The following is a 53,932-nucleotide window of genomic DNA, read 5'->3' on the forward strand; positions in this document are numbered from 1 at the left end:
GGACGTGAGCGAAACCATCCACAAGGGCGAGGTGGTCGTGGTCTGCGGCCCCTCGGGCTCGGGCAAGTCCACGCTGATCCGCACCTTCAACCGGCTCGAGGCGATCCAGTCGGGCCGCATCCTGATCGAGGGCAAGGACATCCACGCGCCGGGCACCGACGTGAACGCCTTCCGCTCGCGCATCGGCTTCGTGTTCCAGCAGTTCAACCTGTTCCCGCACCTCACGGTGCTGCAGAACTGCACCATGGCGCCGATGCAGCTGCACGGCCTCTCGCGCGCGCAGGCCGAGGAACGCGCGATGGCGCTGCTCGCGCGCGTGGGCCTCGCGAACAAGGCCCGGGCCTGGCCCAGCGAGCTGTCGGGCGGCCAGCAGCAGCGCGTGGCGATCGCGCGCGCGCTCGCGATGCAGCCGCCGGTGATGCTGTTCGACGAACCCACGAGCGCGCTCGACCCCGAGATGGTCGGCGAGGTGCTGCTGGTGATGCGCGACCTGGTGCGCGACGGCATGACCATGGTCTGCGTGACGCACGAGATGGGCTTCGCGCGCGAGGTCGCCGACCGCGTGCTCTTCATGGACGAGGGCAAGGTGCTCGAGCGCGCCACGCCCGACGACTTCTTCAACCGCCCGCAGCATCCGCGCGCGCAGCAGTTCCTGTCCGACATCCGCTCGCCCTTCGCACGCATCCCATGACCCACACCGCTTCCCTCCAGACCCTGCCCGTGATCGACGTCGCGCCGCTGGTGGCCGGCGACGCGCCGGGCCGCGAGGCCGTGGCCGCGCGCATCGGCGAGGCCTGCCGCGCGCACGGCTTCTTCTACGTGACGGGGCATGGCGTCGACCCCGCGCTGGTGGCGCGGCTCGAGACCCTGAGCCACCGCTTCTTCGACCTGCCCGAGGCGACCAAGATGCAGTGGCGCATGGCGCTCGGCGGGCGCGCCTGGCGCGGCTACTTCCCGCTCGGCGGCGAGCTGACCTCGGGCCGGCCCGACTGGAAGGAAGGGCTCTACCTCGGCACCGAGCTGCCGGCCACGCATCCGCTGGTGCAGGCCAGGACGCCGGTGCACGGGCCCAACCTCTTTCCCGACGCGCCGGGCCTCGAGGACTTCCGCGACACCATCCTCGGCTACATGGCGGCCGTGACGCAGCTCGGTCACCGGCTGATGGAAGGCATCGCGCTGAGCCTGGGCCTGCCGGCCGACTACTTCGCGGCGCGCTACACGGGCGATCCGCTGATCCTGTTCCGTCTCTTCGACTATCCCTCGCAGCCGGTGCCCGAGGGCCTCGACGTGCAATGGGGCGTGGGCGAGCACACCGACTACGGCCTCTTGACGATCCTGCACCAGGACAGCGTGGGCGGCCTCGCGGTGCACACGCCCGCGGGCTGGATCGATGCGCCGCCGATCGCGGGCTCCTTCGTCTGCAACATCGGCGACATGCTCGACCGCATGACCGGCGGCCTCTACAAGTCGACGCCGCACCGCGTGAAGCGCAACACCTCGGGGCGCAACCGGCTGTCGTTCCCGCTGTTCTTCGATCCGAACTTCGAGGCGCGCGTGCAGCGCATCGAGGGCCTCGCGGGCGCGGTGGCCGCGGACGACAGCGCCGAGCGCTGGGACCGCGCCAACGTGCACGCCTTCAGCGGCCGCTACGGCGACTACCTGCTGGCGAAGGTGTCGAAGGTGTTCCCGCAGCTGCGCGACGAAGTGCTCTGAGGCGCGCTCGCGGGAAGGTCGAGGAACTCGTCTTCCCAGCGCCCGACGTCCGCGCCGGGATCGGAAATGGGCACCAGTTTGTCGCTGCGGCAGTAGAAGGTCCAGCCCTCGAACAGCACGTCGTAGTAGGTGCCGGGCAGGTAGCGCTCGCTCGGTGCTTCATAGGGCGCCGAGACCACCTCGACGATGCGGCCGACCGCGCGCTCGGTCATCGGCGACGCGAGGCAGCTGTCGAGCACGTGGCACAGGGTGCCGATCCTGATCACGGCCGCACCATCTCGCCGGGAAACCAGCGCGGCAGGTGCGCGTTCGCATCGTGCAGCGACTCGAGCACATGGAAGGCCTGTTCGACGATCGCGGCCGGCGGGTGCTTGAGGTCCGGCACGATCACCACCCGCAGGCCCGCGGCCAGCGCCGCCTTGGCGCCGTTCTCGCTGTCCTCGAAGGCGATGCACTGCGTCGGGTCCACGCCCAGGCGCGAAGCCGCGAGCAGGTAGAGCGCCGGGTCGGGCTTGGCGCGCGGCACCTCGTCGCCGCCCGCGAAGGCCTCGAAGTGATGCAGCACGCCCAGGCTACCGAGGCAGGCCTGGATCTGCCCGCTGGTCGAGGACGAGGCCACGGCGCAGCGCGTGCCGCGCGCGCGCAGGGCGCCCAGGAACTCGGCCGCGCCGGGCTTGATGGGGAACAGCGGCGTGCCGTCGGAGCGTTCGAGCGCCAGCGCCTGGCGCACGTGCTCGAGGGCATGGCGGAAGGCGGCCTGGCCGCCGAGCAGGCCCGAGAGGATGATCTCGGACTCGGCGGTGGCCAGGCCCACCACCTGCAGGTACTGGGCGTGGCTGAGCTCGACGTCGAGCGTGCGGGCGGCCGCCATCCAGGCGGCCATGATGGGCCGCTCGGAGTCGATCAGCAGCCCGTCCATGTCGAAGATTGCGGCGGAGAACATCGACGCGATCCTACCCTCGAGCCCCGCCCCGAATGGCGAAGGGGCCGCAAGGGCCCCTTCTCGTGCAACGGATGAGACGGCGCGCGATCAGTCGCGCACCAGCGCCCGGTTCAACCCCAGCGCCGCCAGCGTCCCGGCCGCGCCCGACAGCAGGTACACGCTCACGTAGGCCAGCCCGAAGTGGGCCGACAGCCCCAGTGCGACCAGCGGCGCGAAGGCGGCGCCGATCAGCCAGGCCAGGTCGGTGGTCAGTGCGGCGCCGGTGTAGCGGTACTTGGCCTCGAAGTTGCCGGTCACGGCACCGGCCGCCTGGCCGTACGACAGGCCCAGCAGGATGAAGCCCAGCAGGATGAACACGTCCTGGCCGATCTTGCCGCCGTCGAGCAGCGTGGGCGCGAAGCCGCTGAACACGGCGATCAGGCCCGCGAGGCCGCCCAGCGTGGAGCGGCGGCCGATGCGGTCGGCGATCAGGCCCGAGGCCACGATGCCGCCGGCGCCGAGCACGGCGCCGATCATCTGGATCACCAGGAACTCGGTGATGGCCTGGTTCGAGTACAGCGTGATCCACGACAGCGGGAACACGGTGATCAGGTGGAACAGCGCATAGCTGGCCAGCGCCGCGAAGGCGCCGATCAGCAGGTTCGAGCCCTGCGAGCGCACCAGCTCGACCACGCTGGTGGGCTGCAGCTCGCGCTCCTCGAGCAGGCGCGCGTACTCGTCGGCCGCCACCAGGCGCAGGCGCGCGAACAGCGCCACCACGTTGATCGCGAAGGCCACGTAGAAGGTGTAGCGCCAGCCCCAGTCGAGGAAGTCCTCGAGCGTCAGGCTCGAATAGAGGTACGCGAACAGCGCGCTGGCCACGAAGAAGCCGATCGGCGCGCCGAGCTGGCCCAGCATGGCGTACCAGCCGCGGCGGTTGGCCGGGGCGTTGAGCGCGAGCAGCGAGGGCAGGCCGTCCCACGAGCCGCCGAAGGCCAGGCCCTGGCCGAAGCGGAAGATCGACAGCAGCACGATCGAGGTGAAGCCCAGGCTCGCGTAGCCCGGCAGGAAGGCGATGCCGGCGGTCGAGGTGCCGAGCACGAACAGCGCCAGCGTGAGCTTGGTCTCGCGGCCGAAACGTCGCTGGATCTCCATCGAGATGACAGTTCCGAACGGCCGTGCGATGAAGGCGAAGGAAAAGACCACGAAGGCCCAGAGGGTTCCCTCGAGCCGCTGCTCGAACGGGAAGAAGACCGCCGGGAACACCAGCACCGAGGCGATGCCGTAGACGAAGAAGTCGAAATATTCCGAGGCGCGGCCGATGACCACGCCGACGGCGATCTCGCCCGGGTCGATGCGCGAGTGGTCGTCCTCCGGGGCGCCGGTGTCGGACGTGTGCGGCACAGGCGATGCGCCTTGCGGACTGATGCTGGACGTCGTCATTGGGTTATGTAATTCGGTTGTCACGAAGCGTGACAAAGGTAGGCCATGAAACAGACTCCGAGCGTCTCACCGAACGAGGATTCCCGCCATAGGACAAAACGTCCAATAGCCTGCGGGAACCTTTGGTCGTAGATTGTGGGGTCTTTCGCGCGGCCCTGGCCACCCTTCCGCCCTTCCGTCTCTCGGCATGCCCATCCTCCACACCCTTCGCCGATGGCTCCTGCTGTTGCCCCTCGCCTTCCTGGCGGGCTGCAACACGGTGCTCCTGAATCCCTCCGGCGACATCGCCAACCAGCAAGGACGGCTGATCGTCGTCTCGACCGTGCTGATGCTGATCATCATCATCCCGGTGATCGCACTGACGGTCTTCTTCGCCTGGCGCTACCGCGCCTCGAACAAGGAAGCCATCTACAAGCCGAACTGGGACCACTCGACCCAGCTCGAGCTCGCGATCTGGGCCGCGCCGCTCCTGATCATCATCGCGCTGGGCGCGATCACCTGGATCAGCACCCACACGCTCGACCCCTATCGCCCGCTCAGCCGCATCGACGCGCAGCGCCCGGTCACGGCCGACATCAAGCCGCTGACCGTGGAAGTGGTGGCGCTCGACTGGAAGTGGCTGTTCATCTACCCCGAGCAGGGCTTCGCCACGGTGAACGAACTCGCGGCCCCGGTGGACCGCCCGATCACCTTCAAGATCACCGCCTCGTCGGTGATGAACTCCTTCTTCATTCCCGCGCTGGCCGGCCAGATCTACGCCATGCCCGGCATGGAGACCAAGCTGCACGCGGTCATCAACGCGCCCGGCGAGTTCGACGGCTTCTCGGCCAACTACAGCGGCGCCGGCTTCTCGGGCATGCGCTTCAAGTTCCACGGCCTGAGCAACGCCGACTTCGACCAGTGGGTGCAGAAGGTCAAGTCCAGCCCCGAAGGCGAACTGAGCCGCGAGCGCTACCAGAAGCTCGAAGTGCCGAGCGAGCGTGAGCCGGCGAAGCATTTCGCGAGCGTGTCGCCCGACCTCTACGGCGCCATCCTCAACCGCTGCGTCGACCGCAGCAAGATGTGCATGAGCCAGATGATGGCGATCGACGCCGACGGCGGCCTGGGCAAGCCCGGCGCCTACAACGTCGCGACCGCGCAGCCCTGGCAACCCGACGACATCAATTCGCCCAAGCGTGCGTACGGCAAGTACGTCACGGCGATGTGCACCACCGAAGAATGACGATGCTCCAGAACCTCGACCTGACGAAGCTCGTCTTCGGCCGCCTCACGTGGGAGGCGATCCCCTACCACGAACCGATCCTGCTGGCGACCTTCGCCGCCGTCGTGCTCGGCGGTGTCGCGCTGCTCGGCGCGATCACCTACTTCAAGCTGTGGAGCACGCTGTGGCACGACTGGATCACCAGCATCGACCACAAGAAGATCGGCATCATGTACATCGTGCTGGGCCTGGTGATGCTGCTGCGCGGCTTCGCCGACGCGCTGATGATGCGCGCCCAGCAGGCGGTGGCCTTCGGCGACAACGCCGGCTTCCTGCCGCCGCACCACTACGACCAGATCTTCACCGCCCACGGCGTGATCATGATCTTCTTCGTGGCGATGCCGCTGGTCACGGGCCTGATGAACTTCGTGGTGCCGCTGCAGATCGGCGCGCGCGACGTGGCCTTCCCGTTCCTGAACAACTTCAGCTTCTGGATGACCACCTTCGGCGCCGGCCTCGTGATGGCCTCGCTGTTCGTCGGCGAGTTCGCCAAGACCGGCTGGCTGGCCTACCCGCCGCTGTCGGGCATCCTCTTCAGCCCCGACGTGGGGGTCGACTACTACATCTGGTCGTTGCAGATAGCGGGGGTGGGCACATTGCTCTCGGGCGTGAACCTGCTGGCCACCATCGTGAAGATGCGCGCGCCCGGCATGACCATGATGAAGATGCCCGTCTTCACCTGGACCGCGCTGTGCACCAACGTGCTGATCGTCGCCGCCTTCCCGGTGCTGACCGCCGTGCTGGCCTTGCTGTCGCTCGACCGCTACGTCGGCACCAACTTCTTCACGAACGACATGGGCGGCAACGCCATGATGTACGTGAACCTGATCTGGATCTGGGGCCACCCCGAGGTCTACATCCTGATCCTGCCGGCCTTCGGCATCTTCTCGGAGGTGGTCTCCACCTTCTCGGGCAAGCGCCTGTTCGGCTACGCCTCGATGGTCTACGCCACGGTCGTGATCACGATCCTGTCGTACCTGGTGTGGCTGCACCACTTCTTCACCATGGGCTCGGGCGCCAGCGTGAACTCCTTCTTCGGGATCACGACGATGATCATCTCGATCCCGACCGGGGCGAAGATCTTCAACTGGCTCTTCACCATGTACCGCGGCCGCATCCGCTTCGAGCTGCCGATGATGTGGACCATCGGCTTCATGATCACCTTCGTGATCGGCGGCATGACCGGCGTGCTGCTGGCCGTGCCCCCGGCCGACTTCGTGCTGCACAACAGCCTGTTCCTGATCGCCCACTTCCACAACGTGATCATCGGCGGCGTGCTGTTCGGCATGCTGGCGGGCATCACCTACTGGTTCCCGAAGGCCTTCGGCTACAAGCTCGATCCGTTCTGGGGCAAGTGCTCGTTCTGGTTCTGGATCGTCGGCTTCTGGTTCGCGTTCATGCCGCTGTACATCCTGGGCCTGATGGGTGTGACGCGCCGCATGAGCCACTTCCAGGACATGTCGCTGCAGATCTGGTTCCAGGTCGCCGCCTTCGGCGCCGTGCTGATCGCGCTGGGCATCGCCTCGTTCCTGATCCAGATCGTGGTGAGCTACATCCGCCGCGACTCGCTGCGCGACACCACGGGCGACCCGTGGGACGGTCGCACGCTCGAATGGTCGACCTCGTCGCCGCCGCCGGCCTACAACTTCGCGTTCACGCCGCGCATCCATGACAACGACGCCTGGTCCGACATGAAGGCACGCGGCTACCAGCGTCCGCTGGAAGGCTTCAGCCCGATCCACATGCCCAAGAACACGGCCGCCGGCTTCATCATCGCGGCGCTGAGCGCGGCCTTCGGCTTCGCCATGATCTGGCAGATGTGGCTGGTGGCCGGCGTGAGCTTCTTCGTGATGCTCGTGGCCATCATCGTCCACACCTTCAACTACAAGCGCGACTACCACATCCCCGCGGACGAAGTCGTCCGCACCGAAGACGCTCGCACGCGCCTCCTGGCCGCCCATGTCTAACAGTACCGCCCTCCCCTCCAGCCCCGCCGGCACCCACACCGTGGGCAACGCGCCGAGCGTGCCGACCTTCGAGCTGTTCAACGTCCGCAACGAGGACCACCATCCGGAGAATGGCACCCTGCTCGGGTTCTGGCTCTACCTGATGAGCGACTGCCTCATCTTCGCCTGCCTGTTCGCGGTGTACGGCGTGCTGGGCCGCAGCTACGCGGCCGGCCCCTCGGGCGCCGACCTGTTCGACCTGCCGCTGGTGGCGATCAACACCTCGCTGCTGCTGCTGTCGTCGATCACCTACGGCTTCGCGATGCTCGAGATGCAGAAGCGGCGCATGGGCGGCACGCTGGTGTGGCTGGCCATCACCGGCCTGCTGGGCGCGGGCTTCATCGGCCTCGAGCTCTACGAATTCGCGCACCTGATCCACGAGGGCGCGGGCCCGCAGCGCAGCGCCTTCCTGTCCTCGTTCTTCGCGCTGGTCGGCACCCACGGGCTGCACGTCACCTTCGGCATCGTCTGGCTGATCGTGCTGCTGTTCCAGCTGCCCAAGCACGGCTTCACCGCCGCCAACCGCCGCCGCCTGATGTGCCTGTCGATGTTCTGGCACTTCCTGGACGTCGTCTGGATCGGCGTCTTCACCTTCGTGTACCTGATGGGATCCATGGCATGAGCGCAGCACCCCACGACACCCATGGCCACGGCCATGACGACCACGGCCACGGCGAGCACCACGACGACGGCCCGGTGAGCCACAGCACCTTCAAGGGCTACATGACCGGCTTCGTGCTGGCCGTGATCCTCACGGCCATTCCGTTCTGGCTCGTGATGGGCAAGGTGCTCGACAGCAAGAGCACGACCGCGCTGATCATCCTCGGCTTCGCCGTGGTGCAGATCGTGGTGCACATGGTGTACTTCCTGCACATGGACACCAAGTCCGAAGGCGGCTGGAACATGCTGGCGCTGATCTTCACGCTGGTGCTCGTGGTCATCACGCTGGCCGGTTCGCTGTGGGTCATGTACCACATGAACACCAACATGATGCCGCCGTCGATGCACGACATGAAGAACATGCCTTGAGTGCGCCGGCCACCGACCGCTCGCCCGCCGGCCGCCAGCGCTCCGCGGCCGGGCTCGTGGTGCTGGCGGTCCTCGGGGCCGTACTGTTCGCCGCTTTCTTCGCGCTCGGCACCTGGCAGGTCGAGCGCCGGGCCTGGAAGCTGGCCCTGATCGAGCGCGTCGAGCAGCGCGTGCATGCCGTGCCGGTCGCGCCCCCGGCGCGCGCCGACTGGCCGCGCGTCAATGCCGCCGACGACGAGTACCGCCACGTGCGGCTCTCGGGCACCTTCCTCCACGAGAAAGAGACCCTGGTGCAGGCCAGCACCAACCTCGGCGCCGGCTTCTGGGTGCTGACGCCGCTGCAGACCGCGCGCGGCGTGGTGATGGTCAACCGCGGCTTCGTGCCGCCCGAGGCACGCGAGCGCGCCGCGCGCACCGCGCCCGAGCCGATGGGCGAGACCCAGGTGACGGGCCTGCTGCGCATCAGCGAGCCGCGCGGCGGCTTCCTGCGCAGCAACGATCCGGCCGGCGGGCGCTGGTACTCGCGCGACGTGGCGGCGATCGCCGCGGCGCACGGCATCGCGGCCGACGCGGTGGCGCCCTACTTCATCGACGCCGAGGCCGAGCCCGGCATTCCGCGCGCGCTCGACGGCGCGCCCGCCTGGCCCGCGCCTGGCCTCACCGTCATCGCCTTCCACAACAGCCACCTGGTGTACGCGCTCACCTGGTACGGGCTGGCGCTGATGGTCGCCGCGGGCGCGGTCTTCGTCTGGCGCGACGAGCGCCGGCGCCGCGGCGGCGACAATGCGCGCCATGCCGACGGACAGCCGCACGCCGCCCCCGCTTCCCATCGCGATGCCGACCGCGGCTGACGCGGTCGCGGTCGCCGGCGCGCTGCAGGCGCCGCGCGCGGGCGTGGCCAGCCTGGACAACGCGACCGGCCACAAGAACATGCAGCAGCTGATCCAGCTGCGCTGGTTCGCCGTGGTGGGGCAGGTGGTGACGATCCTGGTGGTGCATTACGGCTACCGCATCCACCTGCCGCTCAACCAGATGCTGCAGGCGCTGACCTGCCTGGCGCTGTTCAATCTCGCGAGCCTGCTGCGCTGGCGCACCCACCGGCGCGTGACCAACGGCGAGCTGATGCTCGCGCTGCTGGTCGACGTGGCGATCCTGACCTCGCTGCTCTACCTGAGCGGCGGCGCCAGCAACCCCTTCGTCTTCCTCTACCTGCTGCAGGTGATCCTGGGCGCGGTGCTGCTCAAGCCCTGGTCGACCTGGACCGTGGTGGGCGTCACCACCCTGTGCTTCGCGGGGCTGGCCCTGTTCTCGCGCCCGCTCTCGCTGCCGCCCGACCACGACCGCGGCCTGTGGAGCCCCTACATCCAGGGCACGCTGGTGTGCTTCGCGCTCAACGCGGCGCTGCTGGTGGTGTTCATCACGCGCATCAGCGGCAACCTGCGCGAGCGCGACGCCAAGCTCGCGGGCCTGCGCCAGCGCGCCGCCGAGGAGGAGCACATCGTGCGCATGGGCCTGCTCGCCTCGGGCGCGGCGCACGAGCTCGGCACGCCGCTGGCCACGCTGGCCGTGATCCTCGGCGACTGGCGCCGGCTGCCGCACTTCAGCTCCGACCCCGAGCTGCTGCAGGAGGTCAGCGAGATGGAGATCCAGATCCAGCGCTGCAAGTCGATCGTCAGCGGCATCCTGCTGTCGGCCGGCGAGGCGCGCGGCGAGTCGTCGGAGGAAACCACGGTCAGCACCTTCCTCGACGACCTGGTCGAGGAGTGGCGCACCACGCGGCCGGTCGGCACCTTCGTCTACGACAACCGCTTCGGCCGCGACCTGCCGATGGTCTCCGACTCGGCGCTCAAGCAGATGATCTGCAACGTGCTCGACAATGCGCTCGAAGCCTCGCCGCACTGGGTGCGGCTCGAGGTGGCGCACGACGGCGACGACCTGCAGCTGGTCGTCACCGACGCCGGCCCCGGCTTCGCGCCCGCGATGCTGGCGCAGTTCGGCAAGCCCTACCAGTCGAGCAAGGGCCGCCCCGGTGGCGGCCTCGGCCTGTTCCTGGTGGTCAACGTGGCGCGCACCGTGGGCGGCCGCGTGGCCGCGCGCAACCGGCCCGAGGGCGGCGCCGCGGTCACGCTGGCGCTGCCGCTCGCGGCCATCGTGCTGGAAGAAGAGGACGACGAGGAAGAGAACATCGGGATGCATGGCCATGACGGAATCCCCCACTGACACCGGCGCCGAGGCCGAGGCCGAACGCCAGCTGCTGATCGTCGAGGACGACGCGGCCTTCGCGCGCACGCTGGGCCGCTCGTTCGAGCGCCGCGGCTACACCGTGCTGCACGCGAGCAACCTCGAGGACGTGGAGGACCTGCTGCGCCACCATGCGCCGGGCTACGCGGTGGTCGACCTCAAGCTCAACGGCGAGGCCTCGGGCCTGGCCTGCGTGCAGACGCTGCACCGGCACGACGCCAAGACGCTGATCGTGGTGCTGACCGGCTTCGCGAGCATCGCCACTGCGGTCGAGGCGATCAAGCTCGGCGCCTGCCACTACCTGGCCAAGCCCTCGAACACCGACGACATCGAGGCCGCCTTCGGCCGCGCGGTCGGCACCACCGAGGTCGAGCTGACCAACCGCTCGACCTCGATCAAGACCCTCGAATGGGAACGCATCCACGAGACCCTGGCCGAGACCGGCTTCAACATCTCCGAGACCGCGCGCCGGCTCGGCATGCACCGGCGAACGCTCGCGCGCAAGCTCGGCAAGCAGCAGGTCAAGTAGCGGCCCCGGCGGCGCGACATCGAGGAACCCACGGCAAGCACCGACACTCTTTCTTGGGATGACCATGCACCCGACACCAACGCCCGCCCCTGTCGCCGCCCGCCGCGCCGCGCCCGTGGTGCGCGACCAGACCACGCTCGAGGAGATCTTCAACGCGCTGAGCCATGGCCTCGGGCTGCTGCTGGCAATCGCCTCGCTGCCGATCCTGGTCTACAGCGCGGCGCAGAAGGGCACCGCGGCCGGCATCGTCGGCGCCAGCCTGTTCGCCGGCACCGCGATCGTGCTGTACCTGATCTCCACGCTCTACCACGCGCTGCCGATGGGCCGCGCCAAGGCCTGGTTCAACCGCTTCGACCATGCCGCGATCTACCTGTTCATCGCGGGCAGCTACATGCCCTTCGTGCTCGGCGTGCTGCGCGGGCCCTGGGGCTGGACGCTGTTCGGCGCGATCTGGGCCGCGGCGGCGCTGGGCGTGGGCGCCAAGCTGTTCGACCGGCTCAAGCATCCGCTGTGGTCCACCGGCCTCTACGTGGCGATGGGCTGGATGGCGCTGATGGCGGCGGTGCCGCTGGTGGAGCGCATGTCGGGCGCGGGCCTGGGCTGGCTGGTGGCCGGCGGCCTGTTCTACACCGCGGGCGCGGTGGTCTTCCTGTTCGATTCCAAGGTGCGCTTCGCCCACTTCGTCTGGCACCTGTTCGTGCTCGCGGGCAGCACCTGCCACTTCTTCGCCGTGCTCTGGCACGCGCACGGCTGAGCTGGCGATTCGGCTTCAGTAGTGCGGCGGCAGCTCGTCGCGCAGGTTGCGCGACGCGCCGCCCTGGCCCGCGGCCTGCACCTGCTCGCGCAGCTGCCCCAGCTGGGCCAGCAGGCCGTCGATCTGCTGCTGCTGGCGGTAGACCGTGAGGTTGAGCTGCTCGAGCAGATCCTCGGCATAGCTGGCCTTGATCTCGAGCGCGTCGAGCCGTTCGGTGACGTCGTGGGGCGAATGTTCCATGGCGCTATTGGACAGGAAGACCGGCCGCGGTTTCGTGACGATTCCAGGCACCGGCCTCGACCCCCACCAAGCTCAGCGCTGTACCTTCGCCTCGAGCAGGTCGGCCATGCCGATGCGGTGCGCGAACTCGATGCGCACGCGCTCCGACACCTCGAACACCTCGGCCGCGCCGTCGTTCACGAAGTCGATCACCGGCCGCATCGGCCGCTGGCCCGCGGGCAGGCCCACGATGCGCACGATCTCGTCGGCCACCGCCTGCGGATCGGCATGGTCGGGCGTCAGCGCCGAGAGCTTCGCGCCGATCTGGTCCATCAGCCCGTCGTAGCGGCCATAGGCCGCGGCCGTGGCCGCGTCGGCCGGCCTGCCCGCGCTCGGGAAGTGGTCGGTGCCGCGCGTGAACGCGCCCGGCACCACGATCGAGGTCTCGATGCCGAAGCGCGCGATCTCGTAGGCCAGGGTCACGGCGAGCGAATCCATCGCCGCCTTGGCCGCGCCGTAGGGCCCCATGAACGGCGGGAAGCCGCCCTTGGTGGTGGTGCTGCTGATCCACAGCATCAGGCCCGACTCCTGCCGCCGCAGGTAGGGCAGCACCGCGCGGTTGACGCGCTGCGCGCCGAGCACGTTGGTGTCGAACACCTTCACGATCTCCTCGGGCGTGAAGGCCTCGGTGGGACCGACCACCAGGTGGCCGGCGTTCTGCATCACCACGTCGAGCTGGCCCTGCTCGCGCACGATCGTCGCGGCGGCGGCATCGGCCGAGTCCTGCGACAGCACGTCGAGTTCGAGCGGATGCAGCTCGAGCCCCTTGGCCGCCGCCAGCGCGCGCAGTTCGGCCGCGCGCGGCGCGTTGCGTCCCGCGATGTCGCGCATCGAGGCGTAGACGACGTGGCCCGCCTCGGCGAGCGACCGGGCGCTGAGCTTGCCGATGCCGGTGCCGGCGCCCGTGACGAGGATGATCTGCTTGTTCATGAGGCTTCTCCTTCGATGGATGAAAGGCTCAGGCCAGGCCGCCGTTGGCGCGCAGGATCTGGCCGTTGACCCAGCCCGCGTCGGGACCGGCGAGGAACGAGACCACCGAGGCGATGTCCCCGGGCTGGCCCAGGCGCTGCAGCGGCGGCATCTTGGCGAAGGCCTGGATCTGCTCCTCGGTCTTGCCGTCGAGGAACAGCGAGGTGGCGATCGGGCCCGGCGCGACGGCGTTCACCGTCACGTTGCGGCCGCGCAGCTCCTTCGCGAACACGTGCGTGAAGGCTTCGACCGAGGCCTTGGTGGCGTTGTAGATCGCATAGCCAGGCATGTTCAGCGCCAGCGTGGTGCTCGAGAAATTGACGATGCGGCCGCCCTCGGCGAGGCGCTTGGCGGCCTCGCGCAGCGTGTTGAAGGTGCCGCGCACGTTGATGTCGAAGACCTGGTCGTAGAGCGCGTCGTCGTGCTCGGCCAGCGGCACGGTCTTGAGGATGCCGGCGTTGTTGACCAGCACGTCGACGCGGCCCAGCTGCTGCTCGACGCTGTCGAACATGCGGCGCACCTCGTCGGCGCTGGCGACGTCGGCGCGCACGGCGATGGCCCGGCCGCCCGCGGCCTGCAACCGGGCGACCAGCGCCTCGGCCAGCGCCGGGCTCGAGGCGTAGTTGACGGCGACGGCGAAACCGTCGGCCGACAGGCGCTGCGCGATGGCGGCGCCGATGCCGCGCGATGCGCCGGTGACGATCGCGACCTTGGGGTTGGAAGAGGGGTTCATGGCGTGTTTCCTTGCGGTGGGTGGTTGGTGAGACGAATCTTCGATCGTTCCGCCCAAAAGATAATCACCGCCAAATCGCCATTACCATTCCATCCACTTCAACAATAGACCGACGGCGCCGCCATGGACCGCTTCCAGGAAATGCAGGCCTTCGTGCGCATCGCCGAGCGCCAGAGCTTCACCCAGGCCTCGGAAGACCTTCGGATTCCGCGCGCCACCGTCACCAACCTGATCAAGCGCGTCGAGCAGCGCATCGGCACCCGGCTGCTCGAGCGCACCACGCGCACCGTGCGGCTCACGCAGGACGGCGAGGCCTACTACCGCCGCTGCGTTCGCCTGCTGGCCGACGTGGAGGAGGCCGAGGGGCTGTTCCGCGACACGGCGCCCAAGGGGCTGCTGCGCGTCAACCTGCAGGGCACGCTGGCGCGGCATTTCGTGGTGCCGGCGCTGCCGGACTTCCTGGCGCGCCATCCCGAGCTGACGCTGCACATCGGCGAGGACGACCGGCTGATCGACCTGGTGCGCGAGGGCGTCGACTGCGTGCTGCGCGCCGGCACGCTGCAGGACTCCTCGATGGTCGGGCGCCGCATCGCGCTGCTGCCGCAGGTCACGGTGGCGAGCCCCGGCTACCTGGCGCGGCATGGCGAGCCGGCCGATCCCACGGCGCTGGCCGCGCCCGGCTCGACGCACCGTGCGGTCGACTACCTCTCGAGCGCCACCGGCAAGCCGGTGCCGCTCGAATTCACCGTCGACGGCCGCGTGAGCACGCTGCAGCTGCCGGCCACCGTGTCGGTCACCGGCACCGACCTCTACACCGGCTCGGCTGTCGCGGGCCTGGGGCTGGTGCAGGTGCCGCGCTACCGCGTGGCCGCGGAGCTGGCCGACGGGCGGCTGAAGGTGGTGCTCGACGGCTTCGCGCCGCCGCCGATGCCGGTGTCGGTGCTGTATTCGCAGCACCGGCAGCTGTCGGCGCGCGTGCGCGTGTTCACGCAGTGGCTGCGGGAGGTGTTCGAGGCGGCCGCGCTGTGACGCCCGCGCGACGGCTTCACCAAGGTGGCGGCTAGGAGGCGGGGCAGTTGAGCGCCGCCTCCGCCCCCTGCGCCTGCTCCTCGCCGCGCAGGAACGCGAACACCACCACCGCCGTCAGCACCGTCACGGCCGCGAGCCCCAGCAGCAGCGCGGCGAAGGCATCGCCATACACCTGCAGCACCGCGGCGCGGTCCAGGCCCGGCAGCAGCGCGAGCGCCTGCTGCAGGCCGCCGGTCGTGACCTGCTGCGCGGCCTGCGAGGCGGCCGACGATCCCGAGGCCACGGCGCCGATGCCCGGCAGGTGCGCCAGCCGCGCCGCCACCAGCGCCGTCAGCGCCGCCCCCACCAGCGCGAGCGCGATGCCCTCGCCCGCCACGCGCACCGTGTTGAAGATGCCCGAGGCCATGCCCGCGCGCTCGCGCGGCACGACGCCGACCGCGAGCCCGTCCATCAGGCCCCAGGGCAGGCCGATGCCGCCGCCGATCAGCAGCAGGGGCAGCAGCAGTTCGCGCGGTGCCGCACCCGGCGCACAGCGGCCCAGCGCGTACAAGCCGACGGCGCAGACCAGCAGTCCCACGGCCGAGATGGCGCCGGCCGGGAAGCGGTGCGCGAGCCAGGCGGCCAGGGTCGGTACGACCAGGATCGGCCCCGACAGCGCGAGCATCAGCCGGCCGGTCTCGGCCACGTCGCGCCCCTCGAGCCCGACGAAGCGGATCGGCAGCAGCACCAGCAGCACGACGAAGGCATAGGCCGGCGCGCTCGCGAGCAGCTGCACGCCGACGAAGCGCGGATAGCGGAACAGCGTCAGGTCGAGCATCGGATGCGCGACGCGGCGCTCGATCGCGACGAAGACGAGGCCCAGCAGCACGGCGCCGGCCAGCGCGCCGATCACCCAGGGGCTGCCCCAGCCGCTGTCGGGCGCCTGCAGCACGCCCAGCGTCAGCAGGCTCAGCGCGCCGGTGAAGCTCAGGGTGCCGGGCACGTCGAGGCCCATGGCCTGCGGGTTGCGCGACTCGCGCATGCACGCCGCGCCGATGAGCAGCGCCGCCAGGCTCACGAGCGCGGGGCTCCACATCACGGCCTGCCAGCCGAAGCGCTCGCCGAGCCAGCCCGCGAGCAGCGCGCCAGAGGCCAGGCCGGCGCCGAACGAGGTGCCGATCAGGCTGAAGGCGCGCGTGCGCGCCGCGCCGTCGAAGACCTGCGCCAGCGCGGCGGTGCCGGCGGCGAAGGCCGCGGCCGCACCGAGCCCCTGCGCGGCGCGCGCGAGGTCGAACCACACGATGCCGGGCGCGCACACCGCGAACAGGCTGCCGAGCAGGATCAGCAGCAGCCCGAGCACGAACACGCGCTTGCGCCCGTAGGCATCGGCCAGCGCGCCAGCCGCCATCAGCGTGCCGCCGAAGCTCAGCATGAAGGCATTGGTGACCCAGTTGAGCTGCACCGGGCTGCCGCCCAGCGCGGCATGGATCGCGGGCAGCGCCACGGCCGGGCCGGTGAAGCTCAGCGGCATGCCGATCGCGGCCAGGCAGACGGCGGCGAGCAGCCAGTACGGATGCGGCGCCGGGGATGACGAAGACGCCGACGAAGACAAGGAAGAAGACATGGACACCCTTCACGCAGGACCGAAGACAGGGCCGGGCGGCGCCGGCCCGGAGGCCCGGCCGACGCCCTCATCGGCGTGAAGAGAAGATAAAAATGATTGAATGCAAAGAGAATGGGCGCACAACTCCACTCACTCCCAACCTGAGGTTGCCAATCGATGGACAGTTTCAGCGGCCTCGAATCCTTCGTGCGGGCGGCCGACCTGCTGAGCTTCGCCAAGGCGGGGCGCCTGCTCGGCATCTCCGCCTCGGCGGTCGGCAAGAACGTGGCGCGGCTCGAGCAGCAGCTCGGGCTGCGGCTGTTCAACCGCACCACGCGCCAGGTGCGGCTCACGCAGGAAGGCGCCATGTTCCACGAGCGCTGCCGCCGCATCCTCGACGAGCTCGACGATGCGCGCGCGATGATGCAGGACGCCGTCGCCCAGCCGCGCGGCCGGCTGCGCGTGAGCCTGCCGACCATCGGCTACCGCTTCCTGCTGCCGATGCTGCCGGACTTCCAGGTCCGCTATCCGCAGATCGAGCTCGACCTCGACTTCAACGACCGGCTGGTCGACGTGATCGCCGAGGGCGTGGACGTGGCGATCCGCAGCGGCGAGCTGGTCGATTCGGGGCTGGTGGCGCGCGGCCTCGGGCCGTTCCGCTTCCTGCTGGTGGCCGCGCCGGCCTACCTCGCGCGCCATGGCGTGCCGCAGCAGCCGGCCGAGCTCGCCGGCCATGCCTGCCTGCGCTACAAGTTCGTCACCGGCACGCGCATCGAGGACTGGACCCTGCCGGGCCTGCCCGAGCGGCTGCCCTGCACGATGCTGTGCAACAACATGGAGGCCATGCTCGGCGCCGCCGTCGCCGGGCTCGGCATCGGCTTCATGCCCGACTTCCTCGCGCGCGATGCGCTGACGCGCGGCGAGCTGCAGCGCGTGCTCGCGCCCCACGTCACGCACCGCGGCCAGTTCTCGGCACTGTGGCCGTCGAGCCGGCAGCTGTCGCCGAAGGTGCGCGCCTTCGTGGACTTCGCGGTCGAGCGGATGTTTCCGCCGCCGACCGACGAAGGCGACGGGCGCGACTGACTCAGGCGGCCGCGGCGGCCACCGCCGGTTCGGCTGGCACGGTCGCTGCGGCCGACTCGGACACCGCGGCCGGCGGCTCCTGCGCCAGATCGAACAGCGCACCGATCCGCGCGTTGCCGGTGATCGCCGCCAGCTCGCGGCTGCTCAGCGTGGTGCCCGCGCCGCCCTCGAGCTGCGCGATCCGCACCGAGGCCTTCTCGCCGGCCGGCACCATGAAGGGCGAGTGCGTGGTGTAGACGATCTGCTGCGCGAAGTCCTGCTCGAAGTGCGCGAGCAGGTCGGCCTGCGAGCGCGGATGCAGGTGCAGGCCGGGCTCGTCGAGCAGCAGCACGATGGCGCCGTCACCTTGCTCGCCGGCCTCGCCGCGCAGGCCCGCGAAGAAGGCAACGTGGAATGCGAAGAACCACTGGAAGCCACGGCTGCGCTCGTCGAGCCCGACCTCGACCTCGTAGGCGCCGCCCGGGTCGGACACCAGCGTGTCGAACTCGTCGCCGTCGAGGTTGAAGCGCACCTTGAGCGGCCGGTCCTTCCACAGCCGGCGGATCTCGGCGGTCATCGCCGCGCCCGCGCGGTTCACGAGCTGGTTGCGCGTGGCCTGGTCGCCGCGCTCGTGCAGCGCATGCAGCTCGCGCGGATCGAGGCCGGCGGCGCGGCACAGGGTGCCGAAGCTGCGCTGCGCGCTCGAGAGATGGTCGCGCGCCTCGCTCGAGAGGTAGTCGGCGATGTTCTGGCGGCCCTGCAGCGCGGGGTACTCGTCGACGAACACGAAGCGCGGCAGCCGCTCGAGGATCCACGCCTTGGCGCGCGCGAGCGCGGGCCCGTCGCTGACGATCGACAGCGACAGCTCCTCGAGCTCGGTCACCATCTGCGCGGGCTTGTCGGCCAGCTCGGCACCGGCCGCGGCCAATGCCTGGCGCAGTGCTGCCAGCGCCAGCTGCGCACCCTCGGACCACTTGAGCAGGTCGGGGTTGAGGATCATCGCGCCGTCGAAGGCATCGGCCGCCTGCTCGAGCGGCGCGCGCAGTTCGTCGGCCAGCTTCTCGGCCGCGGCCTTCACGGCCGGCACGATCTTGCGGATCTTGCCCTTGGCATCGCCGACGTCGATCGACAGGTCGCCCAGGCCCTCGAGGCCGGCCCAGCGCGCGGGGCCATAGCCACGGCCCGCCGTCACGTGGCTCACGCCCGAGGCGCGCGGCAGCATGCGCACCAGCTCGGCCTGCTCCTGCGGCTCGAGGCGCCAGCGCGTGTGGACCACGGGCGTGTCGGCCGTGCATTCGCTCAGGCGGCGATGGCGCGGAAAGTTCTTGATCGGGCTCAGCGCGCTGACCGGCCCCTCGGCCGGGTTCAGGCTGTGCAGCGCGCGCAGCAGGTTGGATTTGCCGGTGTCGTTGCGGCCGAGGATCGTGGTGATCCGGGAGAGTTCGATGGGACCGCTGTCGTTGATCGAGCGAAAGTGGGTGATCTGGAAGGACGCCAGGCGCATGCGGGAAAGTCGATTCACAAAAAAGCAGGGCCGGGGAATGTAGTGCACTCCCGGCCCCTTTCCGATCGGCGCGCGAAAAAAATCGGCGCGATGCCTTGCTTGCGACTCAGCTCATTCGGCCGCGCGCCGCAGCGTCTCGACCACCGGCCGGCGCAGCACCTCGCGCAGCCCCCACCAGCCCGCGCCCAGCGCGAGCACCGCACCGGCCAGCGCGCCGGCCACGGGCACGAGCGGCGAGGCGGTCCAGGTGAACTCGAACACGAAGCGCGCCAGGCCCCAGCCGATCACCGAGGCCACGATGCTCGCGAGGAAGCCCGCGAGCAATCCCACGCCCGCGAGCTCGGCGCGCTGCACCTGGCGCAGCAGGCTGGCGCGCGCGCCCACCGCGCGCATCACGGCGAATTCGCGCGCGCGCTCCTCGCGCGTGGCGGTGACGGCCGCGAACAGCACCACCAGCCCGGCCGCGAGCGTGAAGCCGAACAGGAACTCGACCGCGCGGATCACCTGGTCGAGCACCGTCTGCACCTGGTTGATGGTGGCGCTCATGTCGACGTTGGTCACGTTCGGGAAGGCGCGCACCAGCGCGTTGTCGAAGCCCTTGGTCTCGGGTGCGCGGAAGGCGCCCATGTAGGTGGTCGGCACGTCGGGCAGCGAGGGCACCGTGTACATCACGAAGAAGTTGGCGTGCAGCGAGCCCCAGTCGACCTTGCGCAGCGAGGTGATGCGCGCGTCGTTCTGCATGCCGCCGATGTCGAAGCGCAGGCGGTCGCCGAGCTTCAGGCCCAGCGTCTCGGCCAGGCCTTCCTCCACGCTCGCCTCGCCCTGCGCGCCGGGCGTCCAGCGGCCGGCCACGATGCTGTTGTGCGCGGGCGCCTCGGCGCTGTTGCTGAGGTTGAACTCGCGGTCCACCAGCCGCTTGGCGCGATCCTCGGTGTAGTCGTCGGGCGTCACGGGCTTGTCGTTGATCGCGATCAGGCGGCCGCGGATCATCGGGTACCAGTCGAACTTGTCGACGCCGCCATTGCGCAACGCCTTCTGGAAGGCCTCGCTCTGGTCGGGCATCACGTTGATGACGAAGCGGTTGGGCGCATCGGGCGGCGTGGCCTTGCGCCAGCTCGCCACCAGGTCGGTGCGCAGCAGCACCAGCAGCACCAGCGCCAGCAGGCCGACCGCGAGCGCGCTGACCTGCACCACCGCATAGGCCGGCCGCGCCGAGATCTGCCGCGTGGCCAGCACCAGCCAGCGCGGCGCGGTGGTCTCGTTGACGCTGCGCCGCAGCAGCTTGACCGCGAGCCAGCTCAAGAGCGCGAACACCGCCACCGCGCCCGCGAAGCCGCCGACCGCGATCAGGCCCAGCTTGATGTCGCTGCTGGCCGCCATCAGCAGCGCCGCGAAGCCCGCCACGCCGATGCCCAGCACCGCGAGCGAGGCCGGCTTGAGCCCGCCCACGTCGCGCCGGATCACGCGCAGCGGCGGCACGCGCGCGAGCTGCAGCACCGGCGGCAGCCCGAAGGCGAACAGCAGCGTGAGACCCATGCCGAGGCCGAAGGCCGCGGGCCACAGCGTGGCCGAGGGCAGCGCGGTCTCGACCAGGCCCGCGAGCAGCAGCACGAACACGTAGTGCACGCCGAAGCCGATCGCCACGCCGAGCGCGCTGGCCACCAGCCCGACCACCGCGAACTCGAAGGCATAGGCCCAGGCGATGGTGCGCTGGCTCTGGCCCAGCACGCGCAGCATCGCGCAGTCGTCGAGGTGGTTGGCCGCGAAGCCGCGCGCGGCCAGCGCCACCGCCACCGCCGACAGCAGCGCCGCCAGCAGCGCCACCAGGCTCAGGAATTTCTCGGCGCGGTCCAGCGTCTGGCGCATCTCGGGCCGGCCGCTCTCGAAGGAGTCGAGCCGCACGCCGCGCAGCTCGCCCTTCTTGATCTGCGCCTCGGACCAGTCGACGAAGCGCTTCACCGCCGCATCGGGCCCCGCCACCGCGAGCCGGTAGCCCACGCGGCTGGCCGGCTGCACGAGGCCGGTGCGCGGCACGTCGGCCTGGTTGAGCATCACGCGCGGCGAGAAGCTCATGAAGCCCGCGCCGCGATCGGGCTCGAGCGTGATGACGCGGCCGACGCGCAGGCCGGTGTCGCCCAAGAGCAGCGTGTCGCCGACCTTGAGCGCGAGCGAGTCCAGCAGCGAGGCATCGACCCAGACCTCGCCCGGTGCCGGCACGTCGCGCGTGACTGCGCCCGGCGCGCCGAGGGCCGTGGCCGTCTGCACGTTGCCGCGCAGCGGATAGCCCTCGGCCACCGCCTTCAGCGCCACCAGCTTGCTCGCGCCGCCCTGCGCGTCGTCGGCCCGCGCCATGGTCGGAAATCCGTAGGTGCCCGCGGACTGCAGCCCCAGCGAGCGGGCCTGCGCCACGAAGGCCTCGGGCGTCGGGTTGTCGCTGACGATCACCGCGTCGCCGCCCAGCAGCTGGCGCGCGTCGCGCTTCAGGCCGCCCTGCAACCGGTCGGCGAAGAAGCCGACGGCCGTGAGCGCGGCCACGGCCAGCAGCACGGCGACGATCAACAGGCGCAGCTCGCCGGCGCGCAGGTCGCGCCAGAGCGTGCGCCAACCCAGGCGGAGGGAAGCGTTCATGGCCGCGACGATAGCCGAGCGACCCGGCGGGCCGCGCATCCGAGGGTTATTGCGGCCCTCTCCTACCCGCCGCGGCCTTGATCGCGGACAGTTGCTGAAGCATGATGCAACAAACATCCAGCCTCCACGGACCGGCAATGGCGCCAGGTCCGGGCCGGCCGGAACAAGAAGAATCCATCGCCGGACCCCCTTCCCCCAAGGAGTCTCGATGACACGATGTCAGCGTCTGCCCACTCTCGCCCTGTGCCTCGCGCTGGGCGTGCTGCTCGCCGCCTGCGATCCCAAGCCCAGTGCGAGTGCCGCACCCGGCGCCGCAGCCTCCGGCGCCAGCCCCACGGGCGTCACGCCCGCCGCGTCGGGCGATGCGGTCGATAGCTCCTCCGCCCACAAGGGCCCGTCCGAAGGCGGCGCGGCCATCGGCGGCATGAGCGGCCAGGGCGGCGGCTCATCGGGGGGCAGTACTCCACCTCCGACGGGCGGTGACGGCGCCGCACCCAAATAAGAAGATCCGCTTTCGCTTCCCACCCCACAGAAGAAGACCACGATGAAACGACAACCCACTTCAGCGTCGCCGGAGGTTCCGTCATGGACATGAACCGCCGGCAATTCTTCCGCGTGAGCAGCGCGGGGCTGGTCGGCTCCAGCATCGTGGCGCTCGGCTTCTCGCCGACCGCCGCGCTGGCCGAGGCCCGCAACTTCAAGCTCGCGCGCACCACCGAGACCCGCAACACCTGCCCCTACTGCTCGGTGGGCTGCGGGCTCATCATGTACAGCCTGGGCGACAAGGCGAAGAACGTGGTGTCCGACATCCTCCACATCGAGGGCGATGCCGACCACCCCGTGAACCGCGGCACGCTGTGCCCCAAGGGCGCGGGCCTGCTCGACTTCGTGCACAGCCCGATGCGGCTGAAGTACCCCGAGGTGCGCGAGCCCGGCAGCACCGAGTGGAAGCGCATCGGCTGGAACGAGGCGCTCGACCGCATCGCGAAGCTGCTCAAGGCCGACCGCGACGCCAACTTCCAGACCACCAACGCCGACGGCAAGACCGTCAACCGATGGACCAGCTCCGGCATGCTCTGTGCCTCGGCCTCGTCCAACGAAACCGGCTACATCACGCACAAGGCATTCCGCTCGACCGGAATGCTGGTGTTCGACAACCAGGCACGCGTCTGACACGGACCGACGGTGGCCAGTCTGGCCCCGACGTTCGGCAGAGGCGCGATGACCAACCATTGGCAGGACATCCAGAACGCGGACGTCGTGCTGATCATGGGCGGCAATGCCGCGGAGGCGCATCCGTGCGGCTTCAAGTGGGTCATCGAAGCCAAGAAACAGAACAAGGCCCGCCTGGTGGTGGTCGATCCGCGCTTCACGCGCTCGGCCGCGATGGCCGACTACTACGCGCCGGTGCGCGCGGGGTCCGACATCGCCTTCCTCGCCGGGGTCATCAACTACCTGCTGTCCAACGACAAGATCCAGACCGAGTACGTCCGCAACTACACCAACGCGACCTTCATCGTCGGGCCCGACTACAAGTTCGAGGACGGCCTGTTCAGCGGCTACAACGCCGAGAAGCGCAACTACGACCCGAAGTCGTGGGGCTACGCGCTCGACGAGGCCGGCATGGCCAAGGTCGACATGAGCATGCAGGACCCGAACTGCGTGCTGCAGGTGATGAAGCGGCACTACGCGCGCTACACGCCCGAGCTGGTGAGCCGCATCACGGGCACGCCGCAGGACAAGTTCCTCAAGGTCTGCGAGTACATCGCGAGCACCAGCGTGCCCACGCGCACCATGACCATCATGTACGCGCTGGGCTGGACGCAGCACAGCCAGGGCTCGCAGATGATCCGCACCGGCGCCATCGTGCAGCTGCTGCTGGGCAACATCGGCGTGCCGGGCGGCGGCATGAACGCGCTGCGCGGCCACAGCAACATCCAGGGCCTGACCGACCTGGGGCTGCTGTCGAACTCGCTGCCGGGCTACATGTCGCTCGCGCGTGACAGCGAGCAGAACCTGCCCGACTACTACAAGACCCGCGCGCTCAAGGCGCTGCGGCCCAACCAGATGAGCTTCTGGCAGAACTACCCCAAGTTCTTCGTCAGCATGCAGAAATCGTGGTGGGGCGACGCGGCCACGGCCGACAACGAGTGGGCCTTCCACTACCTGCCGAAGATCGACAAGCTCTACGACGTGCTGCAGGCCTTCGAGCTCATGAACCAGGGCAAGCTCAACGGCTACATCTGCCAGGGCTTCAACCCCGTGGGCTCGTTCCCCGACAAGAAGAAGATCGTCGACGGGCTCTCCAAGCTCAAGTTCCTGGTCACCATCGATCCGCTGCAGACCGAGACCAGCGAGTTCTGGCGCAACTTCGGCGAGTTCAACGACGTCAAGACCGCCGACATCCAGACCACGGTGTTCCGCCTGCCCTCCACCTGCTTCGCGGAAGAGGACGGCTCGCTCACCAACTCCAGCCGCTGGCTGCAGTGGCACTGGAAGGGCGCGGAGCCGCCGGGCGAGGCCAAGGGCGACATCGAGATCGTGGCCGGCATCTTCAACCGCATGCGCCAGGCCTACATCAAGGACGGCGGCGCCTTCCCCGATCCGATCGTCAAGCTGACCTGGCCCTACAAGATTGCGCACTCGCCGTCCGCGCAGGAACTGGCGATGGAATACAACGGCCGCGCGCTGACCGACCTGCTCGACCCGAAGGACCCGACCAAGCCGCCGACGGCCAAGGCCGGCGAGCAGCTGGCGGGCTTCGGCCTGCTGCGCGACGACGGCAGCACCGCCAGCGGCTGCTGGATCTACGCGGGCGCCTGGACCCAGGCCGGCAACCAGATGGCGCGGCGCGACAACGCCGACCCGTTCGGCATCGGCATGGTGCAGAACTGGGCCTGGGCCTGGCCCGCGAACCGGCGCATCCTCTACAACGGCGCCTCCACCGACCCAGCCACCGGCAAGCCCTGGATCGCCAAGCGGCCGCTGGTCGCGTGGAACGGCAAGCAGTGGGCCGGCGCCGACGTGCCCGACATCCGCCCCGACGCCAACCCGATGGAGGCCGACGCGGTGCGGCCCTTCATCATGACGGCCGAGGGCGTGGCGCGGCTGTTCGCGCCCACCGGCATGGCCGAGGGTCCGCTGCCCGAGCACTACGAGCCCTTCGAGTCGCCGCTGGTCAACAACCTGATGCACCCGAACAACGAGAAGGCGCGCGCCAACCCGGCCGCGCGCATCTTCAAGGGCGACCTCGAGCGGCTCGGCGTGCCGAAGGACTTCCCGTACGTGGCCACCAGCTACCGGCTCACCGAGCACTTCCACTACTGGACCAAGAACGTGCGCACCTCGGCCATCATCCAGCCGCAGCAGTTCGTCGAGATCGGCGAGGAGCTCGCGAAGGAGAAGGGCATCGGCCATGGCGACATGGTCAAGGTGTCGAGCAAGCGCGGCTTCATCAAGGCCGTGGCCGTCGTCACCAAGCGCATCGTCGGGCTGCAGGTCGACGGCCGCACGGTCCATACCGTGGGGCTGCCGAACCACTGGGGCTTCGTCGGCATCGCGAAGCCCGGGTATCTGGTGAACACGCTGACGCCCTTCGTGGGCGATGCGAACACGCAGACCCCCGAGTACAAGTCCTTCACCGTGAACATCGAGAAGGCCTGACCGATGTCCTCCCTCCAAACCCTAGACATCCTCGCCCGCTCGGCCACCACCACGCCCTCGCCCGAGGTCCGCAACCGCCCGCAGGTGCAGCAGGTCGCGAAGCTGATCGACGTGTCGACCTGCATCGGCTGCAAGGCCTGCCAGGTCGCGTGCATGCAGTGGAACGACCTGCGCGACGAGGTCGGCACCACGCACGGCACCTACGACAACCCGGTCGACCTCACGCCTTCGTCATGGACGGTGATGAAGTTCTCCGAGGTCGAGCCCGAGGCCGGCAAGCTCGAGTGGCTGATCCGCAAGGACGGCTGCATGCACTGCGACGACCCCGGCTGCCTGAAGTCGTGCCCGTCGCCGGGCGCGATCGTCAAGTACGCCAACGGCATCGTCGACTTCATCAGCGAGCATTGCGTGGGCTGCGGCAACTGCGTCACCGGCTGCCCCTTCGACGTGCCGCGCATCAGCAAGGCCGACAACAAGGCCTACAAGTGCTCGCTGTGCTCCGACCGCGTGGGCGTGGGCCTCGAACCTGCCTGCGTGAAGGCCTGCCCCACGGGCGCGCTGCACTTCGGCACCAAGGAGGACATGCACGAGTACGCGTCGGAGCGCATCGTCGACCTCAAGGAGCGCGGCTTCTCGAACGCCGGCGTCTACGACCCGGCCGGCGTCGGCGGCACGCACGTCATGTACGTGCTGCAGCATGCCGACCGGCCCGGCCTCTATGCCGGCCTGCCGAAGGATCCGCAGATCAGCCCGCTGGTCTCGCTGTGGAAGGGCGTGGCCAAGCCGCTCGCCATGGTGGCGATGATCGGCGCCGTGGTCGGCAGCTTCTTCCACTACATGAAGACCGGCCCGATCGAGCCCAAGGAAGACCATCCGGACGCCGACCTCGACGGCAAGCCCGACGAGGTGGTGGTGATCGAGGAACCGCCGGCATCGGCCCGAGGAGAGACCCGAGGAGAGACGCGATGACCCGCTACTACCTTCGCCGCTACCGCGATGCCACGCGCATGAACCACTGGTTCGTCGCGATCATGTTCTTCGCGGCCGCGCTCTCGGGGCTGGCCTTCTTCCACCCGGCGCTGTTCTTCCTCACCAACCTGTTCGGCGGCGGGCCGTGGACGCGCATCCTGCATCCCTTCCTCGGCGTGCTGATGGTGCTGGGCTTCGCGTTCCTGTTCTTCACCATGTGGCGCGAGAACATGCTCGACCGCGGCGACCGCGAATGGATCGCCAATGCGCCGAAGATGCTCAAGGGCGACAAGTCGAGCATGCCGCCGGTGGGCAAGTACAACGCGGGCCAGAAGCTGGTGTTCTGGGCCTTCGGCATCAGCCTGCTCCTGCTGCTGGTCACGGGCTTCATGTTCTGGAGCCCGTGGTTCGTCCACTTCTTCCCGATCCTCGTGCGGCGCATCGCGGTGGTGGTGCATGCGGCCTCGGCCGTGGTGCTGATCCTCTCGGTCATCACGCACATCTATGCCGCCATCTGGGTCAAGGGCACTCTGCGCGCGATGACGCGCGGCACCGTCACCGAAGGCTGGGCCAAGCTCAACCATCCGCTGTGGCATCGCAAGATGACGCGCGGCGAATGAGCATCCACCCTGCATTGCGATCCGGGCGATTCGCTGTAGAGTCGTCCGGATGAGCAGCAGCCCACCGATCCGCACCACGCGCGTCCTCGAGCCCGAGCAGATCGCCATGCAGGCGGGGCGGCAGATGCCCTTCCTGCGGCTGCCGGTGCGCGCCGCGGCCTTCTCCGACCGGCAGCTGCGGCTGCGCCAGCTCGCGGCCTCGCACCCGATGCGCGAGTACCTGATCTTCATCGCCGACCTCGCGCAGGCCCAGCACCAGGTGCTGCAGGACCACGCGCCGGTCGCGCTGCCCGAGGCCGAGGCGCTCGAGGCCGCGTCGCGCGCGCTCAAGCCGCCGCTTCCGGCCTTCGGCTGGCCGCGCGATCCGGTCTGGCGCGCCGAGCTGCGCCGCCTGCTCGGCCTGTTCCGCGCGCGGCTGTCCGACGGCCCGGCGCGCGACACGCTCGATCGCGTGGTCGCGACCGACGACGACTGGCTCGAGCAGCAGGCCGACCGGCTGTCGCGCCGCATCATGTTCGGCCTCGACCTCGCGGCCGCGCCGCTGATCGCGGCCGGCCTGCAGGTCTACTGGACGCAGCTGGTGCTGCAAGTGGCGCAACGGCATGGCGAGAACATCTTCGGCCGCACCGACCCCGGCAACCTCTGCCCCTGCTGCGGCAGCGCGCCCACCGCGAGCATCACGCGCATCGGCGCCGACGAGGCGGGCTTCCGCTACCTGCACTGCGCGCTGTGCGGCACCGAGTGGCACTACGTGCGCATCAAGTGCACGCACTGCGAGAGCACCAAGGGCATCCACTTCGAATCGCTGACGCCCGAGCCCGGTGTCGCGCTGCCCGCCACCGGCGCGCGCGAGGGCGCGGTCAAGGCCGAATGCTGCGACACCTGCGGCCACTACCTCAAGCAGATCGCGATGGAGAAAGACCCCGAGGTCGAACCGGTGGCCGACGACCTCGCGAGCGTCACGCTCGACCTGCTGGTGTCGGAGAACGGCCACCAGCGCAGCGGCCACAACCTGATGCTGCTGTTCGGCGACCCCGAAATCCCCGACGACGGCGGAGGCGGCTGATGGCAGCGCCCGAAGAGTCCGTGGTCCACGGCTCGACGGCAAGGCCCCAGGATCTGCCTTCTGTCGATCGACTGCTGCGCGCTCCCGCCGCGCAGGCCCTCGTGGCCGAGCATGGCCACACGCTGGTGGCCGGCGAGGCCCGCGCCCTGCTCGATGCCTTGCGCGCCCGCGCCCTGGCCGGCCAGCTGCCCGCCGCCGAAGTGCAGGCCGGCGCGCTCGACACCACGCTCGCGCAGCGCATCGCGCAACGCCTCGCGCCGCGCATGCGCAGCGTGCTCAACCTCACCGGCACCGTCATCCACACCAACCTCGGCCGCGCGCTGCTGGCCGATGCGGCGCTGCAGCGGCTGCTCGAGGTCATGACCTCGCCCAACAACCTCGAGTACGACCTCGCCACCGGCAGCCGCGGCGACCGCGACTCGCTGGTGGAGGACCTGCTGCGCACCATCACCGGCGCCGAGGCCGCGACCGTGGTCAACAACAACGCGGCCGCGGTGCTGCTGACGATTGCGGCGCTGGCGCGCGAGCGCGAGGTGATCGTCTCGCGCGGCGAGCTGGTCGAGATCGGTGGCGCCTTCCGCATGCCCGACGTGATGGCCAGCGCGGGCGCGCTGATGGTCGAGGTCGGCACCACCAACCGCACCCATCCGCAGGACTACGAGCGCGCCATCAACGCGCGCACCGCGCTCGTGATGAAGGTCCATACCAGCAACTACGCGGTGCAGGGCTTCACCGCCGCGGTCGACGAGGCCACGCTGGCCGGCATCGCCCATGCGCGCGGCGTGCCGCTGGCCACCGACCTCGGCAGCGGCTCGCTGATCGACCTGGCGCACTACGGCCTGCCGCGCGAGCCGCTGCCGCAGGAGATGCTCGCGGCCGGCTGCGACGTGGTCACCTTCTCGGGCGACAAGCTGTTGGGCGGCCCGCAGGCCGGCCTCATCGTCGGCAGCAAGGAGGCCGTGGGCCGCATCCGCAAGTTCCCGATGAAGCGCGCGCTGCGCATGAGCAAGCTGCCGCTGGCCGCGCTCGAGGCCACGCTGTCGCTCTACCTGCGGCCCGAGCGCCTCGCGCAGGACCTGCCGACGCTGCGCCTGCTCACGCGCCCGGCCGATGCGATCCGCGAGCTGGCGCAGGCGCTGCTGCCCGCCGTGCGCGAGGCCGTGGCGCCACGCTTCACGGTCGAGGTGGTGCCGCTGCTCGGGCAGATCGGCTCGGGCTCGCTGCCCATCGAGCGCCTGCCCTCGGCCGGCCTCGCGCTGGCGCCGGCCGGCACCGCGAAGAAAGGCCTCGGCACCGCGCTCGATGCGCTCGCCACCGCGCTGCGCGGCCTGCCCCTGCCGGTGATCGGCCGCATCGCCGAGGACCGGCTGCTGCTCGACCTGCGCTGCCTGGAAGACAGCGCCCCCTTCTCGGCCCAGCTCGCCCTGTTGCGCGAGCGGCTCCAGTGATGTCCCTCAACCCCGACCTCAGGAGAATGCGATGAACCCGCTCGACGCGCTCGCCGATATCGACAAGGAAGTCCTCCAGCCGCTGGCCCCCCGCACCGATGCCGAGGCACGGTTCCCGCGCGAAGCGATCGCGGCGCTCGGCAAGGCCGGCCTGCTCGGCCTGGTCTCGGCCACCGCGGTGGGCGGCCAGGGCCTGGGCCTCAAGGAAGCCGCGCAGGTGGTCGCGCAGCTCGCGCAGACCTGCCCTTCCACCGCGATGGTGGTCTGCATGCACTACTGCGCCACCGCGGTGCTCGAGCAGCAGGGCCCCGAGGCCGTGCGCAAGGCGGTCGCAGAGGGCCGGCACCTGAGCACCCTGGCCTTCTCCGAGGCCGACTCGCGCAGCCACTTCTGGGCCCCCACCGGCACCGCGCGCGCCGACGGCGACGGCGTGCTGCTCGATGCGCGCAAGAGCTGGGTCACCTCGGCCTTCGAGGCCGACAGCTATGTCTGGTCGAGCAAGCCGCTGGCCGCCGAGGGCGCGAGCACGCTGTGGCTGGTCGGCGCCAAGGCCGAGGGGCTGAGCCAGCCAGGGCGTTTCGACGGCCTGGGCCTGCGCGGCAACGCCTCCACGCCGATCGCGGCGAAGGGCGTGCGCGTCGCCGCGAGCGATCGCCTCGGCGAGGACGGCAAGGGCTTCGACACCATGATGGGCGTGGTGCTGCCCTGGTTCTCGGTGCTCAGCGCCGCCTGCTCGGTGGGCCTGATGAACGGCGCCCTGGCGCGCGCCATCGGCCACGTGAGCCAGACGAAGCACGTGCACCTCGACAGCTCGCTGGCCGACCTGCCCACCATCCGCGCCTACCTCGCGCGTGCCCGCATCCAGGCCGACATGGCGCAGGCCCTGCTCGACGACACCATCGCCGCCATCGGCGCGGGCCGTGCCGACACCATGCTGCGCGTGCTCGAGGTCAAGGCCGCCGCGGCCGAGTGCGCGCTGACGGTGACCGACACCGCGATGCGCGTGTGCGGCGGCGCGGCCTTCCGCAAGGAGGCGGGCATCGAGCGGCTGTTCCGCGACGCGCGCGCCTCGAGCGTGATGGCGCCGACCTCCGACGTGCTCTACGACTTCATCGGCAAGGCCATCACCGGCCTGCCGCTGTTCTGAGGAGACGCCCGTGTCCGAACCGACGCTGATCATGGGCGCCGTCGCTTACGCGCCCAAGGTCGTCACCATCTGGGAAGGCTTCAAGGCCTTCTTCGCGCAGCACGGCCTGGCCTTCGACTACCTGCTGTATTCGAACTACGAGCGCCAGGTCGAGGCGCAGTTCGACGGCAGCATCCACCTGGCCTGGAACTCGCCGCTGGCCTGGGTGCGCGCCGATCGCATCGCGCGCGCACGCGGCCAGCAGGTGCGCGCCGTGGCCATGCGCGACACCGACTGCGACCTGCGCTCGGCCATCGTGGTGCGCGCCGACAGCCCGGTGCAGTCGCTCGACCAGCTGCGCGGCAAGACCATCGGCTTCGGCGCGGCCGATTCGCCGCAGGCCACGCTGATCCCGCTCGACCACCTGCGCGGCGCGGGCCTCGTGCAATCGCGCGACTTCCAGCCCCGCCTGTTCGACGTGCTCGGCGGCAAGCATGGCGACCACATCGGCGGCGAGCGCGACGCGGCCGTGGCGCTGCGCGCCGGCGAGATCGACGCCTGCTGCCTGATCGACGGCAACCTGCTGGCCTTCGGCCTCGACGGCACCCTGCCCGCGGGCAGCACGCGCGTGCTGGCGCGCACCGGCGCCTACGACCACTGCAACTTCACCACCAGTCCCGACGCGCCGGCCGCGCTCATCGAGCGCTTCGTGTCGCTGCTGATGGCGATGCGCTGGGACGACCCGCAGGTGCGCCCGCTGCTCGAGCTCGAGGGCCTGCGCGAATGGCGCGCGGGCCGCACCAGCGGCTATGCGCTGCTCGAGCGCGCGGTCGACGACGAGCGTTTCTACGACGGCGATGGCCGCATCACCGCCACCGGCTATCGATATTGAGTCGCTGGGCCTCGACCAGGGCGCCCTGCTGCTCATCCGCCGCGCGCTGGCCGAGCGGCCGGTGGGCGGTGAGTTGCGCGTGCGCGGCACGGCGCCGGCCTGGGACCTGCACCTGGAGGCCTGGTGTCGCGGCCAGGGCCATCCGCTGCGCTTCGAGCAGAACGACCAGGGCATGACGCTCGCCTGCATCACGCGCGGCCCGCATGCCGAGGGCCGCTGGCGCGGCGCGCAACCCACCGGCCATGCGCGCGGCGACACCGAGGCCGATGCCCTGCCTGGCTGGGGCCTGGCCGCTCGCGGCGCCACGGTCGAGGCCGGCAGTCCCGACTTCTTCTTCTCGCTGCACCAGCGCCACGAGCTCTGGGCCGCCACCGCGGGCGAGCTCTATGCGCAGGCCGCGGCGGCCCAGTGGGACCCGGCCACCGCCATCGACTGGGCGGCGCCGTTCGAACTGCCGCCGGCCATCGAGGCCGCGGTGGTGCAGGTGATGACCTACCTGATCGAGAACGAGAACGCCGCGCTGCTGGTGCCCGCGCGCCACCTGGGCCAGATCCATCCGCACTTCCGCGAGGTGCTGCAGCTGCTGGCGCTGCAGTGCGCCGACGAGGCGCGGCACATCGAGGTCTTCACGCGGCGCGCCACGCTGCGCGGCCACGAGCCCGCGCTGTCGACGGCCGGCGGCCAGGCCTCGCTGCGCACGCTGTTCGAGGCGCCCGACTTCTCGATCGCCACCTTCCTGCTGGCCGTGCTCGGCGAGGGCAGCTTCGTCAACCTGCTCAACTTCCTGCAGGCGCATGCGCCCGACCCGGTGACGCGGCAGATCGCGCGGCTCGCCGCGCGCGACGAGGCGCGCCACGTGGCCTTCGGCATGGCGCACCTCGAATACCGGCTGTCTGTGCAGCCCGAGTTCCAGGCCCGGCTGCGCAATGCGATCGAGTTGCGCTATGACGCGCTGGCGGCCACCGCGGGCCTCAACGAGGAAGTCTTCGACGCACTCGTGCTGCTGGCCGCGGGCGCGCTCTCGCCGGTGGCCATCGCGCGCGGCCACGCGGCCGTGCAGCAGCTGCAGCGCGACATGGCGGCGGGCCGGCGCGCGCGCCTCGCGCGGCTGGGCTTCGAGCGCGCCGAGGCCGAGCGGCTGTCCGAACTGCACACGCGCAATTTCATGTGATGCTCGCGCCATGATCATCGGAACCGCAGGCCACATCGACCACGGCAAGACCTCGCTGGTGCGCGCGCTGACCGGCGTCGACACCGACCGGCTGCCCGAGGAGAAGCGCCGCGGCATCTCGATCGAGCTCGGCTATGCCTACCTGCACGCGCCCGAGGGCGTGTCGCTGGGCTTCGTCGACGTGCCGGGCCACGAGCGCCTGCTGCACACCATGCTGGCCGGCGCCACCGGCATCGAGCATGCGCTGCTGGTGGTGGCGGCCGACGACGGCGTGATGCCGCAGACGCGCGAGCACCTCGCGGTGGTGGCGCTGCTCGGCGTGCGCGGCGCCACGGTGGCGATCACCAAGATCGACCGCATCGACCCCGCGCAGCGCGCGGCACGGCTGGCCGAGGTGGGCGCCGAGGTCGAGGCGCTGCTGGCGCCGACGCCGCTCGCGGGCGCGCCGGTGTTCGCGGTCTCGGCCGTCACGGGCGAGGGCATCGAAGCGCTGCGCGCGCGGCTCGTGGCCGTGGCGCGCGACGAGCGCGCGCGCGAGCCGGGCCTGGCCTTCCGCCTCGCGGTCGACCGCGCCTTCACGCTCGCGGGCGTCGGCACGGTCGTGACCGGCACCGCCTTCAGCGGCGAGGTGCGCGTGGGCGACGAGCTGCGCATCGCGCCCGGTGATCGCGTGGTGCGGGTGCGCGGCATCCATGCGCAGAACCGGCAGGCCGAGCTCGCGCAGGCGGGCCAGCGCTGCGCGCTCGCGCTCGCGGGCGTGGCCAGGGACGAGGTGCATCGCGGCGAATGGATCTGCGCGCCCTCGATCGCGCTGGCCACCGACCGCATCGACATCGAACTGAGCCTGTGGCCCGGCGAGGCCAAGGCGCTGCGCTCGGGCACCACGGTGCATGCCCACCTGGGCGCGAGCGACACCATGGCCTCGCTCGCGCTGCTCGACCGCGAGCTGCTGCAGCCCGGCGAGACCGCGCTCGCGCAGCTGGTGCTGCGCGAGAAGATCGCCGCCTGGCACGGCGACCGCGGCGTGCTGCGCGATGCCTCGGCCACGCGCACCATGGCCGGCGCGCGCGTGCTCGATCCCTTCGCGCCGGTGCGCTACCGGCGCACGCCCGAGCGGCTGGACACGCTCGCGGCCTGGCGCCTCGCAGCGCGCGACGAGCGCATCACGGCCCTGCTGCGCCATGCGCCGCTGGGCCTGGAGACCGCGCAGGTGGCGCGCGCCCTCTCGCTGGCCGACGAGGCCGCGCTGCCGCTGCCCGGCGATGCGCAGCGCATCGCCGGCACCGCCATCGCGCGCGAGCAGCTCGACGCGCTCGAGGCCCGGATCGTGGCGCGGCTCGACGACTTCCACCGCGACGCGCCCGACGAGGTCGGCCCCGATGCGCGCCGCCTCAAGCGCCTGGCCGGCCCGCGCACCGGCGATGCGCTGTGGCGGCATGCGGTCGAATCGCTGGTGGCGCGCGGCGCGCTGGTGCGCAGCGGCACCTGGCTGCACCGCCCCGACCATGCGGCGCGGCTCGGCGAGGCCGAGCAGAAGCTCGCGCAGAAGCTGCTGCCGAAGTTGGCCGACGGCGGCTTCGATCCGCCCTGGGTGCGCGACCTCGCCAAGGACTGCGGCGCGAGCGAGGCCGTGGTGCGGCAGACGCTCGCGAGCCTCGCGCGGCGCGGCGAGGCCTTCCAGGTGGTCAAGGACTTGTACTATCCGCAGGCGACGGTCGAACGCCTGGCGGCGATCGCGCGCGATTGCCTGCAGGGGCCCGAGGGCCTGCAGGCCGCGAGTTTCCGGGACGCCACCGGGCTGGGCCGCAAGCGCGCGATCCAGCTGCTGGAGTTCTTCGACCGGGTCGGCTTCACGCGGCGCGTGAAGGACACGCATCTGCTGCGGCCCGACACGGTGCTGTTCGAGGCACGGCCGTGAAGGGCCGTGCACATGGGAGGGGATCGTCCCTGGTGGGGCGGCCGGGCTTCAAACCCGGTGGGTGGCGCCAGTCGTCGCTTGGAAGGTTCGACTCCTTCCCCCTTCCGCCTTTTGGCGGGCATTCGCCTGCTGCGCAGCCCGATCTCGGCGCTGCGATGCTCGACGTACCTGTGTACGTCTGCGCTTCTCGCACCGACCTCGGGCTGCTCGCTACGGCGACTGCCCACCAAAAGCTTGGGCGATGGGCAACTATGTGGTCAAGGAACGACGCGCAGCGACGGGCCGCTGGCTTCCACTCGGCCGATGACGGCGGCGCGGTCGAAGCCCTCGTCGCCGAACACCTTCAGCACGGCATCGACGGCCGCCGGCGCGCAGCTCACGAGCAGGCCGCCCGAGGTCTGCGGATCGCTGAGCAGCGCCTGCGCGGTCGGCGGCAGGCCCGCGGCGAGTTCGACCTCGGCGCCGTAGCCGGCCCAGTTGCGGCCCGAGGCGCCCGTGACGAAGCCCTCGGCGGCCATGGCCTCGACCCGGTCGAGCAGCGGCACCCGCGACCACTCGACGACGGCCGAGAGCTTCGCGCCGCGCGCAAGCTCGAGCGCATGGCCCGCGAGGCCGAAGCCCGTGACGTCGGTCAGCGCATGCACGCCCTCGAGCGCCGAGAGCGCGATGCCGGGGGTGTTGAGCTTCGTCGTGCTCTCGATCAGCTGGCGGTAGCCGGTCTCGGACAACTGCTCCTTCTTGAGCGCGGCCGACAGCACGCCGACGCCCAGCGGCTTGCCCAGCACCAGCACGTCGCCCGCCTTCGCGTCGGCATTGCGCCGCACGCGCTTCGGATGCACCAGTCCCATGGCGACGAGCCCGTAGATCGGCTCGACCGAATCGATGGTGTGGCCGCCCGCGATCGGGATGCCGGCAGCGCGACACACGTCCTGGCCGCCGCGCACGATCTCGGCAATGACCTCCACCGGCAGCTGGTTGATCGGCATCGCAAGGATCGCCAGCGCCATGATCGGCCGCCCGCCCATGGCGTAGACGTCGCTGATGGCGTTGGTCGCGGCGATGCGGCCGAACTCGTAGGGGTCGTCCACGATCGGCATGAAGAAGTCGGTGGTGGCGATCAGTGCCTGCTCGTCGTTGAGCTTGTAGACGGCTGCGTCGTCGGCGGTCTCGATGCCCACCATGAGCTCGGGCGGGATCAGGCCGCCGCCATGGTTCTTGAGGATCTGCGAGAGCACGCCGGGCGCGATCTTGCAGCCGCAGCCGCCGCCATGAGAGAAACTCGTGAGCCGCAGCGGCGCGAGCGGATTCAGCAATGAAGTCGAGGCAGGATCGGTCATGTCGAAGTCCGTCGAGGATGGAGCAGGCGCCATTATCGAAGCGCCCGCGCCGCCCCGCTCCATGCCCGCCGCACACCCCTTTTCCCCCACCCGAACCGAAGGTCTTCCCATGAAAAAGCCCCTGCGTCTCGCGCTCGCGCTCACCCTGTCCCTCGCCGCCGTCGGCGCCTTCGCGCAGGGCGTGCTGCGCGTCTCGGCCATTCCCGACGAGGCACCGACCGAGCTGCAGCGCAAGTTCACGCCGCTGGGCGACTACCTCAAGAAGGAAACCGGCATGGAGGTGCAGTTCACGCCCGTGACCGACTATGCCGCCGTGGTCGAGGGCCTGGCCACCAACAAGATCGACCTCGCCTGGCTCGGCGGCTTCACCTTCGTGCAGGCGCGCATCCGCACCAACGGCGGCGCCGTGCCGATCGTGCAGCGCGCCGAGGACGAGGTCTTCACCAGCAAGTTCATCGTGCCGGTGGACAGCAGCGCGAAGACGCTCGCGGACCTCAAGGGCAAGACCTTCGCGTTCGGCGCGCCCTCCTCCACCTCGGGCAGCCTGATGCCGCGCTACTTCCTGCTGCAGGCCGGCATCAACCCCGAGAAGGACTTCAAGACGGTCGCGTTCTCGGGCGCGCACGATGCCACCGTGGCCTTCGTGGCCGCCTCGCGCGCCGAGGCCGGCGTGCTCAACGCCTCGGTGTGGGACAAGCTGGTGGAAGCCAAGAACCCCAACGCCGCCAAGGTGCGCGTGCTCGCGACCACGCCGACCTACTACGACTACAACTGGACCGTGCGCCCGGGCCTCGACGCGGCGCTCACGAAGAAGCTCACCGACGCCTTCCTCAAGCTCGATCCGGCCAACCCGGCGCACAAGGAGATCATGGCGCTGCAGCGCGCGAGCAAGTTCATCCCGACGAAGTCGTCGAACTACGACGGCATCGAGACGGCGGGCAAGTCGGCCGGCCTGATCAAGTAAGCAAAAGAGAGAGAAAGCGCGCATGGGTTTCTCGCTCGACGGCGTGGGCGTGGTGCACCCCAACGGCCAGCGCGCGCTGGCCGGGGTGAAGCTCGCGGCGCGCGACGGCGAACGCCTCGCGGTCATCGGGCCCTCGGGCGCGGGCAAGACCACGCTGCTGCGCGTGCTCGGGGCCGCGCTGCGTCCCGGCGAAGGCGAGGTGCAAACGCTCGACGCGCAGCCCTGGCAGTTGCCGGCCGGTGCGCTGAAGCAATTGCGCGCGCGCATCGCCACCGTGCACCAGGCTCCGCCGATCGCGCCGCGGCTGCGCGTGGTCACGGCCGTGCTCGCGGGCCGGCTGGGCCAGTGGTCGAGCTGGCGCGCGCTGGCCTCGCTGTTCCACCCTTCCGACATGGCCGGCGCGCACGAGGTGCTGGCGCGCCTGTCGCTCGAGGACCGGCTGTTCGAGCGCTGCGACCGGCTCTCGGGCGGACAGCTGCAGCGCGTGGGCATCGCGCGCGCGCTCTACCAGCGGCCGGCGCTGCTGCTGGCCGACGAGCCCGTCTCGGCGCTCGACCCCACGCTGGCCGATGCCGCCGTGAGCCAGCTGGTCGCGCAGAGCGAAAGCACGGGCGCGACGCTGGTCGCCTCGCTGCATGCGGTGGACCTGGCGCTGCGCTGGTTTCCGCGCGTGGTCGGCATGCGCAACGGCCAGCTGATGTTCGACCTGCCGACCGCCGAGCTGACGCCCGCGCTGCTCGACGCGCTCTATGCCAGCGAGGGCGGCGTGGCCTTGCAGCGCGCGCCGCAACCCGTCGCGGCCGAGGCGGCCTTCCAGCGGCCGGGCTGCGCTTGAGCGCGAGCGCCATCCACCGCGATCCGCAGGCGCGGCGCCGGCTCGGCTTCGGGCTCGCCGCGCTGGTCGTCGCCTGGCCGATGCTGACGCTGGCCGAGTTCAAGCCGTGGGCGCTGTTCGGCAGCGGCAACCTCGCGGTCATCGGCGGCTTTCTCGCGGGCTTCCTTCCGCCCGATGGCTCGCCCGCCTTTCTCGCGCTGCTCGCCAAGGCCACGCTCGAGACGCTGGCCATGGCCACGGCCGGCACCGCGCTCGCGCTGTTGATCGGCGCGCCGCTGGCCTTCGTGACGACGCGCGCACTGTCGATATCGCGCATCGGCCCCGGGCCGGGCCGCGTGCGCGCGGGCCTCGTGCGGCAGGCGGCGCGCTGGCTGCTGATGGTGCTGCGCGCGATTCCCGAGATCGTCTGGGCGCTGCTGTTCGTGCGCGCGCTGGGCCTGGGCCCCGCGGCCGGCGTGCTGGCGCTGGCCATCACCTACGGCGGCATGCTCGGCAAGGTCTATGCCGAGATCCTCGAATCGACCGACACCCGGCCCGCGCGCGCGCTGCTCGAGGCCGGCAGCGGCCGGCTGGCGGCGCTGTGCTACGGCCTCTTGCCGCACACGGCGCAGGAGCTGGCCTCCTACACCGTGTACCGCTGGGAGTGCGCGGTGCGCGCCTCGGTGGTGATGGGCTTCGTCGGCGCGGGCGGGCTGGGCCAGCTGATGGACCAGTCGATGAAGATGCTCAACGGCGGCGAGGCCAGCAGCATCCTGCTGGTGTTCCTGCTGCTGGTGCTGCTGGCGGACGTGCTGAGCAACGCGCTGCGCAGGCTGCTCGCATGAACCTGCCGCCACGCCCTCCCCCATGCCTGCGCTGCCGCATCGCGCTGCTGCTGATCGCGGCGGCGGTGGTCGCGAGCTTCGTCTACCTCGGCATCGACTACCGCGCGCTGGGCTCGGCCGAGTCGCTCGCGCTCATGGGCAAGTTCATCGCCGAGTTCTTCCCGCCCGACCTCTCGGGCGGCTTCCTCGCCAAGGTCGGCCATGGCGCGCTGCAGACGCTCGCGGTGTCGGCGCTCGGCACCGTGCTCGCGGCGTTGGCGGGCGCCCTTCTCGCGCTGCCCGCTTCCGGCCGCGCCGGCTGGCTGCCGCGCCACACGGCACGCTTCGTCCTCAACCTGCTGCGCAGCGTGCCCGAGCTGGTCTGGGCCGCGCTGATGGTGCTGGCCGCGGGCATCGGGCCCTTCGCGGGCGCGCTCGCGCTGGCGCTGCACACCACGGGCGTGCTGGGCCGCCTGTTCGCCGAGGCGCTCGAGAACGCGCCGCGCGAACCCGAGCATGCGCTGACACTCTCGGGCGCGGGCCCGGTCGCGGCCTTCAGCTACGCCAGCCTGCCGATCGTGCTGCCGCAATGGGTGGCCTACACGCTCTACCGCTGGGAGATGAACATCCGCATGGCCGCGGTGCTGGGCTTCGTGGGCGGCGGCGGGCTCGGGCAGCTGCTGTACTTCCACCTCTCGATCTTCCAGCAGCAGCAGGCGATGACGGTGCTGCTCGCGATGTTCGTGCTGGTCACGCTGGTGGACTTCGCGAGCGCTCGCTTGCGCCGGGGACTCGGTCCCGCCTACGCCTGAAGCCGCGGGGCGACAATCGGGGGCATGAGGTTCCCGCCATGAGTCACCGCCAGCCCGTGCGGGTCGTCGACCGCCACGCCTTCGACACGATCATCGATGCCCGTTCGCCGGCCGAGTTCGCGCTCGACCGCATCCCGGGCGCCATCAACTGCCCCGTGCTCGACGACGAGGAGCGCCGCATCGTCGGCACCGTCTACGTGCAGACCGGCGCCTTCGAGGCGCGCCGCATCGGCGGCGCGATGGTCGCGGCCAACATCGCGCGGCACCTGCGCGACACCCTGGCCGACCGGCCCGAGAAGTGGAAGCCGCTGGTCTACTGCTGGCGCGGCGGCATGCGCAGCGGCTCGATGGTGACCTGGCTGCGGCTGGTGGGCTGGGACGCGCAGCAGCTCGCGGGCGGCTACAAGAGCTTCCGGCGCCACGTGATCTCGCAGCTCGACGCGCTGATGCCGCGGCTCGACCTGCGCGTGGTCTGCGGCGCCACCGGCAGCGCCAAGACCCGCGTGCTGCATGCGCTGGCCGCGCGCGGCGAGCAGGTGCTCGACCTCGAGGACTTCGCGCACCACAAGGGCTCGCTGCTGGGTTCGCTGCCGGGCGTGGCGCAACCCTCGCAGAAGCATTTCGAGACCCGCATCGCGACGGTGCTCGAAGGCATCGACCTGCAGCGCCCGCTGTACGTCGAGGGCGAGAGCATCCGCATCGGCCGGCTCTCGCTGCCGCTGTCCCTGGTGGCGAAGATGCGCACCGCGCCCTGCATCGAGGTGGTGGCCACGCCCGAGGCGCGGCTGGCCTACCTGCTGCGCGACTACGCCTACCTCGGCGACGACCGCGCGGCGCTGGCCGGCCAGCTCGGCCTGCTCAAGGAACTGCAGGGCAAGGAAACGGTGGCGCGCTGGCAGCAGTGGGCACACGAGGCGCAGCTGCCGCTGCTCTTCGCCGAACTGATGGCGCTGCACTACGACCCGCACTACGAGAAATCGCAGGAGCGCCACTTCAAGACCTGGGCCGCCCGGCGCCGCGTGGCCGCGGACGACCTCGGCGATCAGGGCATCGAGGCGCTGGCCGACGCGGTGCGCGCGCTCGAGGGCGACGCCAGCCCGTCGACATAGAGCACGCCGCGCGGCGCGCGGCACAGACCCCACAGCCGCAGCCCGCTGAGCTCGGCCATGCGCACGCCCATCGCGGTCGGCGCCGAGATGGTGGCCATGGCCGCGATGCCGAGCCGCGCGCACTTGCGCACCAGCTCGTGGCTGCCGCGGCTCGACAGCACCACGAAGCCCGGTTCGCCGAGGCGACCGGTGCGCGCGAGCCGGCCCAGCAGCTTGTCGAGCGCGTTGTGGCGGCCCACGTCCTCGAGCACCTCGACCAGTTCGCCCTCGAGCGTGGCCCAGCCCGCCGCATGGATCGCGCCGGCGCTGGCATTGAGCAGCTGGCGCGCGGGCAGCGCCGCGAAGGCGCGCAGCACGGTGGGCAGGTCGATGCGCGCGAGCCAGTCGTGCGCGGGCAGCCGTTCGGACGCGAGGTCGAGCGCGGCGAAGCTCTCGACGCCGCAGACGCCGCAGCCGGTGCGGCCCGCGAGGCTGCGCCGCCGGCCCTTGAGCCGCTCGAAGGCGCGCGTGGAGATCTCGAGCCGCACCTCCACGCCGGGCATGCCCTCGGGCAGGCCGGCATCGTGCGCATCGACCGCCTCGACCTCGATGCCGCGGCAGTCGTCGGCGGCGTCGAGGATGCCCTCGCTGAGCGCGAAGCCCAGCGCGAAGTCCTCGAGCTCCTGCGGCGTGGCCATCATCACGGCATGCGAGATGCCGTTGAACACCAGCGCCACCGGCACCTCGGCCGCGAGCGTGTCCTCGCGCGCGATGCCGTCGGCCGGCGCGCCGGCCTCGCCGTAGACGCGCACGCCGAGGCGCGAGATCGAGGGCAGCGGTGCGAGTTCGGTGTCGGTGGACATGGCGCGGAAGCGAAGGAGTGGGCGCCTATTGTGGGCCTGCCCGCCGCGGCGGGCCAGGCGTTCAGGCGGCGGGCGCGTCGCTGACGAGGGATTCGGCCAGCGCGCGGCCGGCTTCGCTCAGGCGCGCCAGCCAGCGCTCGCCGTCGCGCTCGACCGCGACCCAGCCCGGCCCCGGCACGCCGCCGATCGCCGCGTCGCCCATCAGCGCGAGCTGGCGCATCAGCACGCTCGCGCCCTGGCCCAGCCGCTTGCCCAGGCGCGGCAGCGAGACGCTCTCCAGGCCCTCGGCCTCGAACTCGGCCAGCGCCAGCAGGATCGCGGCGGGCAGCGGGAGGGCGTCGTTCGCTTCGTCGGACATGGCGCGCGCGAGGCTCAGGCCGCGACCTCTTCGCCCGTGACCGAGGCCGGGCCTTCCTCGGCCTGCGCGAGGTGCGCCACCAGCATCACGGGAATCGACTTCGAAGTCGGCGTGCCCGCGTTCTCGGCCACCGAGGACAGCGGCACCAGCGGATTGGTCTCGGGGTAATAGGCCGCGAGGTTGCCGCGCGGGATGTCGTAGGCCACCAGCTTGAAGCGGTCGGCGCGCCGTTCCTGGCCGTCGTCCCACACCGTGAGGATGTCGACCCAGTCGCCGTCCTTGAAGCCCAGCGCGCGGATGTCCTCGGCATGGATGAACACCACGCGGCGCTGGCCGAACACGCCGCGGTAGCGGTCGTCCATGCCGTAGATGGTGGTGTTGTATTGGTCGTGCGAACGCGTGGTCAGCAGGGTGAAGACCTTCGCGTCGCCCTTGCGGCTGTGGCGCGCGCGGGCGCGGTGCACCGGCGTGTCGGTCGGCACCGCATGGGTGAAGAACACGGCCTTGTGCTGCGGCGTGTTCCACACCCGTTCGCTCGCGGTGTTGCGCAGGCGAAAGCCGCCGGGCGTGGCGACCCGCGTGTTGAAGTCCGCGAAGTCGTCGAACACGGCCTCGATCTTGTCGCGGATGCGCGCATAGTCCTCGATCATCCACAGCCACGGCGTGCGGCTGCGCGCACCGAGCGTGGCGGCCGCGAGGCGCGCGACGATGGCAGGCTCCGACAGCAGCTGCTGCGAGGCCGGCGGGTTGATGCCCATCGAGATGTGCACCATGCTCATCGAGTCCTCCACCGTCACGCCCTGCGCGCCGGCGGCCTGCATGTCGATCTCGGTGCGGCCCAGGCAGGGCAGGATCAGCGCCTCGCGCCCGTGCACCACGTGGCTGCGGTTGAGCTTGGTCGCGACGTGCACCGTCAGGTCGCACTGGCGCAGGCCCTTCCAGGTCTGGTAGGTGTCGGGCGTGGCGGCCGCGAAGTTGCCGCCGAGCGCGAAGAACACGCGGCCCTTGCCGTCGAGCATGGCCTGGATCGCCTCCACGGTGTCGAAGCCGTTCTCGCGCGGCGGCTCGAAGCCGAACACCTGCTGCAGCCGGTCGAGCAGCGCGGCCGGCGGCTTCTCCCAAATGCCCATGGTGCGGTCGCCCTGCACGTTGCTGTGGCCGCGCACCGGGCAGGCGCCCGCGCCCTCGCGGCCCATGTGGCCGCACAGCATCAGCAGGTTGACGATCATCTGGATCGTCGCCACCGAATGCTGGTGCTGCGTGATGCCCATGCCCCAGCAGGCGATGACGCGTTTGGCGCCGAGGTAGACCTCGGCCGCGGCGCGGATGTCGGCCTCGGACAGGCCCGATTCCTGTTCGAGCAGCTCCCACGACTCGGCGCGCAGGTCGGCGGCCAGCGCCTCGAAGCCGGTGGTGTGGGTGGCGATGAACTCGCGGTCGAGCAGCGAGGCGCCGCTGGCGGCGATGGACTGGTCGTCGCGCTCGACGACGTGCTTCATCATGCCCTTGAGGGCCGCGAAGTCCCCGCCCACGCGCAGCTGGTAGTAGTGGGTGCTGATCGGCGTCGAGCCCAGCGTGGCCATCTCGAGCTTGCTCTGCGGATCCTGGAAGCGCTCGAGGCCGCGCTCGCGCAGCGGGTTGAAGCTCACGATGCGCGCGCCGCGCTTGGAGGCCGCGCGCAGCTCGCCGAGCATGCGCGGATGGTTGGTGCCGGGGTTCTGGCCGAAGATGAAGATCGCGTCGGCCTTGTCGAAGTCGTCGAGCGTGACCGTGCCCTTGCCCACGCCGATCTGCGGCCGCATGCCGCTGCCGCTCGGCTCGTGGCACATGTTCGAGCAATCGGGGAAATTGTTGGTGCCGTACTCGCGCACGAACAGCTGGTAGAGGAAGGCGGCCTCGTTGCTGGCGCGGCCCGAGGTGTAGAAGATGGCCTGGTTGGGATCGGGCAGCGCGTTCAGATGGCGCGCGATCAGCTCGAAGGCCGCGTCCCATTCGATCGGGCGGTATTTGTCGCTCGCGCGGTCGTAGACCATCGGGTGCGTGAGCCGGCCCTGGTCCTCGAGCCAGAAGTCGCTCTGCTGCATCAGCTCAGCCACCGTGTGCTTCGCGAACAGCTCGGGCCCGGCGCGGCGCGCGGTGGCCTCGGCCGCCACGGCCTTCACGCCGTTCTCGCAGAACTCGAAGGTCGAGGCATGGTTGCGGTCGGGCCAGGCGCAGCCCGGGCAGTCGAAGCCGTCGGGCTGGTTGGCCGACAGCAGGGTCTTCGCACCCTTGAGGGGAATGTCCTGCCGCAGCAGCGTGTTCTTCACGCTGCGCAATGCGCCCCAGCCGCCCGCGGGGCCCTTGTAGAACTCGATCTTCTGTTCGCCGATATCGCCAATGCTCATGCGGGAGAGTGTTCGCCGCGTGCGCCGGGAGCGTCAAATTGAATCGGGACATGCTCCGATTCAAAACGGAAATGACGGGGCCCGCGCCGGGCCGGTTCAGCCCGCGGCGCGCGGCGCCAGCAGCTCCTCGACGAAGCCGATGAAGGCGCGCACCTTGGCGGCCGGCAGGTGGCGCGAGGGATAGAGCGCGTGCAGCGAGAAGCGCTCGTCGGGCCAGTCGGGAAAGAGGTCGACCAGTTGCCCGGCGTCGAGCAGTTCCTGGATGCCCAGCGCCTTGATCTGCGCGATGCCCGCGCCCGCGACGCAGGCGCCAAGGATCGTGCCGGGATCGGTCAGCAGCAGCCGGCCCGCGGTCGGCACCTCGATGGCCTTGCGGCCGCGGCGGAATTCCCAGGCGAAGGGCTGGCCGGTCAGCGGATCGCGCACCTGGATGCAGACATGCCGGGCGAGCTCGGCCGGCTTCGCGGGCCGGCCATGGCGCGCGAGGTAACCGGGCGCGGCCACGGTCGCGACGCGGGTCTCGATCAGCTTGCGCGCCACCAGCGAGGAAGCGGGCGGCGTGCCGAAGCGCAGCGCGATGTCGAAGCCCTCGCCCACGAGATCGCCGAGCTGGTCGCGCGCGATGAGCTCGAGCGAGAGCTGCGGATGCCGCTCGACGAAGCGGTGGATGTGGGGCGCCAGCAGCAGCCGCGAGGTGAAGGCGTCGACGTTGACGCGCAGCCGGCCCTGCACCGCGCCCGCGGAGCCGCTGGCGCGCGTCACCGCGTCCTCGATGCCGAGCACCAGCGGATTGATGCTGGCGTAGAGCTCGCGGCCCTCGTCGGTCAGGCCCAGCGAGCGCGTGGTGCGGTCGAGCAGCCGCACGCCGATGCGCGCCTCGAGCCGCGCGATGGCCCGGCTCACGCCCGAGGGCGTGACGCCCAGCGCATCGGCCGCCTTGGCGAAGCTGCCGCTGTCGACGACGGCGGCCAGCACGCTGACGTTGGAAAGCAGTCGTCCATCGAGAGCCATGGATTCATCCGTGATTTGTAGTCATGAATGATATGAGCCGCCCGGCATTTACTCAAAGGCTTGCGATTCCTAGCATTCACCCCGTCGCATTCGTTCAAGGAGAAATCACATGCATGCCATCACTGGAATCACGGGCAAGGTCGGCGGCGCCGCCGCGCGCGCCCTGCTCGCTTCGGGCCAGAAAGTCCGCGCCGTCGTGCGCGATGCCGACAAGGCCCGGCCCTGGGCCGCGCTCGGTTGCGAGGTCGCCGTCGCCGAGATGGAAGACGCCGACGCGCTGGCGCGCGCCTTCGCCGATTGCACCGGCGTGTTCGTGCTGCCGCCGCCCTGCTTCGATCCGCTGCCGGGCTTTCCCGAAGCGCGCGCGGTCATCGCGGCCGTGCGCCAGGCGCTCGAGGCGGCGAAGCCCGCGCGCGTGGTCTGCCTCTCGACCGTCGGCGCGCAGGCTACGCAGCCGAACCTGCTGAGCCAGCGCTCGCTGATGGAGGAAGGCCTGTCGCCCCTGCCGCTGCCGCTCGCGCTGCTGAGGCCGGCCTGGTTCCTCGACAACCTGGCCTGGGACGTGGCACCGGCGCGCGAGCGCGGCGTGCTGCCCGGCTTCCTGCAGCCGCTCGATCGGGCGGTGCCGATGGTCTCGACGCTCGACGTGGGCCGCGTGGCGGCCGAGCTGCTGCAGGAGGACTGGCAGGGCCGGCGCGTGGTCGAGCTCGAGGGCCCGGCGCGCGTGACGCAGCACGAGATCGCCGCCACCTTCGCGCGCGTGCTCGGCCGGCCGGTGCAGGCCGAGGCCGTGCCGCGCCAGACCTGGGGCGCGCTGTTCCGCGAACAGGGCATGCGCGACCCGGTGCCGCGCATCCAGATGCTCGACGGCTTCAACGAGGGCTGGATCGCGTTCGAGGGCGACGATGCCTCGGTGCGCAAGGGGCGCGTGACGCTCGAGGAGGTGGTGCGCCAGCTCGTGGCCGGCTGAGCCAGCTCAGGCGCCCGGCGCGTCCTGCATCAGCAGCCCGCGCAGCTTGCTGCGCAGCGGCGTGTCCGCCACCGCCGGAACGCCCGCCGCCTCGCGCAGCGAGAGCTCGCGGCTCTCGGCGGTGTGCAGGTCGATCTCGCGCACCACCTGGCCGTCCTTGTAGACGAAGGCCACGTCGGCCAGCGCGAGCACGTCCTCGATGTCGTGCGTGATCATCAGCACCGGGATGCCCCAGGCGCGGCGCACCTCGGCGAGTTCTTCGCGCAGCTCGGCGCGCAGCATCGGGTTGAGCGCGGCGAAGGGTTCGTCGAGCAGCAGCACCTGCGGCCGGCAGGCCAGCGCGCGCGCCAGCGCCACGCGCTGCTGCTGGCCACCCGAGAGCTTCTGCGGCCGGCTGTCGGCCAGCGCGGCCAGGCCGAAGCGATCGAGTAGCGACTGCACGTTGTCGGCCTCCTCGCTCGGCAGGCGCCGGCGGCGCCAGGAGGTCAGGCCGAAGGCCACGTTCTCGCGCACCGTGAGGTGCGGGAACAGCGCGTAGTTCTGGAACAGGTAGCCCACGCGCCGCTCGGAGGCCGGCACGTCGATGCCGCCGGCGGCGTCGTAGAGCGTGCGGCCGTCGAGCCGCACATGGCCGCCCGCGGGGCGCAGCAGGCCGGCGATGGCCTGCAGGGTCAGCGACTTGCCGGCCCCCGAGGGACCGTAGAGCGCGGCGAAGGGAACGTCGGTCGAGAAGCGCGCGGCCAGGTCGAAGCGGCGGCTGCCGTCGGTGACCGTGAGCTTCAGATCGACATCAATCATGGTTTGCCGAAACCATAGCGCGTGAGCACCTCCTGTGCCGCGTCGCTCGAGAGGAAATCGATGAAATCCTTGGCCACGGCCTTCTGCTTGCTCTCGGCCACCACGGCGATAGGGTAGGTCACGGGGCTGTTGCCGCTGGGCGTGAGCACGATCTTGACCTTGTCGCCCATCACGGCCGCGTCGGTGCGGTAGACGAAGCCGGCCTCGACCTCGCCGCGGCCCACGTAGTCGAGCACCTGGCGCACGCTGTCGGCCTGCACGAACTTGGGCTCGAGCGTGGTCCAGAGGTTGGCGGCGTCGAGCACCTGCTTGGTGTAGCGGCCGACCGGCACGGTGGCGGTCTTGCCCACGGCGATCTTCTTCACGGCCGGGCCGGCGAGGTCCTGCAGGCTCTTGACGCCCACGCCGTCCTTCGACGGCTCGATCAGCACCAGGCTGTTGCTGACGAAGTTCTTGCGCGTGTCGGTGTCGATGTGCTTCTGCTCGACGCCGCGGTTCATGGTCTCCTGGTCCGCGCTCGCGAACACGTCGACCGGCGCGCCCTGGCCGATCTGCTGCAGCAGCACGCCCGAGGCGGCGAAGTTGAAGCGCACCGTGGTGCCGGCCTTGGCGGCCTCGAACTTGGGACCGATCTCCTTGAAGGCGTCGGTCAGGCTGGCCGCGGCCGAGACGGTGATCTGCTGCGCGGCGGCCCCGATCGGGATCGCCAGGGCGAGGACGGAAGCGAGGGCGAGGGACGACAAGGCGCGGATGGAACGCATGCGAAGCTCCTGGATGAATCAGCGAAGGGAAAAGAAACGGTTGGACAGCACCAGCACCGTGATCGACAGCAGCGAGGTCACGATCACCAGCAGCAGCGCGAGGTCGTCGTGGCCGGCCTGCACGGCGTCGTAGATCGCCATCGACAGGGTCTGGGTCTGTTGCGGAATCGAGCCGGCCACCATCAGCGAGGCGCCGAATTCGCCCATGGCGCGCGCGAACGCCAGCAGCGTGCCGGCCAGGATGCCGGGCCAGGCCAGCGGCAGGGTGACGCGCAGGAACACCGAGAAGCGCGACTGCCGCAAGGTGCTGGCCGCGGCCTCGAGCGAGCGGTCGACGCCCGCGAAGGCGGCGCTGGCCGACTTGAGCACCAGCGGCAGCGCGACCACGGCCGAGGCCACCACGGCGCCATGCCAGCTGAAGATGATGGTGTAGTCGAAGTGCTCGCGCAGCCAGGCCCCGAGCGGGCTGCGCCGGCCCGCCACCACCAGGATGCCGTAGCCGATGACCGTGGGCGGCAGCACCAGCGGCAGCATGAACACCGCCTCGAGCACGCTGTGGCCCCAGAAGCGCTTGCGCGCGAACAGCCAGCCCAAGGCCAGCCCGACGACCAGCGCGAGCACCGTCGCCACGCTGGCGACCTGGATCGACAGCACCAGCGGATGCCAGTCGGTCTGCGTGATGAGCGATTGCGTCGTGTTCATGAAGATACGGCGTAATTGTTGCATGACGCGCCGGCACGGCTCGGCGATGGAACACGGGTTCCAGGTTTTATTAGGGTAAATCCAGTGTGCATCGAGGGTGCGAAGGGTGCACATCCGGAGGCTCCTCCATATACTGGCAGATACAGCGTCGCAGACCTTTACCCCCGGGGCCGCGGCGCCAGATCCACCCCATGTCCCACGAGGACCCCGACCGACCGCCGACCATGCGCGCCTCCGCCCACGACACCGTTGTCCGCTCGATCTCCGGCCGGCCCGAGCTGCGCCAGGTGACGCAGGTCCAGGAATGGCGCGTCGAGCGCACGCTCGACGACGACGGCGGCGTGGTGCTGTCGATCGTGGCGCCGGGCGGCGAGAGCCAGTCCTTCCTGGTCGGCCAGGCCGACGCGCACGACATCGGCGAGGTGCTGCGCCGCAAGGCCGCCTGGGTCGAGCGGCTCGAACACGGGGAACCGCAGCGCTGACCATGAGGTGGCGCCACATGACGGGTGCCGAGCGCATCCTCGAGGTGCTGCTGACGCGGCGTTCGGTCTCGCCGCGCCGGCTGCGGCCGCCCGGCCCCAATCCCGAGGAACTCGACGGCCTGCTGCAGGCCGGCCTGCGCGCGCCCGACCATGGCGCGCTGCACCCCTGGCGCGTGATCGAGTTCAGGCCCGCGAGCCGCGAGGCGCTGGCCGACTGCTTCGAACAGGAGAAGCTGCGCCGCGACCCGCTCGCGAGCCCGGTCGACCTGCGCCGCGCGCGCGAACATGCGACCCGGCCGCCGCTGCTGCTGGCCTTCGTGGTCTCGCCGCGCCCGCGCAGCCAGGTGCCCGCGCGCGAGCAGTGGCTCAGCGCCGGCGCGGCGCTCGGTAACATCCTGAGCGCGGCGCACCAGCTCGGCTACGGCGCGATCGTGCTGAGCGGCGAGCGCTGCTTCGACGAGACGCTGGCACGCCAGCTCGGCGTGCAGCCCGGCGAGGAGCTGGTCGGCTTCATCAGCGTGGGCACGATTGCGGAGGCACCGCCGCAGCCGCGCGAGACGCTGTCGCAGAACGTGTGGTCGTGCTGGCAGGGCGAGGCGCCCTGGGTGGCGTCGCCCGGCGCGCTACCGCCGCCGCCGGAAGCCAGCTAGCGCATCCGGTCGTCGGAGCGGGTGTCGGGCAAGCGCTCGAGCCGCGCGCCGAACCAGCCCACGCGCTCGGTCTCGCGCACGTCGAAGCGCGGCACGTAGGGCTTGATGTCGAGCACCGGGGTGCCGTCCATCATGTCGTTGCCGCTGAAATGCAGGATGCGGCCCTCCACCGCCGTGAGCCGCACGATCGACAGCCCGAGCCGGTTGGGCCGCGCAGGCGCGCGGGTGGCGAAGACGCCGTGCGAACTGTCGTCGAGGAAGGGCACGACCTCGAGCTTCTCGTTCTCGCAGGCATGCAGCCGCGTTATCAGGATCAGGTAGTCGAAGCCCTCGATGTCGCGCAGCCCCGGTACGAATTCGGGATGGACCTCGACGCGGCCCGTCTCCTCGGGCGCGCCCGCGGTCTGGATCGGCATGCCGGTGGCCTCGGTGAAGCGGCTGCGCACCACGCCCACGGGGCGCAGCACGATCTCGTCGCGCGCTTCGGCGCTCATGGCGCGAGCAGCCGCGTGAGCGCGCGGATGTCGGCGGCCGTGGCCAGCCGCGCGGCATTCTCGATCGCGCGGTAGTGCTTCACGATCTCCTCGCCCACCGGCGTGAGCGCCGTGCCGCCGCCGTGCGAGCCGCCGGCGGCGGTGTTCACCGCGGGCGAGCTCAGCGCATGGTTCATCTCGTCGATCAGCATCCAGGCGCGCCGGTACGACATGCCCAGCAGCCGGGCCGCGCCCGAGATCGAGCCGGTCTCGGCCACGGCCTCGAGCACGGCGATCTTGCCGGGGCCGATGGCGATGACGTCGTCGCGGTAGACGCGCAGGCGGAACTGGACTTTGGATTTCATGGCGGACGGAAAAAGCGCGGACGTGGGCGAGAAGGGTAAACGATGCGGCGGCCGGCCCGGCCGCCGGATTACCCGATGAGGCCGACTCACCCGTCGAAGTCGTCATGTCAGAATGAACACAGCGCCAGGGCCGGCCCACGCCGGCTGGCCATCGGATGAGGAATCGAACCATGCGCCCCCTGTCCCTCGAAGCCCCCGGCAGCACCGTGCGCCGGCTGCTCGGCATCGCCGCGATCGTCGCCCTGCTCGCGGGCTGCGCCGGCACGCCGCCCACCGCACCGGCCGCGGCCACGGGCCATGGCCCCTCGACCAGCGACGAGGCCTCGCCGGCCTTCACGGTCTCGGGGGCGGTACTCAAGAGCGCGCGCTTCGACCTCGCCGAGCTGCGCGCCATGCCCGCGACCACGCTCACGGTCGGTGCCGACACCTACACGGGCGTGAGCCTGTGGTCGCTGCTCAACGATCCCGCGGTCGGGCTGCAGGCCGATGCGCGCGTGCGCAACCCGCTGCTGTCGATGTACGTGGTGGCCATCGGCAGCGACGGCTACCGCGCGGTGGTGTCGCTGGGGGAGATGTCGCCGGAGTTCGGCAACAGGACGGCCCTGCTGGCCTACGCGCGCAACGGCATGCCGCTGGGCCGCAACGGCGCGGCGCGCCTGGTGGTGGCCGGCGACCAGAAGCCGGGCCGTTCGGTGGCGCGGCTGGCCGCGATCGAGGTGTTCGCGGCGCAGCCTTCGGGGCGCTGACGACGAAGCCGGGGCCGCGAGCCCCGGCGGGCGGGGTTCAGTGGAAGAACTTGGCCGCGCTGATCAGCGTCTTGTAGACGCCCCAGGCCAGCGGAATGCCCACCGCCGCCCAGGCCAGCACCACGACCGCCGGGCTCACCGTGTCGGCACGGCCCGAGCCCTCGCCCACTTCGGAGGCCGCGGCCTTCTCGTGCGCGAGCTTCTTCTCGATGGCGAGTTCGGCATCGCTCATGAAGTGCTTGTCGGCCACCGGGCGCACCAGCAGGTTGGCGATGAAGCCGATCACCAGCATGCCCACCAGGATGTACATGGTCTGGTTGTAGACCTGCTCGCGCGGCAGGCCCAGGCCGAGCTGGTATTCGCGCATGTAGTTCACGACCACCGGGCCGAGGATGCCGGCCGTGGCCCAGGCCGTCAGCAGGCGGCCATGGATGGCGCCGACGAACTGGGTGCCGAACAGGTCGGCCAGGTAGGCCGGCACCGTGGCGAAGCCGCCGCCGTACATCGAGACGATGACGCAGCACGCGCCCACGAACAGCAGCTTGCTGCCCGCGCCGGCCGACGAGGGGATGCTCGCGTAGAGCACCGCGCCGAGCACGAAGAACACGGTGTAGGTGAGCTTGCGGCCGAGCTTGTCGGACAGGCTGGCCCAGACGAAGCGCCCGCCGATGTTGAACAGCGACAGCAGCGCGGTGAAGCCACCGGCCACGACCGCGATGGCCGCGAGCTGGGTCTTGTCGAGTTCGCCAAACTTGGCCGGCAGGTCGATCAGCGCGCCGCCGAACACTTCCTGCAGCATCGGCGAGGAGATGCCGATCACGCCGATGCCGGCGCTCACGTTCATGCACAGCACCAGCCACACGAGCCAGAACTGCGGAATGCCCCAGACCTTCTTCACGTGCACGTGGCGCTGCGTGATCATGGCGTTGCTGGTCTGCGCGGGCGGCGGCGTCCAGCCGGCCGGCTTCCAGCCCGTGGGCGGCACGCGGTAGCCGAGCGCGCCGGCCATCATGAAGACGAAGTAGCCGATGGCCATGACGACGAAGGTCTGCATCACGCCGACATCGTGGGCGTCCGAGAAACGCTTCATGAGGTCGACCGCGAGCGGCGAACCGATCATCGCGCCGCCGCCGAAGCCCATGATGGCCATGCCGGTGGCCATGCCGCGGCGGTCGGGGAACCACTTGATGAGCGTGCTGACCGGCGAGATATAACCCAGGCCCAGCCCGATGCCGCCGATGACGCCCGAGCCGAGGATCATGAGCCAGAACTGGTGCAGGTGGATGCCCAGTGCCGACAGCAGCATGCCGCCGCACCAGCACAGGGCCGACACCACACCGGCCTTGCGCGGACCCGCGCGTTCGAGCCAGCCGCCCCACAGGGCCGCCGAGCAGCCGAGGAAGACGAAGAACAGGGTGTACATCCAGCCCAGCGTGGCCACGCGCCAATCGCAGTTCGTGGCGAACAGCTCGGCGAAGAAGCTCATCTCGCGCGCGCAGGCCTGGGCGCCGGCGCCGGCGGTGGCGAGCGCCTTCGACAGCGGCAGCCAGAACACCGAGAAGCCATAGGCCATGCCGATGCACAGATGGATGGCCAATGCTGCAGGCGGAACCAGCCAGCGGTTGTAGCCGGGGCCGGCGATGATGCGTTCCTTGTCGAGGAAGCCGGGCGCGGCGCCCAAGCCTTGGATGCGATCTCCCTCGAGAACGCCTGCAGTTGAACCTGCCATATCACTCCTAAATTGCCGGATCTGGAAAAACGGACTGTTGAAAATTTCCGGCGGCGGAGTGTGGGCGGCACGGCCATGCGCCGTCAAATTCGATCGGCGCATGGGCCGATTCAAGAACTAAATGGCGACCGCCATCCGCCCCTTCCTCGCTATTCGCCCAGCGTGCCGCTGTGCAGCGCGGCCTGGGCAAGCCACTCGGGCGTCTGCAGAAAGGCCAGCGCGGCCTCGAGGGCGCGCGAGGCACGCACGCCGTCCTGGGTCATGAAGCCGATCGGGGTGAGAACCTCGGGTGCCACCAGCGGCAGGGCCTCGAGCTCGCGGTAGCTGCGCACGGCCGCGACCATGGCGCCGGGCAGCACGCTGCTGACCGTGCCGGCGATGACGGCCAGCACGAGGGCGAGCACGGAGTTGGTCTCGATGGCCGGCGCCACGACGGTGCCGACGGCCTCGCGCAGCGCCTGGTCGACGATGGCGCGGTTGTGCATGTCGGGCGTGAGCAAACACAGCGGCAGCGTCGCGGCCTCGGCCCAGGCCAGGGGCTTGCCGATGCGCAGCTGGTCGTCGGAGGGCACGGCGGCGCGGCGCAGGAGAAAGTAGTGCTCGATGCTCTGCGGCCAGGCGGTGAGCTTGATGCCGGGCATGTGCATGCGTTCGGTGTAGCCGAGCGCAAGATCGACCGAGAGGCTCTCGAGGCCGGTCTCGAGTTCCTGCGAACTCATGGAGATGACGCCGGGCACGATGCCCGGATGGCGCTGGTGCAACATGGCCGCGAAGCGCGAGAGCATGGGTATCGCCGTGGGCACGGCCGCCATGCGCAGGCTGCCGCGCGGCTCGCCGGCCTCGCTGCGCAATTCCTGCAGCAGCACTTCGTTATCGCGCAGCATGCGTTGCGCGGTGGCGAGCACGCGTTCGCCCTCGTGCGTGAGGCCGACGTAGACGCGGGCACGCTTGACGATGACGACGCCGAATTCGGACTCGAGCGCGCGCAGGGCGTTGGACAGCGCGGGCTGGGTGATGTGGCAGGCGGCGGCGGCTCGGCCGAAATGCTTGTGTTCGCTGAGGGCTACGAGGTAGCGCATGGAGGCGAGGAGGTTCATCTCGCTGTCTCTCGCTGGGGTCGGGCGCTAGTTTCGGGGTGCGAAGGTCCGGGGCGCGTGCACAGGGCAGCGGGTACTTCCCTCCGCGAATGTCCCCCGCCTTCGGCTCCTCCTTTATTTCGCTGCGGGAAGCACCCACTGCCC

General features: G+C 70.6%; 51 protein-coding genes and 1 tRNA gene (1 of these 52 only partly in view). 31 read left to right on the top strand and 21 right to left on the bottom strand.

Features of this window, described 5'->3' with window-relative positions:
• Nucleotides 1-691: the 3' portion of an amino acid ABC transporter ATP-binding protein gene (locus AC07PU_RS23900; protein WP_057592989.1), read on the top strand. 53 nt of this gene lie to the left of the window's left edge; only the last 691 of its 744 coding nucleotides appear in the window; its start codon lies beyond the left edge, outside the window; its stop codon occupies nucleotides 689-691.
• Nucleotides 688-1,713 (top strand): isopenicillin N synthase family dioxygenase, encoded by a 1,026-nt coding sequence (locus AC07PU_RS23905; RefSeq protein ID WP_495321042.1) that lies wholly within the window; start codon nucleotides 688-690, stop codon nucleotides 1,711-1,713. The genes AC07PU_RS23900 and AC07PU_RS23905 overlap by 4 nt, the downstream gene beginning before the upstream one ends.
• On the opposite strand, the gene AC07PU_RS23910 is transcribed toward AC07PU_RS23905, so the two are convergent.
• The 3 genes from AC07PU_RS23910 to AC07PU_RS23920 form a co-directional block, all read right to left on the bottom strand.
• Nucleotides 1,656-1,979: a hypothetical protein gene (locus AC07PU_RS23910; RefSeq protein WP_203202555.1), complete on the bottom strand. Its 324-nt coding sequence runs from the start codon at nucleotides 1,977-1,979 to the stop codon at nucleotides 1,656-1,658. The two genes, AC07PU_RS23905 and AC07PU_RS23910, sit on opposite strands and share 58 nt — an antisense overlap.
• On the bottom strand, nucleotides 1,976-2,656 hold the full coding sequence (locus AC07PU_RS23915; RefSeq protein WP_093340835.1) for an HAD family hydrolase: 681 nt from the start codon (nucleotides 2,654-2,656) through the stop codon (nucleotides 1,976-1,978). Before AC07PU_RS23915 ends, AC07PU_RS23910 begins: the two co-directional genes overlap by 4 nt.
• Nucleotides 2,657-2,743: 87 nt before the next feature.
• Entirely contained in the window at nucleotides 2,744-4,078 is a 1,335-nt protein-coding gene (locus AC07PU_RS23920; RefSeq protein WP_093340836.1) for an MFS transporter, read from the bottom strand.
• Between the two features lie 187 nt (nucleotides 4,079-4,265).
• On the opposite strand from AC07PU_RS23920, the gene cyoA reads away from it, so the two are divergent.
• The 8 genes from cyoA to trhA all read left to right on the top strand — a co-directional run bounded on the left by cyoA (nucleotide 4,266) and on the right by trhA (nucleotide 11,898).
• Complete coding sequence (gene cyoA, locus AC07PU_RS23925; RefSeq protein ID WP_093340838.1) at nucleotides 4,266-5,300, top strand: ubiquinol oxidase subunit II; 1,035 nt, start codon at nucleotides 4,266-4,268, stop codon at nucleotides 5,298-5,300.
• Between the two features lie 2 nt (nucleotides 5,301-5,302).
• On the top strand, nucleotides 5,303-7,306 hold the full coding sequence (gene cyoB / locus AC07PU_RS23930) for a cytochrome o ubiquinol oxidase subunit I (RefSeq protein ID WP_398498582.1): 2,004 nt from the start codon (nucleotides 5,303-5,305) through the stop codon (nucleotides 7,304-7,306).
• Nucleotides 7,299-7,967 carry a cytochrome o ubiquinol oxidase subunit III gene (cyoC, locus tag AC07PU_RS23935; RefSeq protein ID WP_093340841.1) on the top strand — a complete coding sequence of 223 codons (669 nt, stop codon included), beginning with the start codon at nucleotides 7,299-7,301 and terminating at the stop codon, nucleotides 7,965-7,967. Before cyoB ends, cyoC begins: the two co-directional genes overlap by 8 nt.
• A complete protein-coding gene (gene cyoD, locus AC07PU_RS23940) occupies nucleotides 7,964-8,374 on the top strand; it encodes a cytochrome o ubiquinol oxidase subunit IV (protein WP_093340843.1) in 411 nt (136 codons plus the stop codon). The genes cyoC and cyoD overlap by 4 nt, the downstream gene beginning before the upstream one ends.
• The gene (locus AC07PU_RS23945; RefSeq protein ID WP_495321046.1) at nucleotides 8,371-9,225 is read left to right on the top strand and encodes an SURF1 family protein; all 855 of its coding nucleotides are present in this window, start codon (nucleotides 8,371-8,373) and stop codon (nucleotides 9,223-9,225) included. The genes cyoD and AC07PU_RS23945 overlap by 4 nt, the downstream gene beginning before the upstream one ends.
• Nucleotides 9,209-10,594, top strand: coding sequence for an ATP-binding protein (locus AC07PU_RS23950; RefSeq protein WP_495321048.1), 1,386 nt, complete (start codon nucleotides 9,209-9,211; stop codon nucleotides 10,592-10,594). The genes AC07PU_RS23945 and AC07PU_RS23950 overlap by 17 nt, the downstream gene beginning before the upstream one ends.
• Nucleotides 10,575-11,144 carry a response regulator transcription factor gene (locus AC07PU_RS23955; protein WP_093340846.1) on the top strand — a complete coding sequence of 190 codons (570 nt, stop codon included), beginning with the start codon at nucleotides 10,575-10,577 and terminating at the stop codon, nucleotides 11,142-11,144. Before AC07PU_RS23950 ends, AC07PU_RS23955 begins: the two co-directional genes overlap by 20 nt.
• Nucleotides 11,145-11,208: 64 nt before the next feature.
• Nucleotides 11,209-11,898 carry a PAQR family membrane homeostasis protein TrhA gene (trhA, locus tag AC07PU_RS23960; RefSeq protein ID WP_296778787.1) on the top strand — a complete coding sequence of 230 codons (690 nt, stop codon included), beginning with the start codon at nucleotides 11,209-11,211 and terminating at the stop codon, nucleotides 11,896-11,898.
• Between the two features lie 15 nt (nucleotides 11,899-11,913).
• Here the strand turns inward: trhA and AC07PU_RS23965 are convergent, their stop codons facing one another.
• The 3 genes from AC07PU_RS23965 to AC07PU_RS23975 all read right to left on the bottom strand — a co-directional run bounded on the left by AC07PU_RS23965 (nucleotide 11,914) and on the right by AC07PU_RS23975 (nucleotide 13,879).
• Nucleotides 11,914-12,138, bottom strand: a complete 225-nt coding sequence (locus tag AC07PU_RS23965; RefSeq protein ID WP_495321051.1) for a SlyX family protein — start codon at nucleotides 12,136-12,138, stop codon at nucleotides 11,914-11,916.
• Nucleotides 12,139-12,210: 72 nt separating this feature from the next.
• Nucleotides 12,211-13,107 (bottom strand): SDR family NAD(P)-dependent oxidoreductase, encoded by an 897-nt coding sequence (locus AC07PU_RS23970; protein WP_495321053.1) that lies wholly within the window; start codon nucleotides 13,105-13,107, stop codon nucleotides 12,211-12,213.
• A 28-nt stretch (nucleotides 13,108-13,135) separates the two neighbouring features.
• On the bottom strand, nucleotides 13,136-13,879 hold the full coding sequence (locus tag AC07PU_RS23975) for an SDR family oxidoreductase (protein ID WP_495321055.1): 744 nt from the start codon (nucleotides 13,877-13,879) through the stop codon (nucleotides 13,136-13,138).
• Between the two features lie 123 nt (nucleotides 13,880-14,002).
• Between AC07PU_RS23975 and AC07PU_RS23980 the strand changes: the two genes are divergently transcribed.
• Entirely contained in the window at nucleotides 14,003-14,908 is a 906-nt protein-coding gene (locus AC07PU_RS23980) for a LysR family transcriptional regulator (protein ID WP_495321057.1), read from the top strand.
• A 31-nt stretch (nucleotides 14,909-14,939) separates the two neighbouring features.
• Here AC07PU_RS23980 and AC07PU_RS23985 read toward each other — a convergent pair whose 3' ends face one another.
• The gene (locus tag AC07PU_RS23985) at nucleotides 14,940-16,511 is read right to left on the bottom strand and encodes an MFS transporter (RefSeq protein WP_495321059.1); all 1,572 of its coding nucleotides are present in this window, start codon (nucleotides 16,509-16,511) and stop codon (nucleotides 14,940-14,942) included.
• A 156-nt stretch (nucleotides 16,512-16,667) separates the two neighbouring features.
• Between AC07PU_RS23985 and AC07PU_RS23990 the strand changes: the two genes are divergently transcribed.
• Nucleotides 16,668-17,573 carry a LysR family transcriptional regulator gene (locus tag AC07PU_RS23990; protein ID WP_495321061.1) on the top strand — a complete coding sequence of 302 codons (906 nt, stop codon included), beginning with the start codon at nucleotides 16,668-16,670 and terminating at the stop codon, nucleotides 17,571-17,573.
• Nucleotide 17,574: 1 nt separating this feature from the next.
• On the opposite strand, the gene AC07PU_RS23995 is transcribed toward AC07PU_RS23990, so the two are convergent.
• Both AC07PU_RS23995 and AC07PU_RS24000 read right to left on the bottom strand, forming a co-directional pair.
• Entirely contained in the window at nucleotides 17,575-19,056 is a 1,482-nt protein-coding gene (locus tag AC07PU_RS23995; protein ID WP_495321063.1) for an AAA family ATPase, read from the bottom strand.
• A 111-nt stretch (nucleotides 19,057-19,167) separates the two neighbouring features.
• Nucleotides 19,168-21,684 carry an ABC transporter permease gene (locus tag AC07PU_RS24000; RefSeq protein WP_495321065.1) on the bottom strand — a complete coding sequence of 839 codons (2,517 nt, stop codon included), beginning with the start codon at nucleotides 21,682-21,684 and terminating at the stop codon, nucleotides 19,168-19,170.
• Between the two features lie 585 nt (nucleotides 21,685-22,269).
• Here AC07PU_RS24000 and fdnG point away from each other — a divergent pair.
• The 10 genes from fdnG to AC07PU_RS24050 all read left to right on the top strand — a co-directional run bounded on the left by fdnG (nucleotide 22,270) and on the right by AC07PU_RS24050 (nucleotide 34,664).
• Entirely contained in the window at nucleotides 22,270-25,347 is a 3,078-nt protein-coding gene (gene fdnG / locus AC07PU_RS24005; RefSeq protein ID WP_495321067.1) for a formate dehydrogenase-N subunit alpha, read from the top strand.
• 3 nt (nucleotides 25,348-25,350) lie between these two features.
• The gene (fdxH, locus tag AC07PU_RS24010) at nucleotides 25,351-26,316 is read left to right on the top strand and encodes a formate dehydrogenase subunit beta (protein WP_296791915.1); all 966 of its coding nucleotides are present in this window, start codon (nucleotides 25,351-25,353) and stop codon (nucleotides 26,314-26,316) included.
• Nucleotides 26,313-26,936 carry a formate dehydrogenase subunit gamma gene (locus tag AC07PU_RS24015; RefSeq protein ID WP_093340870.1) on the top strand — a complete coding sequence of 208 codons (624 nt, stop codon included), beginning with the start codon at nucleotides 26,313-26,315 and terminating at the stop codon, nucleotides 26,934-26,936. Before fdxH ends, AC07PU_RS24015 begins: the two co-directional genes overlap by 4 nt.
• 49 nt (nucleotides 26,937-26,985) lie before the next feature.
• Entirely contained in the window at nucleotides 26,986-28,002 is a 1,017-nt protein-coding gene (fdhE, locus tag AC07PU_RS24020) for a formate dehydrogenase accessory protein FdhE (protein ID WP_495321070.1), read from the top strand.
• Nucleotides 28,002-29,450, top strand: coding sequence for an L-seryl-tRNA(Sec) selenium transferase (gene selA / locus AC07PU_RS24025; RefSeq protein WP_495321072.1), 1,449 nt, complete (start codon nucleotides 28,002-28,004; stop codon nucleotides 29,448-29,450). The genes fdhE and selA overlap by 1 nt, the downstream gene beginning before the upstream one ends.
• Nucleotides 29,451-29,481: 31 nt before the next feature.
• Nucleotides 29,482-30,597, top strand: a complete 1,116-nt coding sequence (locus tag AC07PU_RS24030) for an acyl-CoA dehydrogenase family protein (RefSeq protein ID WP_495321074.1) — start codon at nucleotides 29,482-29,484, stop codon at nucleotides 30,595-30,597.
• Nucleotides 30,598-30,607: 10 nt separating this feature from the next.
• Nucleotides 30,608-31,468 carry a phosphate/phosphite/phosphonate ABC transporter substrate-binding protein gene (locus AC07PU_RS24035; RefSeq protein WP_495321076.1) on the top strand — a complete coding sequence of 287 codons (861 nt, stop codon included), beginning with the start codon at nucleotides 30,608-30,610 and terminating at the stop codon, nucleotides 31,466-31,468.
• Nucleotides 31,434-32,639, top strand: coding sequence for a ferritin-like domain-containing protein (locus AC07PU_RS24040; RefSeq protein WP_495321078.1), 1,206 nt, complete (start codon nucleotides 31,434-31,436; stop codon nucleotides 32,637-32,639). Before AC07PU_RS24035 ends, AC07PU_RS24040 begins: the two co-directional genes overlap by 35 nt.
• 10 nt (nucleotides 32,640-32,649) lie before the next feature.
• The gene (gene selB / locus AC07PU_RS24045) at nucleotides 32,650-34,557 is read left to right on the top strand and encodes a selenocysteine-specific translation elongation factor (RefSeq protein ID WP_495321081.1); all 1,908 of its coding nucleotides are present in this window, start codon (nucleotides 32,650-32,652) and stop codon (nucleotides 34,555-34,557) included.
• A 14-nt stretch (nucleotides 34,558-34,571) separates the two neighbouring features.
• Nucleotides 34,572-34,664, top strand: a tRNA-Sec gene (locus tag AC07PU_RS24050).
• 150 nt (nucleotides 34,665-34,814) lie between these two features.
• On the opposite strand, the gene selD is transcribed toward AC07PU_RS24050, so the two are convergent.
• On the bottom strand, nucleotides 34,815-35,894 hold the full coding sequence (gene selD / locus AC07PU_RS24055) for a selenide, water dikinase SelD (protein ID WP_495321083.1): 1,080 nt from the start codon (nucleotides 35,892-35,894) through the stop codon (nucleotides 34,815-34,817).
• Nucleotides 35,895-36,003: 109 nt separating this feature from the next.
• On the opposite strand from selD, the gene AC07PU_RS24060 reads away from it, so the two are divergent.
• Genes AC07PU_RS24060 through mnmH form a run of 5 tightly spaced genes read left to right on the top strand, consistent with a single transcriptional unit; the run spans nucleotide 36,004 to nucleotide 40,417 of the window.
• The gene (locus AC07PU_RS24060) at nucleotides 36,004-36,858 is read left to right on the top strand and encodes a putative selenate ABC transporter substrate-binding protein (protein WP_495321085.1); all 855 of its coding nucleotides are present in this window, start codon (nucleotides 36,004-36,006) and stop codon (nucleotides 36,856-36,858) included.
• 22 nt (nucleotides 36,859-36,880) lie between these two features.
• Nucleotides 36,881-37,693, top strand: a complete 813-nt coding sequence (locus AC07PU_RS24065) for a phosphonate ABC transporter ATP-binding protein (RefSeq protein ID WP_495321087.1) — start codon at nucleotides 36,881-36,883, stop codon at nucleotides 37,691-37,693.
• Nucleotides 37,690-38,517: a PhnE/PtxC family ABC transporter permease gene (locus AC07PU_RS24070; protein WP_495321089.1), complete on the top strand. Its 828-nt coding sequence runs from the start codon at nucleotides 37,690-37,692 to the stop codon at nucleotides 38,515-38,517. The genes AC07PU_RS24065 and AC07PU_RS24070 overlap by 4 nt, the downstream gene beginning before the upstream one ends.
• Nucleotides 38,514-39,308: a phosphonate ABC transporter, permease protein PhnE gene (gene phnE / locus AC07PU_RS24075; protein WP_218159346.1), complete on the top strand. Its 795-nt coding sequence runs from the start codon at nucleotides 38,514-38,516 to the stop codon at nucleotides 39,306-39,308. The genes AC07PU_RS24070 and phnE overlap by 4 nt, the downstream gene beginning before the upstream one ends.
• A gap of 38 nt (nucleotides 39,309-39,346) precedes the next feature.
• Nucleotides 39,347-40,417: a tRNA 2-selenouridine(34) synthase MnmH gene (gene mnmH, locus AC07PU_RS24080; protein WP_495321092.1), complete on the top strand. Its 1,071-nt coding sequence runs from the start codon at nucleotides 39,347-39,349 to the stop codon at nucleotides 40,415-40,417.
• Here mnmH and fdhD read toward each other — a convergent pair.
• The 4 genes from fdhD to AC07PU_RS24100 form a co-directional block, all read right to left on the bottom strand.
• Nucleotides 40,351-41,259 (bottom strand): formate dehydrogenase accessory sulfurtransferase FdhD, encoded by a 909-nt coding sequence (fdhD, locus tag AC07PU_RS24085; RefSeq protein WP_495321094.1) that lies wholly within the window; start codon nucleotides 41,257-41,259, stop codon nucleotides 40,351-40,353. The two genes, mnmH and fdhD, sit on opposite strands and share 67 nt — an antisense overlap.
• A gap of 61 nt (nucleotides 41,260-41,320) precedes the next feature.
• Nucleotides 41,321-41,617, bottom strand: coding sequence for a hypothetical protein (locus AC07PU_RS24090; protein ID WP_495321096.1), 297 nt, complete (start codon nucleotides 41,615-41,617; stop codon nucleotides 41,321-41,323).
• Between the two features lie 14 nt (nucleotides 41,618-41,631).
• Nucleotides 41,632-43,989, bottom strand: a complete 2,358-nt coding sequence (locus AC07PU_RS24095; RefSeq protein WP_495321136.1) for an FdhF/YdeP family oxidoreductase — start codon at nucleotides 43,987-43,989, stop codon at nucleotides 41,632-41,634.
• Between the two features lie 111 nt (nucleotides 43,990-44,100).
• Nucleotides 44,101-45,015, bottom strand: coding sequence for a LysR family transcriptional regulator (locus AC07PU_RS24100; protein ID WP_495321098.1), 915 nt, complete (start codon nucleotides 45,013-45,015; stop codon nucleotides 44,101-44,103).
• Between the two features lie 109 nt (nucleotides 45,016-45,124).
• Between AC07PU_RS24100 and AC07PU_RS24105 the strand changes: the two genes are divergently transcribed.
• Nucleotides 45,125-45,985 (top strand): NmrA family NAD(P)-binding protein, encoded by an 861-nt coding sequence (locus AC07PU_RS24105; RefSeq protein WP_495321100.1) that lies wholly within the window; start codon nucleotides 45,125-45,127, stop codon nucleotides 45,983-45,985.
• A 6-nt stretch (nucleotides 45,986-45,991) separates the two neighbouring features.
• On the opposite strand, the gene AC07PU_RS24110 is transcribed toward AC07PU_RS24105, so the two are convergent.
• From AC07PU_RS24110 to modB, 3 genes are read right to left on the bottom strand one after another with little or no spacing between them, the layout of a single operon-like run.
• A complete protein-coding gene (locus AC07PU_RS24110; protein ID WP_495321102.1) occupies nucleotides 45,992-46,783 on the bottom strand; it encodes an ABC transporter ATP-binding protein in 792 nt (263 codons plus the stop codon).
• Nucleotides 46,780-47,544 carry a molybdate ABC transporter substrate-binding protein gene (modA, locus tag AC07PU_RS24115; protein ID WP_093340900.1) on the bottom strand — a complete coding sequence of 255 codons (765 nt, stop codon included), beginning with the start codon at nucleotides 47,542-47,544 and terminating at the stop codon, nucleotides 46,780-46,782. Before modA ends, AC07PU_RS24110 begins: the two co-directional genes overlap by 4 nt.
• Before the next feature lie 18 nt (nucleotides 47,545-47,562).
• A complete protein-coding gene (gene modB, locus AC07PU_RS24120; protein WP_495321105.1) occupies nucleotides 47,563-48,246 on the bottom strand; it encodes a molybdate ABC transporter permease subunit in 684 nt (227 codons plus the stop codon).
• 191 nt (nucleotides 48,247-48,437) lie between these two features.
• On the opposite strand from modB, the gene AC07PU_RS24125 reads away from it, so the two are divergent.
• Nucleotides 48,438-48,728, top strand: a complete 291-nt coding sequence (locus AC07PU_RS24125; protein WP_256222344.1) for a hypothetical protein — start codon at nucleotides 48,438-48,440, stop codon at nucleotides 48,726-48,728.
• A 2-nt stretch (nucleotides 48,729-48,730) separates the two neighbouring features.
• Nucleotides 48,731-49,378: a nitroreductase family protein gene (locus AC07PU_RS24130; protein WP_495321108.1), complete on the top strand. Its 648-nt coding sequence runs from the start codon at nucleotides 48,731-48,733 to the stop codon at nucleotides 49,376-49,378.
• Here the strand turns inward: AC07PU_RS24130 and tsaA are convergent.
• Together tsaA and AC07PU_RS24140 are read right to left on the bottom strand one after the other, a co-directional pair.
• Nucleotides 49,375-49,872, bottom strand: coding sequence for a tRNA (N6-threonylcarbamoyladenosine(37)-N6)-methyltransferase TrmO (gene tsaA, locus AC07PU_RS24135; protein ID WP_495321110.1), 498 nt, complete (start codon nucleotides 49,870-49,872; stop codon nucleotides 49,375-49,377). The genes AC07PU_RS24130 and tsaA overlap by 4 nt on opposite strands.
• A complete protein-coding gene (locus AC07PU_RS24140; RefSeq protein WP_057592932.1) occupies nucleotides 49,869-50,216 on the bottom strand; it encodes a winged helix-turn-helix domain-containing protein in 348 nt (115 codons plus the stop codon). The genes tsaA and AC07PU_RS24140 overlap by 4 nt, the downstream gene beginning before the upstream one ends.
• A 170-nt stretch (nucleotides 50,217-50,386) precedes the next feature.
• On the opposite strand from AC07PU_RS24140, the gene AC07PU_RS24145 reads away from it, so the two are divergent.
• Nucleotides 50,387-50,962 (top strand): hypothetical protein, encoded by a 576-nt coding sequence (locus AC07PU_RS24145; protein WP_495321113.1) that lies wholly within the window; start codon nucleotides 50,387-50,389, stop codon nucleotides 50,960-50,962.
• A gap of 37 nt (nucleotides 50,963-50,999) precedes the next feature.
• Here the strand turns inward: AC07PU_RS24145 and AC07PU_RS24150 are convergent, their stop codons facing one another.
• Together AC07PU_RS24150 and AC07PU_RS24155 are read right to left on the bottom strand one after the other, a co-directional pair.
• A complete protein-coding gene (locus tag AC07PU_RS24150; protein ID WP_495321115.1) occupies nucleotides 51,000-52,691 on the bottom strand; it encodes an OFA family MFS transporter in 1,692 nt (563 codons plus the stop codon).
• A 149-nt stretch (nucleotides 52,692-52,840) separates the two neighbouring features.
• Nucleotides 52,841-53,788 carry a LysR family transcriptional regulator gene (locus tag AC07PU_RS24155; protein WP_495321117.1) on the bottom strand — a complete coding sequence of 316 codons (948 nt, stop codon included), beginning with the start codon at nucleotides 53,786-53,788 and terminating at the stop codon, nucleotides 52,841-52,843.
• Between the last annotated feature and the right edge of the window lie 144 nt (nucleotides 53,789-53,932).

It is taken from the genome of Variovorax sp. GW821-FHT10D07 (assembly GCF_059415325.1).

Excerpts from the sequence above, each read along its gene's own strand:
- AC07PU_RS23920 (WP_093340836.1), bottom strand. The coding sequence starts at position 4,078 with ATGACGACGTCCAGCATCAGTCCGCAAGGCGCATCGCCTGTGCCGCAC.
- AC07PU_RS24140 (WP_057592932.1), bottom strand. The coding sequence starts at position 50,216 with ATGAAATCCAAAGTCCAGTTCCGCCTGCGCGTCTACCGCGACGACGTC.
- AC07PU_RS24090 (WP_495321096.1), bottom strand. The coding sequence starts at position 41,617 with ATGTCCGACGAAGCGAACGACGCCCTCCCGCTGCCCGCCGCGATCCTG.
- cyoC (WP_093340841.1), top strand. The coding sequence starts at position 7,299 with ATGTCTAACAGTACCGCCCTCCCCTCCAGCCCCGCCGGCACCCACACC.
- AC07PU_RS24015 (WP_093340870.1), top strand. The coding sequence starts at position 26,313 with ATGACCCGCTACTACCTTCGCCGCTACCGCGATGCCACGCGCATGAAC.
- AC07PU_RS23965 (WP_495321051.1), bottom strand. The coding sequence starts at position 12,138 with ATGGAACATTCGCCCCACGACGTCACCGAACGGCTCGACGCGCTCGAG.
- AC07PU_RS23955 (WP_093340846.1), top strand. The coding sequence starts at position 10,575 with ATGACGGAATCCCCCACTGACACCGGCGCCGAGGCCGAGGCCGAACGC.
- AC07PU_RS23915 (WP_093340835.1), bottom strand. The coding sequence starts at position 2,656 with ATGTTCTCCGCCGCAATCTTCGACATGGACGGGCTGCTGATCGACTCC.
- phnE (WP_218159346.1), top strand. The coding sequence starts at position 38,514 with ATGAACCTGCCGCCACGCCCTCCCCCATGCCTGCGCTGCCGCATCGCG.
- AC07PU_RS24065 (WP_495321087.1), top strand. The coding sequence starts at position 36,881 with ATGGGTTTCTCGCTCGACGGCGTGGGCGTGGTGCACCCCAACGGCCAG.
- AC07PU_RS24110 (WP_495321102.1), bottom strand. The coding sequence starts at position 46,783 with ATGATTGATGTCGATCTGAAGCTCACGGTCACCGACGGCAGCCGCCGC.
- cyoD (WP_093340843.1), top strand. The coding sequence starts at position 7,964 with ATGAGCGCAGCACCCCACGACACCCATGGCCACGGCCATGACGACCAC.
- AC07PU_RS24000 (WP_495321065.1), bottom strand. The coding sequence starts at position 21,684 with ATGAACGCTTCCCTCCGCCTGGGTTGGCGCACGCTCTGGCGCGACCTG.
- AC07PU_RS23995 (WP_495321063.1), bottom strand. The coding sequence starts at position 19,056 with ATGCGCCTGGCGTCCTTCCAGATCACCCACTTTCGCTCGATCAACGAC.
- tsaA (WP_495321110.1), bottom strand. The coding sequence starts at position 49,872 with ATGAGCGCCGAAGCGCGCGACGAGATCGTGCTGCGCCCCGTGGGCGTG.
- AC07PU_RS23980 (WP_495321057.1), top strand. The coding sequence starts at position 14,003 with ATGGACCGCTTCCAGGAAATGCAGGCCTTCGTGCGCATCGCCGAGCGC.
- AC07PU_RS24150 (WP_495321115.1), bottom strand. The coding sequence starts at position 52,691 with ATGGCAGGTTCAACTGCAGGCGTTCTCGAGGGAGATCGCATCCAAGGC.
- AC07PU_RS24060 (WP_495321085.1), top strand. The coding sequence starts at position 36,004 with ATGAAAAAGCCCCTGCGTCTCGCGCTCGCGCTCACCCTGTCCCTCGCC.
- AC07PU_RS23970 (WP_495321053.1), bottom strand. The coding sequence starts at position 13,107 with ATGAACAAGCAGATCATCCTCGTCACGGGCGCCGGCACCGGCATCGGC.
- AC07PU_RS24155 (WP_495321117.1), bottom strand. The coding sequence starts at position 53,788 with ATGAACCTCCTCGCCTCCATGCGCTACCTCGTAGCCCTCAGCGAACAC.
- selA (WP_495321072.1), top strand. The coding sequence starts at position 28,002 with ATGGCAGCGCCCGAAGAGTCCGTGGTCCACGGCTCGACGGCAAGGCCC.
- cyoA (WP_093340838.1), top strand. The coding sequence starts at position 4,266 with ATGCCCATCCTCCACACCCTTCGCCGATGGCTCCTGCTGTTGCCCCTC.
- AC07PU_RS24125 (WP_256222344.1), top strand. The coding sequence starts at position 48,438 with ATGTCCCACGAGGACCCCGACCGACCGCCGACCATGCGCGCCTCCGCC.
- AC07PU_RS24130 (WP_495321108.1), top strand. The coding sequence starts at position 48,731 with ATGAGGTGGCGCCACATGACGGGTGCCGAGCGCATCCTCGAGGTGCTG.
- AC07PU_RS24145 (WP_495321113.1), top strand. The coding sequence starts at position 50,387 with ATGCGCCCCCTGTCCCTCGAAGCCCCCGGCAGCACCGTGCGCCGGCTG.
- AC07PU_RS24105 (WP_495321100.1), top strand. The coding sequence starts at position 45,125 with ATGCATGCCATCACTGGAATCACGGGCAAGGTCGGCGGCGCCGCCGCG.
- selD (WP_495321083.1), bottom strand. The coding sequence starts at position 35,894 with ATGACCGATCCTGCCTCGACTTCATTGCTGAATCCGCTCGCGCCGCTG.
- AC07PU_RS23990 (WP_495321061.1), top strand. The coding sequence starts at position 16,668 with ATGGACAGTTTCAGCGGCCTCGAATCCTTCGTGCGGGCGGCCGACCTG.
- AC07PU_RS23905 (WP_495321042.1), top strand. The coding sequence starts at position 688 with ATGACCCACACCGCTTCCCTCCAGACCCTGCCCGTGATCGACGTCGCG.
- mnmH (WP_495321092.1), top strand. The coding sequence starts at position 39,347 with ATGAGTCACCGCCAGCCCGTGCGGGTCGTCGACCGCCACGCCTTCGAC.
- fdhE (WP_495321070.1), top strand. The coding sequence starts at position 26,986 with ATGAGCAGCAGCCCACCGATCCGCACCACGCGCGTCCTCGAGCCCGAG.
- AC07PU_RS24100 (WP_495321098.1), bottom strand. The coding sequence starts at position 45,015 with ATGGCTCTCGATGGACGACTGCTTTCCAACGTCAGCGTGCTGGCCGCC.
- AC07PU_RS24040 (WP_495321078.1), top strand. The coding sequence starts at position 31,434 with ATGGCCGCATCACCGCCACCGGCTATCGATATTGAGTCGCTGGGCCTC.
- AC07PU_RS23985 (WP_495321059.1), bottom strand. The coding sequence starts at position 16,511 with ATGTCTTCTTCCTTGTCTTCGTCGGCGTCTTCGTCATCCCCGGCGCCG.
- modB (WP_495321105.1), bottom strand. The coding sequence starts at position 48,246 with ATGAACACGACGCAATCGCTCATCACGCAGACCGACTGGCATCCGCTG.
- AC07PU_RS23950 (WP_495321048.1), top strand. The coding sequence starts at position 9,209 with ATGCCGACCGCGGCTGACGCGGTCGCGGTCGCCGGCGCGCTGCAGGCG.
- modA (WP_093340900.1), bottom strand. The coding sequence starts at position 47,544 with ATGCGTTCCATCCGCGCCTTGTCGTCCCTCGCCCTCGCTTCCGTCCTC.
- fdhD (WP_495321094.1), bottom strand. The coding sequence starts at position 41,259 with ATGTCCACCGACACCGAACTCGCACCGCTGCCCTCGATCTCGCGCCTC.
- AC07PU_RS24030 (WP_495321074.1), top strand. The coding sequence starts at position 29,482 with ATGAACCCGCTCGACGCGCTCGCCGATATCGACAAGGAAGTCCTCCAG.
- AC07PU_RS23975 (WP_495321055.1), bottom strand. The coding sequence starts at position 13,879 with ATGAACCCCTCTTCCAACCCCAAGGTCGCGATCGTCACCGGCGCATCG.
- fdxH (WP_296791915.1), top strand. The coding sequence starts at position 25,351 with ATGTCCTCCCTCCAAACCCTAGACATCCTCGCCCGCTCGGCCACCACC.
- cyoB (WP_398498582.1), top strand. The coding sequence starts at position 5,303 with ATGCTCCAGAACCTCGACCTGACGAAGCTCGTCTTCGGCCGCCTCACG.
- selB (WP_495321081.1), top strand. The coding sequence starts at position 32,650 with ATGATCATCGGAACCGCAGGCCACATCGACCACGGCAAGACCTCGCTG.
- trhA (WP_296778787.1), top strand. The coding sequence starts at position 11,209 with ATGCACCCGACACCAACGCCCGCCCCTGTCGCCGCCCGCCGCGCCGCG.